The organism is Bradyrhizobium sp. (assembly GCF_035309285.1).
In the GTDB taxonomy this organism is placed as follows: domain Bacteria; phylum Pseudomonadota; class Alphaproteobacteria; order Rhizobiales; family Xanthobacteraceae; genus Bradyrhizobium.
Map to the genome: position 1 here is coordinate 54,937 of NZ_DATGFH010000167.1, position 55,598 is coordinate 110,534.

The 55,598-nt window shown below is 64.2% G+C and carries 56 protein-coding genes (2 of these 56 only partly in view); 34 read left to right on the top strand and 22 right to left on the bottom strand.

What is annotated here, in order from left to right; genetic code table 11:
- Window positions 1-137, top strand: partial view of a quinone-dependent dihydroorotate dehydrogenase gene (locus tag VKR55_RS29600; protein WP_324408940.1) — the end only. 958 nt of this gene lie to the left of the window's left edge; only the last 137 of its 1,095 coding nucleotides appear in the window; its start codon lies off the left edge, out of view; the stop codon is at window positions 135-137.
- A gap of 137 nt (window positions 138-274) precedes the next feature.
- Here VKR55_RS29600 and VKR55_RS29605 read toward each other — a convergent pair whose 3' ends face one another.
- From VKR55_RS29605 to VKR55_RS29625, 5 genes are all read right to left on the bottom strand, one after another.
- Window positions 275-1,606 (bottom strand): MATE family efflux transporter, encoded by a 1,332-nt coding sequence (locus VKR55_RS29605; protein ID WP_324408941.1) that lies wholly within the window; start codon window positions 1,604-1,606, stop codon window positions 275-277.
- 21 nt (window positions 1,607-1,627) lie between these two features.
- Window positions 1,628-2,362, bottom strand: a complete 735-nt coding sequence (locus VKR55_RS29610; RefSeq protein ID WP_324408942.1) for an MBL fold metallo-hydrolase — start codon at window positions 2,360-2,362, stop codon at window positions 1,628-1,630.
- Between the two features lie 24 nt (window positions 2,363-2,386).
- Window positions 2,387-2,689 (bottom strand): DUF6460 domain-containing protein, encoded by a 303-nt coding sequence (locus VKR55_RS29615; protein WP_324408943.1) that lies wholly within the window; start codon window positions 2,687-2,689, stop codon window positions 2,387-2,389.
- A 69-nt stretch (window positions 2,690-2,758) separates the two neighbouring features.
- Entirely contained in the window at window positions 2,759-4,645 is a 1,887-nt protein-coding gene (locus VKR55_RS29620; protein ID WP_324408944.1) for a cisplatin damage response ATP-dependent DNA ligase, read from the bottom strand.
- Window positions 4,642-5,676: a ligase-associated DNA damage response exonuclease gene (locus tag VKR55_RS29625; protein ID WP_324409043.1), complete on the bottom strand. Its 1,035-nt coding sequence runs from the start codon at window positions 5,674-5,676 to the stop codon at window positions 4,642-4,644. The genes VKR55_RS29620 and VKR55_RS29625 overlap by 4 nt, the downstream gene beginning before the upstream one ends.
- 167 nt (window positions 5,677-5,843) lie before the next feature.
- Here VKR55_RS29625 and VKR55_RS29630 point away from each other — a divergent pair, with 167 nt between their 5' ends.
- The 3 genes from VKR55_RS29630 (at window position 5,844) to pdeM (ending at window position 10,316) form a co-directional block, all read left to right on the top strand.
- Window positions 5,844-6,770: a class I SAM-dependent DNA methyltransferase gene (locus tag VKR55_RS29630; protein ID WP_324408945.1), complete on the top strand. Its 927-nt coding sequence runs from the start codon at window positions 5,844-5,846 to the stop codon at window positions 6,768-6,770.
- 97 nt (window positions 6,771-6,867) lie between these two features.
- Window positions 6,868-9,597 carry a ligase-associated DNA damage response DEXH box helicase gene (locus VKR55_RS29635; protein ID WP_324408946.1) on the top strand — a complete coding sequence of 910 codons (2,730 nt, stop codon included), beginning with the start codon at window positions 6,868-6,870 and terminating at the stop codon, window positions 9,595-9,597.
- A 47-nt stretch (window positions 9,598-9,644) separates the two neighbouring features.
- The gene (pdeM, locus tag VKR55_RS29640; protein WP_324408947.1) at window positions 9,645-10,316 is read left to right on the top strand and encodes a ligase-associated DNA damage response endonuclease PdeM; all 672 of its coding nucleotides are present in this window, start codon (window positions 9,645-9,647) and stop codon (window positions 10,314-10,316) included.
- 162 nt (window positions 10,317-10,478) lie between these two features.
- Here pdeM and VKR55_RS29645 read toward each other — a convergent pair whose 3' ends face one another.
- The gene (locus VKR55_RS29645; RefSeq protein ID WP_324409044.1) at window positions 10,479-11,342 is read right to left on the bottom strand and encodes a LysR family transcriptional regulator; all 864 of its coding nucleotides are present in this window, start codon (window positions 11,340-11,342) and stop codon (window positions 10,479-10,481) included.
- A 97-nt stretch (window positions 11,343-11,439) separates the two neighbouring features.
- Between VKR55_RS29645 and VKR55_RS29650 the strand changes: the two genes are divergently transcribed.
- Complete coding sequence (locus tag VKR55_RS29650) at window positions 11,440-12,366, top strand: DMT family transporter (protein WP_324408948.1); 927 nt, start codon at window positions 11,440-11,442, stop codon at window positions 12,364-12,366.
- Window positions 12,363-13,127: an MBL fold metallo-hydrolase gene (locus VKR55_RS29655; protein ID WP_324408949.1), complete on the top strand. Its 765-nt coding sequence runs from the start codon at window positions 12,363-12,365 to the stop codon at window positions 13,125-13,127. Before VKR55_RS29650 ends, VKR55_RS29655 begins: the two co-directional genes overlap by 4 nt.
- Before the next feature lie 161 nt (window positions 13,128-13,288).
- On the opposite strand, the gene VKR55_RS29660 is transcribed toward VKR55_RS29655, so the two are convergent.
- From VKR55_RS29660 to VKR55_RS29670, 3 genes are all read right to left on the bottom strand, one after another.
- A complete protein-coding gene (locus VKR55_RS29660) occupies window positions 13,289-14,065 on the bottom strand; it encodes a COG3904 family protein (protein ID WP_324408950.1) in 777 nt (258 codons plus the stop codon).
- 84 nt (window positions 14,066-14,149) lie between these two features.
- Window positions 14,150-17,515 (bottom strand): hypothetical protein, encoded by a 3,366-nt coding sequence (locus tag VKR55_RS29665; protein WP_324408951.1) that lies wholly within the window; start codon window positions 17,513-17,515, stop codon window positions 14,150-14,152.
- Between the two features lie 193 nt (window positions 17,516-17,708).
- Entirely contained in the window at window positions 17,709-18,296 is a 588-nt protein-coding gene (locus VKR55_RS29670; protein ID WP_324408952.1) for a PadR family transcriptional regulator, read from the bottom strand.
- 221 nt (window positions 18,297-18,517) lie between these two features.
- Between VKR55_RS29670 and VKR55_RS29675 the strand changes: the two genes are divergently transcribed.
- The 4 genes from VKR55_RS29675 (at window position 18,518) to VKR55_RS29690 (ending at window position 24,491) form a co-directional block, all read left to right on the top strand.
- Window positions 18,518-18,943: a nuclear transport factor 2 family protein gene (locus VKR55_RS29675; protein ID WP_324409045.1), complete on the top strand. Its 426-nt coding sequence runs from the start codon at window positions 18,518-18,520 to the stop codon at window positions 18,941-18,943.
- A gap of 121 nt (window positions 18,944-19,064) precedes the next feature.
- Window positions 19,065-20,855: an acyl-CoA dehydrogenase C-terminal domain-containing protein gene (locus tag VKR55_RS29680; RefSeq protein WP_324408953.1), complete on the top strand. Its 1,791-nt coding sequence runs from the start codon at window positions 19,065-19,067 to the stop codon at window positions 20,853-20,855.
- A gap of 65 nt (window positions 20,856-20,920) precedes the next feature.
- Window positions 20,921-22,129, top strand: a complete 1,209-nt coding sequence (locus tag VKR55_RS29685; RefSeq protein WP_324408954.1) for an acetyl-CoA C-acetyltransferase — start codon at window positions 20,921-20,923, stop codon at window positions 22,127-22,129.
- 136 nt (window positions 22,130-22,265) lie between these two features.
- The gene (locus VKR55_RS29690; RefSeq protein ID WP_324408955.1) at window positions 22,266-24,491 is read left to right on the top strand and encodes a 3-hydroxyacyl-CoA dehydrogenase NAD-binding domain-containing protein; all 2,226 of its coding nucleotides are present in this window, start codon (window positions 22,266-22,268) and stop codon (window positions 24,489-24,491) included.
- 153 nt (window positions 24,492-24,644) lie between these two features.
- Here the strand turns inward: VKR55_RS29690 and VKR55_RS29695 are convergent, their stop codons facing one another.
- Both VKR55_RS29695 and gstA read right to left on the bottom strand, forming a co-directional pair.
- A complete protein-coding gene (locus VKR55_RS29695) occupies window positions 24,645-25,259 on the bottom strand; it encodes a hypothetical protein (protein ID WP_324408956.1) in 615 nt (204 codons plus the stop codon).
- 234 nt (window positions 25,260-25,493) lie between these two features.
- Complete coding sequence (gene gstA, locus VKR55_RS29700; protein ID WP_324408957.1) at window positions 25,494-26,111, bottom strand: glutathione transferase GstA; 618 nt, start codon at window positions 26,109-26,111, stop codon at window positions 25,494-25,496.
- Window positions 26,112-26,288: 177 nt separating this feature from the next.
- Between gstA and VKR55_RS29705 the strand changes: the two genes are divergently transcribed.
- From VKR55_RS29705 to VKR55_RS29725, 5 genes are all read left to right on the top strand, one after another.
- Window positions 26,289-26,777: a MarR family winged helix-turn-helix transcriptional regulator gene (locus VKR55_RS29705; RefSeq protein WP_324408958.1), complete on the top strand. Its 489-nt coding sequence runs from the start codon at window positions 26,289-26,291 to the stop codon at window positions 26,775-26,777.
- Between the two features lie 99 nt (window positions 26,778-26,876).
- Window positions 26,877-28,262: a glutamate--cysteine ligase gene (locus VKR55_RS29710; RefSeq protein ID WP_324408959.1), complete on the top strand. Its 1,386-nt coding sequence runs from the start codon at window positions 26,877-26,879 to the stop codon at window positions 28,260-28,262.
- A 351-nt stretch (window positions 28,263-28,613) separates the two neighbouring features.
- Window positions 28,614-29,168 carry a PAN domain-containing protein gene (locus VKR55_RS29715; RefSeq protein WP_324408960.1) on the top strand — a complete coding sequence of 185 codons (555 nt, stop codon included), beginning with the start codon at window positions 28,614-28,616 and terminating at the stop codon, window positions 29,166-29,168.
- Window positions 29,169-29,247: 79 nt separating this feature from the next.
- Window positions 29,248-29,652, top strand: a complete 405-nt coding sequence (locus VKR55_RS29720) for a thioredoxin family protein (RefSeq protein ID WP_324408961.1) — start codon at window positions 29,248-29,250, stop codon at window positions 29,650-29,652.
- A 9-nt stretch (window positions 29,653-29,661) separates the two neighbouring features.
- Entirely contained in the window at window positions 29,662-30,378 is a 717-nt protein-coding gene (locus tag VKR55_RS29725; protein ID WP_324408962.1) for a cytochrome c biogenesis CcdA family protein, read from the top strand.
- On the opposite strand, the gene VKR55_RS29730 is transcribed toward VKR55_RS29725, so the two are convergent.
- The 4 genes from VKR55_RS29730 to VKR55_RS29745 form a co-directional block, all read right to left on the bottom strand.
- Complete coding sequence (locus VKR55_RS29730; RefSeq protein WP_324408963.1) at window positions 30,375-30,956, bottom strand: nucleotidyltransferase family protein; 582 nt, start codon at window positions 30,954-30,956, stop codon at window positions 30,375-30,377. The genes VKR55_RS29725 and VKR55_RS29730 overlap by 4 nt on opposite strands.
- Window positions 30,957-31,284: 328 nt before the next feature.
- Window positions 31,285-32,058, bottom strand: coding sequence for a signal peptidase I (lepB, locus tag VKR55_RS29735; RefSeq protein ID WP_324408964.1), 774 nt, complete (start codon window positions 32,056-32,058; stop codon window positions 31,285-31,287).
- Window positions 32,055-33,479 carry a metalloprotease TldD gene (tldD, locus tag VKR55_RS29740; RefSeq protein WP_324409046.1) on the bottom strand — a complete coding sequence of 475 codons (1,425 nt, stop codon included), beginning with the start codon at window positions 33,477-33,479 and terminating at the stop codon, window positions 32,055-32,057. The genes lepB and tldD overlap by 4 nt, the downstream gene beginning before the upstream one ends.
- A 285-nt stretch (window positions 33,480-33,764) precedes the next feature.
- Window positions 33,765-34,298 carry an invasion associated locus B family protein gene (locus VKR55_RS29745; RefSeq protein ID WP_324408965.1) on the bottom strand — a complete coding sequence of 178 codons (534 nt, stop codon included), beginning with the start codon at window positions 34,296-34,298 and terminating at the stop codon, window positions 33,765-33,767.
- 485 nt (window positions 34,299-34,783) lie between these two features.
- Here VKR55_RS29745 and coxB point away from each other — a divergent pair, with 485 nt between their 5' ends.
- The 8 genes from coxB to VKR55_RS29785 all read left to right on the top strand — a co-directional run bounded on the left by coxB (window position 34,784) and on the right by VKR55_RS29785 (window position 41,369).
- Window positions 34,784-35,641: a cytochrome c oxidase subunit II gene (gene coxB, locus VKR55_RS29750; protein ID WP_324408966.1), complete on the top strand. Its 858-nt coding sequence runs from the start codon at window positions 34,784-34,786 to the stop codon at window positions 35,639-35,641.
- Between the two features lie 72 nt (window positions 35,642-35,713).
- A complete protein-coding gene (gene ctaD, locus VKR55_RS29755; RefSeq protein WP_324408967.1) occupies window positions 35,714-37,324 on the top strand; it encodes a cytochrome c oxidase subunit I in 1,611 nt (536 codons plus the stop codon).
- A 61-nt stretch (window positions 37,325-37,385) separates the two neighbouring features.
- Window positions 37,386-38,327 (top strand): heme o synthase, encoded by a 942-nt coding sequence (locus VKR55_RS29760; RefSeq protein WP_324408968.1) that lies wholly within the window; start codon window positions 37,386-37,388, stop codon window positions 38,325-38,327.
- Between the two features lie 28 nt (window positions 38,328-38,355).
- Window positions 38,356-38,541 (top strand): CoxF protein, encoded by a 186-nt coding sequence (locus VKR55_RS29765; protein WP_324408969.1) that lies wholly within the window; start codon window positions 38,356-38,358, stop codon window positions 38,539-38,541.
- Between the two features lie 5 nt (window positions 38,542-38,546).
- A complete protein-coding gene (locus VKR55_RS29770; RefSeq protein ID WP_324408970.1) occupies window positions 38,547-39,167 on the top strand; it encodes a cytochrome c oxidase assembly protein in 621 nt (206 codons plus the stop codon).
- Between the two features lie 85 nt (window positions 39,168-39,252).
- Entirely contained in the window at window positions 39,253-40,149 is an 897-nt protein-coding gene (locus tag VKR55_RS29775; protein WP_324408971.1) for a cytochrome c oxidase subunit 3, read from the top strand.
- A gap of 90 nt (window positions 40,150-40,239) precedes the next feature.
- Window positions 40,240-40,632, top strand: a complete 393-nt coding sequence (locus tag VKR55_RS29780; RefSeq protein WP_324408972.1) for a DUF983 domain-containing protein — start codon at window positions 40,240-40,242, stop codon at window positions 40,630-40,632.
- A complete protein-coding gene (locus VKR55_RS29785; protein WP_324408973.1) occupies window positions 40,629-41,369 on the top strand; it encodes an SURF1 family protein in 741 nt (246 codons plus the stop codon). The genes VKR55_RS29780 and VKR55_RS29785 overlap by 4 nt, the downstream gene beginning before the upstream one ends.
- 65 nt (window positions 41,370-41,434) lie before the next feature.
- Here VKR55_RS29785 and VKR55_RS29790 read toward each other — a convergent pair whose 3' ends face one another.
- Window positions 41,435-42,244, bottom strand: coding sequence for a nucleoside phosphorylase (locus tag VKR55_RS29790; protein WP_324408974.1), 810 nt, complete (start codon window positions 42,242-42,244; stop codon window positions 41,435-41,437).
- Window positions 42,245-43,205: 961 nt separating this feature from the next.
- Here VKR55_RS29790 and thrC point away from each other — a divergent pair.
- The 4 genes from thrC (at window position 43,206) to VKR55_RS29810 (ending at window position 47,396) form a co-directional block, all read left to right on the top strand.
- Window positions 43,206-44,624 (top strand): threonine synthase, encoded by a 1,419-nt coding sequence (gene thrC / locus VKR55_RS29795; protein WP_324408975.1) that lies wholly within the window; start codon window positions 43,206-43,208, stop codon window positions 44,622-44,624.
- Window positions 44,621-45,910, top strand: a complete 1,290-nt coding sequence (locus VKR55_RS29800) for a M16 family metallopeptidase (protein WP_324408976.1) — start codon at window positions 44,621-44,623, stop codon at window positions 45,908-45,910. Before thrC ends, VKR55_RS29800 begins: the two co-directional genes overlap by 4 nt.
- 44 nt (window positions 45,911-45,954) lie before the next feature.
- Window positions 45,955-46,542, top strand: coding sequence for a GNAT family N-acetyltransferase (locus VKR55_RS29805; protein WP_324408977.1), 588 nt, complete (start codon window positions 45,955-45,957; stop codon window positions 46,540-46,542).
- A gap of 209 nt (window positions 46,543-46,751) precedes the next feature.
- On the top strand, window positions 46,752-47,396 hold the full coding sequence (locus VKR55_RS29810; protein WP_324408978.1) for a hypothetical protein: 645 nt from the start codon (window positions 46,752-46,754) through the stop codon (window positions 47,394-47,396).
- A 204-nt stretch (window positions 47,397-47,600) separates the two neighbouring features.
- Here the strand turns inward: VKR55_RS29810 and VKR55_RS29815 are convergent, their stop codons facing one another.
- The 5 genes from VKR55_RS29815 to VKR55_RS29835 all read right to left on the bottom strand — a co-directional run bounded on the left by VKR55_RS29815 (window position 47,601) and on the right by VKR55_RS29835 (window position 50,193).
- Window positions 47,601-48,086, bottom strand: a complete 486-nt coding sequence (locus VKR55_RS29815) for a F0F1 ATP synthase subunit B family protein (RefSeq protein WP_324409047.1) — start codon at window positions 48,084-48,086, stop codon at window positions 47,601-47,603.
- A 7-nt stretch (window positions 48,087-48,093) separates the two neighbouring features.
- On the bottom strand, window positions 48,094-48,660 hold the full coding sequence (locus VKR55_RS29820; RefSeq protein WP_324408979.1) for a F0F1 ATP synthase subunit B family protein: 567 nt from the start codon (window positions 48,658-48,660) through the stop codon (window positions 48,094-48,096).
- A 57-nt stretch (window positions 48,661-48,717) separates the two neighbouring features.
- A complete protein-coding gene (locus tag VKR55_RS29825; protein WP_324408980.1) occupies window positions 48,718-48,945 on the bottom strand; it encodes a F0F1 ATP synthase subunit C in 228 nt (75 codons plus the stop codon).
- 54 nt (window positions 48,946-48,999) lie between these two features.
- A complete protein-coding gene (locus tag VKR55_RS29830) occupies window positions 49,000-49,755 on the bottom strand; it encodes a F0F1 ATP synthase subunit A (RefSeq protein WP_324408981.1) in 756 nt (251 codons plus the stop codon).
- Between the two features lie 69 nt (window positions 49,756-49,824).
- Complete coding sequence (locus VKR55_RS29835) at window positions 49,825-50,193, bottom strand: AtpZ/AtpI family protein (RefSeq protein ID WP_324408982.1); 369 nt, start codon at window positions 50,191-50,193, stop codon at window positions 49,825-49,827.
- A 269-nt stretch (window positions 50,194-50,462) separates the two neighbouring features.
- Here VKR55_RS29835 and VKR55_RS29840 point away from each other — a divergent pair, with 269 nt between their 5' ends.
- From VKR55_RS29840 to VKR55_RS29870, 7 genes are all read left to right on the top strand, one after another.
- Complete coding sequence (locus VKR55_RS29840; RefSeq protein ID WP_324408983.1) at window positions 50,463-50,786, top strand: ArsR/SmtB family transcription factor; 324 nt, start codon at window positions 50,463-50,465, stop codon at window positions 50,784-50,786.
- Window positions 50,783-51,214, top strand: coding sequence for an SRPBCC family protein (locus tag VKR55_RS29845; RefSeq protein ID WP_324408984.1), 432 nt, complete (start codon window positions 50,783-50,785; stop codon window positions 51,212-51,214). Before VKR55_RS29840 ends, VKR55_RS29845 begins: the two co-directional genes overlap by 4 nt.
- Entirely contained in the window at window positions 51,211-51,771 is a 561-nt protein-coding gene (locus tag VKR55_RS29850) for a cytochrome b (protein ID WP_324408985.1), read from the top strand. Before VKR55_RS29845 ends, VKR55_RS29850 begins: the two co-directional genes overlap by 4 nt.
- Before the next feature lie 125 nt (window positions 51,772-51,896).
- Window positions 51,897-52,379 carry a hypothetical protein gene (locus VKR55_RS29855; RefSeq protein WP_414642493.1) on the top strand — a complete coding sequence of 161 codons (483 nt, stop codon included), beginning with the start codon at window positions 51,897-51,899 and terminating at the stop codon, window positions 52,377-52,379.
- A gap of 33 nt (window positions 52,380-52,412) precedes the next feature.
- Window positions 52,413-52,883, top strand: coding sequence for a secondary thiamine-phosphate synthase enzyme YjbQ (locus tag VKR55_RS29860; RefSeq protein WP_414642498.1), 471 nt, complete (start codon window positions 52,413-52,415; stop codon window positions 52,881-52,883).
- A gap of 101 nt (window positions 52,884-52,984) precedes the next feature.
- Window positions 52,985-53,275, top strand: a complete 291-nt coding sequence (locus VKR55_RS29865; protein ID WP_324408987.1) for a hypothetical protein — start codon at window positions 52,985-52,987, stop codon at window positions 53,273-53,275.
- Window positions 53,272-53,946 (top strand): response regulator transcription factor, encoded by a 675-nt coding sequence (locus VKR55_RS29870; RefSeq protein WP_324408988.1) that lies wholly within the window; start codon window positions 53,272-53,274, stop codon window positions 53,944-53,946. Before VKR55_RS29865 ends, VKR55_RS29870 begins: the two co-directional genes overlap by 4 nt.
- A gap of 7 nt (window positions 53,947-53,953) precedes the next feature.
- On the opposite strand, the gene VKR55_RS29875 is transcribed toward VKR55_RS29870, so the two are convergent.
- Window positions 53,954-55,598, bottom strand: the 3' portion of a protein-coding gene (locus VKR55_RS29875; RefSeq protein WP_324408989.1) for a PAS domain-containing hybrid sensor histidine kinase/response regulator. Its footprint extends 1,862 nt past the window's final position; the window shows 1,645 of its 3,507 coding nt (coding positions 1,863-3,507); its start codon lies off the right edge, out of view; its stop codon occupies window positions 53,954-53,956.

Here is a 55,598-nt window from a genome sequence, read left to right on the forward strand (position 1 = left end):
TCTACAAGGGGCTTGGCCTCGTCGAGGACATCAAGCGCGACCTCGCCTCGACTCTGCTCCGCACCGGCCGCGAGTCGCTGTCGGAGATCGTCGGCGCCGATGCCGCCACGATCACCGCCGAGGATTGGCCGGTGTAGCCACGCCCCGCCGTCGCGCCGGGCGATGACAGTATGTAGGATGGGCAGAGCCAACGGGTCGCGCGAACGCGCGCCCGATGACAGGCTCAGCGAAACCCATCACGAAGACGGCGGGTTTCGCTTTCGCTCGACCCACCCTACGAAGACTTCCCGAACGACGCCTTCACCAGCGCGGGATAGCGCAGCGCCTGCAAGCCGCCGCGCGCCGCATAGTGCACGAGGAAGGCGCCCCAGAGCCCGGCATTGCCGAACGAGCGCAGCGCGAACCAGGCCGAGAGATAGGCCGCAAGCGAGGCCAGCATGAGATTGCGCATGTCGCGCGCCCAGGTCGCGCCGATATAGATGCCGTCGAAGGCAAAGGCGAACACGGAGAGCAACGGCGAGAACACGACGAAGACGAGGAAGTTGCGGGCCGCGATCCGGACATCGTCGCTCGCAGTCATGACATCGATGAGATCAGGGCCAAACGCCGCGAGGCAGGCCGTGACGGCCAGCGCGAAGCCAAAGCCCCAGGCGAGCACCAGCCGCGTCGCGGCGGTGAAGCCCAAGCGGTCGCGCGCCCCCAGCGTCTGGCCGCACAATTGCTCGGCGGCATTGGCGAGGCCGTCGAGAAAGAAGGCGCTCGCCAGGAGAAGATTATTCAGCACGGCGTTGGCGGCGAGCGTCACGTCGCCGGCGCGCGCGCCCTGCGCAGTGAAGAACAGGAAGGCCGCGATCAGCGCGGCGGTCCGGATCATGATGTCGCGATTGACCGACAGCATGCGTATCAGCGCCACGCGATCGAGCAATGCCACGCGCGGGATCACAAGCGATCCGCCGGCGAGGCGGCCCGCGATCATGAGGCCGATCACAAGCCCACATGCTTCCGCAAGCACGGTGGCGAGCGCAGCGCCTGCAATTCCGGCGCGCAAGCCGAGCACCAGCGCAACGGTTGCCGCCATGTTGACCAGGTTGATCGCAATCTGCACGGCGAGTGCAAGCCTTGCGCGCGCCTGTCCGACCAGCCAGCCGAGCACGACATAGTTGCCGAGCGCCAGCGGCGCCGACCAGATGCGGATCGCGAAATAGGTCTTTGCCGCCTGCGTCACGTCGGCGCTGCCACCCATCATCGCAAACAGCATGGCGGCGAGCGGCAGTTGCAGCGCGATCAGGCCAGCCCCGATCAGCGCGGCCACCACGAGCCCGCGCACGAGATGCACGCGCAGCTCCTTTTTTTCGCCGGCGCCGATCGCCTGCGCGGTGAAGGCCAGCGTGCTCATGCGCAGGAAGCCGAACAGCCAGAACAGGCAATCGAAAATGAAGGACGCCATCGCGACGCCGCCGAGCATGGCCGGCTCGTCGAGCCGTCCGATCGCGGTGGTCGAGACGATGCCGATCAAGGGCGTCGTCACGTTCGCGATCATCGCGGGGCCGGCGATCGCGAACACCCGCGCGGTCGTGACTCTGCTGGCAAGCTGGTCGAGGCGCATGTCCACGGGCTTCAACGCACCCTAGAATTCGACAATCATGCCGTCATGTGCCGCCGCATGGGCGAGCCCATCCAGCCGCGACAGCATGTCGTCGCTCATGTGGGTCAGGATCAGCCGCTTCGGCTTGATCTCCGAAAGGTGCGCCTCAAGCGTCTGCAGGCTCAGATGATTCCTGATGGTCCGCTCGTAAGTATAGGCTTCCGCGATGAAGAGATCGGCGTCGCGGCCGAGCGGCACCAGCGCCGCCGTCCATTCGGTATCGGCGGTGTAGGCAAGGACGCGTCCATCCGCCTCGATCCGGTAGGCCAGGAAGGGGCCGCCGGAGTCTCCATGCACCACCGGATAGGGCGTGAGCGTGACGGCGCCGAGGTTGCGCGTTTCCTCCGGCTTGAGCGGCAGGATTGAAAGCTCGAACTTTTGCTGCGTCGCGGACGAACGCTCGAACAATGCTTCCATCACTTGTGCGAGGCGCGACTCGATTCCCTCCGGTCCCGCGATGACAAGCGGGCGGGTGCGGCGCGAGAATTGAGCGTCGAGCAGGAAGAACGGCAGGCCGGCGAAATGATCGCCGTGAAAGTGGGTGATGAGGATCAGATCGATGTCGTTGCGCACGATGCCGCTGCGCTTCAGCGCCGGCAGTGCGGAAGCGCCGCAATCGATCAGGAAATTGACCGAAGCTCCCGTGACGTGAAAGCAGGTATTTTGCCGGCCGCCGGAGCCGAAGGCATCGCCGCAGCCGACAAATCGCACCTGCATCGGATATGACCGTTTGGCGAGAGATCAGCGTCCGCGCGGCGCGCCGAACAGCCGCGACAGGAACCAGATCGGGATCACGATGACGGCGCCGAGCAGGAAATAGCGCCACAGCCAGTTGATGGCGTCGAAGCCAAGGTCCCAGATTCGCCGGAACAGGAGCTGGATGCTGCGCAGGATGTTGTAGGGATCGAAGCCGATCGCGGCGAGCACGACGCCGACCAGGATGGAGAGCAGGATCAGCCGGAACACGACCGCGAGCGGCGAGCCGCCGAGAAAGCGGTTGAGGCCGTCATGGCTGGCCGGCAATTCCCGGGTGTCGTTGGGCATCGAGCTCTCCTTGCGGATTCGTGCCGATCATACTCGGCGAGGAGCACATGGGGAACCCGCCCACGTCAGTCAATGGCTGTCCGACGTTACCAAATTTTTAGCTGCGTCTTCCTTCAACAGCTTTTCCAGCGTCTCCAGCCGATCCGCATCGCGCGGCGGCTTGTCCCAGCGCAGCCGGTTAATGCGGGGAAAGCGCATCGCGATGCCGGACTTGTGCCGCGTCGAGCGCTGCAAGCCTTCGAAGGCGACTTCCAGCACCAGCCCCTGGCCGGGCTCATGCACGACATGGCGCACGGGGCCGAATTTCTCGGTGGTGTTGCGGCGGACGAAGCGATCGATCTGCAACAGCTCGTCATCGGTGAAGCCGAAATAGGCCTTGCCGACCGGAACCAATTGCTCGCCGTCCTCGCCTGAGGTCCAGACGCCGAACGTGTAGTCGGAATAGAACGAGGAGCGCTTGCCGTGGCCGCGCTGCGCATACATCAACACGGCATCGATGATGTGCGGATCGCGCTTCCACTTCCACCATTGACCTTTCGGTCGGCCGGGCAGGTAAGGCGCATCGCGCCGTTTCAGCATCACGCCTTCGACGGCTTCCGCATCTGCGCCGGCACCGGCGGGATCCGCGCGCGCCGTGCGCAAGCCTTCCCAGCTATCGAAGGCAATCGTTGGCGAGAGATCGATGCGGGAATCGTCGAGCTTCTTCACGAAGGCTTCGAGCTTGGCCCGGCGCTCGGCAAACGGCAGCTCGCGCAGATCATTGTCGTCGTCGGCGAGCAGATCATAGGCGCGCAGATGCATCGGAAAGTCTTTGAGCAGCTTGGGCGACACCGCTTTGCGGTTGAGCCGCTGCTGCAGCACGTTGAAACTTTGAACGCGGCCGGCGCGCACCACCAGCAGCTCACCGTCGATCGCGCCGGGCAGGTGCAGCGATGGCGCCAGATCCGGAAAGCCCCCCGTGATGTCCTCGCCGGTGCGCGAATAGAGCCGCACCTGCACGTGGCCGCGCGTATCGCGCCCTGCGACCGCCTGCACGCGGATGCCGTCCCATTTCCATTCGGCGATATAGTCCGTCGGATCGAGGGCAGCGAAATCCGCATCCTCGATCGCGTGCGCGAGCATCACCGGACGGAACGGCGCAGGATCGAGGTTGACCGGCTTGTCACCGCGGCCCTCGAGCCAGGCGAACAGGTCGGAGTAGGGCGGGGACAGGCCCGGCCAGATCAGTTCGACCTCATGCGGGTCCTTGTTTCCGAGGTTGGCCGCGGCGGCTTTCGCGAGCCGCGCGGAAATGCCGATCCGCATCGCGCCGGTGACGAGCTTCAACAGCGCCCAGCGTCCGGTCTCGTCCAGTTCGTCGAGCCAGCGCGCGAGCCGTCGTGGCAGCTCGGTCTTGCCGAGTGTTCGGAGCGTGGTGACGACTTCGGTGAGGGTGGGTGGAGGTGGGTTGTTGTGGTTGCGCGGGCGGAGCGCGTCACGCGCATCGAGCCCGCGGTACCGCCCTCCCTGACCCTCCCCCGCAAGGGGGGAGGGAATGGAGAGAGCGGAGCGTCCATTGCGACTTATCTCACTGCTTGGGAGCTTGCTCTTCGATTGCCCCGGACTCCGCTGCGCTCCCTCCTCCCTTGCGGGGGAGGGCTGGTGAGGGGGGTAGCCCGGAAAAGACTCGTCATGAGTTACGCCGACCTTCGGCCACATCAGCGCGACCGTCTCGGAGAGATCGCCGACATAATCGTAGGAGAGAGCGAACAGCACCGGATCGGTGCGCTCCATGATCAGATCGCGGATCAAGCCGGGCTTGGCGTGCTTGAACGACAGCGCGCCGGTCAGCGCCGCCAGCGCATAGCCGCGATCGGGGTCGCCGACTTCGCGGAAATAGGCTTCCAGCAGCCTGAGCTTGTTGTTGCGGCCGGGCTCATAGGCGAGGCGGTCGAGCAGGGCGGCGAAGCGGTTCATGCGTCGTCGCCTTCGCCTGGCATCTCGCTCTCCTCTTCATCGCCGTAACCGACGAGATCGAGCGGCTGCGCAGCAAGGCCTCGTGTCCGGCACCAATGCACCAGCGCATCCTCCTGGCCATGCGTGACCCAGATCTCGCCGGCGCCGGTTGCCGCAATGGTCGCGGTCAGCCCGTCCCAATCGGCGTGATCGGAGATCACCAGCGGCAGCTCGATGCCGCCCTGTCGGGCGCGTGCGCGCACCCGCATCCATCCTGACGCGAAGGCCGTCACGGGGTCCGGAAAGCGCCGCGTCCAGATGTCGGAGGTCGCGGTCGGCGGCGCCAGTGTGATCGTGCCGGCGAGATCGGCCTTCTTCATGCCGCGCACAGGCTTGAGCTCGCCAAGCGCGATGCCTTTGTTTTCGTAGTAGCGCGTGATCTTTTCCATCGCGCCATGCAGAAAGATCGGTGCGTCGTAACCGGCCTCGCGGATCAGTGCGATCACGCGCTGCGCCTTGCCGAGCGAATAGGCGCCGACGAGATGCGCGCGCTCCGGAAACAATGTCGCCGAGGCGAGCAGCTTCTTCACCTCGTTGGCGGCGTTGCCATGCCGGAACACTGGAAGACCGAAAGTCGCCTCGGTGATGAAGACGTCGCACGGCACAATTTCCAGCGGCGCGCAGGTCGGATCGCGCGCATCCTTGTAGTCGCCGGAGGCGACGATGCAGGTGTCCTTGCAGCTCACCGCGATCTGCGCCGAGCCCAGCACGTGGCCGGCGGGATGAAATTTCACCGTGACGTCGCCGAGCTTGATCTCCTCGCCATAACGGATCGCCTGCGTCGAGCCGGCGAAATTGTCGCCATAGCGCAGCCGCATGATGTCGAGCGTCTCCTGCGTCGCCAGCACCGCGCCATGGCCGGCACGCGCATGGTCGGAATGGCCATGGGTGATCACTGCCCGCTCCACGGGGCGCACCGGATCGATGTGGAAGTTACCCGGCTTGCAGCAGAGACCGGCGGGGGTGGGGATGAGGATGTCTTGCGGTCGCATCTGGCGAATATAGGCCGTACGAGACGGATTATCAGGTCTCACGCGGCCTGCTGCCATCGTTCCCCCTCGTCATGCGCGGGCTTGACCCGCGCATCCATCTACAGAAAGACTCCTTCCCTCAAGATGGATTGCCGGGTCGAGCCCGGCAATGACGAGACACGTAGACCATGCCTGCCCGTTTGTTCCTGTCCTCCGGCGATCTCATTGCCGACCGCCGCTTCGAGTTTGCGCGCGACCTGCAATTGAAGGGCGATCTTCCGGCCGCCGCCGATCTCCTGGAGCAGGCGATCGAGCTTGCGCCGAACTTTCCCTCGGCCTGGTTCACGCTCGGCGAAATCCGCGAGCAGCTCGGCCAGCATGAGGCGGCGATCGCGGCGTTTCGCCGCGCGTGCGCATCCGATCCGCATGACCGCCACGGCGCCGCGGTCTGGCTGATGCGGCTCGGTGCCGATCAGCTCGGCGAGATGCCGAAGGGCTATGTGCAGGCGCTGTTCGATCAATATGCGCCGCGCTTCGAGGCTGCGCTCATCGGCGACCTCGGCTATCGCGCGCCGCAGCTCTTGTTCAAGGCCGCGCTGTCAGTGCGGGTGAAAGCGAAGAAGCCCGCCTTCTTCAAGCGCGCGATCGATCTCGGCTGCGGCACTGGGCTCGCGGCAAGCGCCTTTGCGAAGGAGGTCGATAATTTCATCGGCATCGATTTGTCGCCCGGCATGATCGAACAGGCGCGCGCCACCGGCCTTTATGCTGAGCTCGAGGTCGCCGACATGGTCGAGGGCCTCTCCACAAAGCCTGACGCCAGCGCGAACCTGCTGCTCGCGGCAGACGCCATGTGTTACGTTTCCGATATCGCGCCGGTGCTGGTGGAAGCCGAGCGCGTGCTGGCGGGAGGCGGCGTGTTTGCGTTCACGCTGGAGACGCACAACGGCGACGGCGTGATCATCGGCGAAGGTTTGCGTTACGCCCACGCTACGGACTATGTCCGCGGCAAAATCACCGCGGCGGGCCTTGGCGTCGCATATCTGGAGGCCGCCTCGCCGCGCAACGAGGACAACAAGCCGGTGCAGGGGCTCGTGGTCGTCGCCGCCAAGACATGAGTCGAGACGTGGGACGAAGTGAAGCGCTGTGCCATCTCCTGCCAAAATCGCCTTCTCGCTCTCGACGTAAGCGCCCGGACGGCTTAGCTCTTAGGCCGTGTCGCTCCTGGACCTGCTCGAACCCTTAGGCCAATCGGCCGCGCTACCCGACCGTTTCCAGAAATGGTTCACGGCGCGCGGCTGGTCGCCGCGCGAGCATCAGTTGGCGCTGCTGCAGAAGGCGCGCGCGGACCGCTCGGCGCTCCTGATCGCGCCGACCGGCGCCGGCAAGACGCTGGCGGGATTCTTGCCGACGCTGGTGGAGCTTTCGTCCTTGTCACCTCCCCCCTTGCGGGGGAGGTCGACGCTCTCGGCAGCGCACTTGCGCGCCAGAGAGCGGCGGGAGGGGGGTAAGCCACAAGCACCGATGCCCGCGGCTTACCCCCCTCCCCAACCCTCCCCCGCAAGGGGCGAGGGAGCTGTAGCGGGCGCCGCTGAGACGCCGCGAGGTGAAAAGTCGCATGTCATCTCCACCGGCCGCGGCGTTAAGCGCACCGGCGGCCTGCACACGCTCTACATCTCGCCGCTGAAGGCGCTCGCGGTCGACATCGCCCGCAACCTGGAGACGCCGATTGCGGAGATGAAGCTGCCGATCAAGGTCGAGACCCGCACCGGCGACACGCCGGTGTCGCGGCGTCAGCGTCAGCGGCGTTATCCGCCGGACATTCTGCTCACCACGCCCGAACAGCTCGCGCTGCTGCTCGCGTCCGACGATTCGCCGTATCTGTTCTCCTCGCTGAAGCGTATCGTGCTCGACGAGCTGCATGCGCTCGTCACCTCCAAGCGCGGCGATCTCTTGTCGCTTGGGCTCGCGCGGCTCTGGAAGCTCGCGCCCGAGCTACGCGCGATTGGCCTGTCGGCGACGGTGGCCGAACCGGCGCAGCTTGCGCGCTTCCTGGTGCCGCAGCCCGAAGGCCAAAGCGTCTCCGCCGACATTGTCACCGCCGGCGGCGCGGCAGCACCGGTCGTGGAGATGCTGGATACGCGCGAGCGGTTGCCCTGGGCCGGCCATACCGCACGTCATGCGCTGGGCGAGATCTATGAGCTGATCAAGCGCAACAAGACCACGCTCGTGTTCGTCAACACGCGCAGCCAGGCCGAGATGCTGTTCCAGGAGCTCTGGCGCATGAATGACGATGCGCTCGCGATCGCGCTGCATCACGGCTCGCTCGACGTCGCCCAGCGCCGCAAGGTCGAGGACGCGATGTCGGCCGGAAAACTCCGCGGCGTGGTCTGCACCTCGTCCCTCGATCTCGGCGTCGACTGGGGCGACGTCGATCTCGTCATCAATATCGGCGCGCCGAAGGGCTCCTCGCGGCTGATGCAGCGAATCGGCCGCGCCAATCATCGCCTCGACGAGCCCTCGCGCGCGGTCCTCGTGCCGGCCAACCGCTTCGAGGTGCTGGAATGCTCGGTTGCGATCGATGCCATTGCCGAGAATGCGCAGGACACGCCGCCGCTCCGCGCTGGCGCGCTCGACGTGCTGGCGCAGCATGTGCTGGGCCGCGCTTGCGGCGAGCCGTTCTTGTCGGATGAACTCTATGCGGAGGTGCTGACGGCAGCGCCCTATGCCAATCTCACGCGCAGCGATTTCGACGACGTCGTCGAGTTCGTTGCGACCGGCGGTTATGCGCTGAAAACCTACGAGCGCTTCGCGCGCATCAAGCAGGACAAGCAGGGCCGCTGGCGCGTCGCCAATCCCTACGTGCGGCAGAGCTATCGGCTCAATGTCGGCACCATCGTCGAAGAGCCGATGCTGAAGGTGAAGCTGGTGCGCTCGCGTGCGGGCGGTGCGGGCGCGACCGGCGCGATCGCCCGCGGGGGCCGCATGCTGGGTGAGATCGAGGAATATTTCATCGAGGGCCTCGTCGTCGGCGACACCTTTGTGTTCGGCGGCGAGATCGTGCGCTACGAGGCCCTCGTCGAAGACCAGGTCTATGTCTCCCGCGCCAACGACAAGGACGCGAAGGTGCCGTCCTATATGGGCGGAAAATTTCCGCTCTCGACCTATCTCGCCGAGCGCGTGCGCAAGCTGCTCGACGACAGGCGTGCGTGGAACGCGTTGCCGGAGCAGGTGCGCGACTGGCTGGTGCTGCAGACGGATTTTTCCCGCGTGCCGGCGCTGCGCGAGCTGCTCGTCGAAACCTTTCCACGCGGTGGCAAGCATTATCTCGTCTGCTATCCCTTCGAGGGGCGGCTCGCGCACCAGACGCTCGGCATGCTGCTCACACGCAGGCTCGAGCGCGCCCGCGCCCGGCCGCTCGGCTTCGTTGCCAACGAATATGCGCTTGCGATCTGGGGCGTCGGTGACATGTCGCACATGATCCGCCACGGCAGGATCGACCTCAACGCGCTGTTCGAGACCGACATGCTCGGCGACGACCTCGAAGCATGGCTCCACGAATCCGCGCTGATGAAGCGCACCTTCCGCAATGGCGCGCTGATCTCGGGACTGATCGCGCGCCGCTTCACCGATGAGGACAAGAGCCGCCGCCAGGTGCTGTTCTCGACCGACCTGATCTACGACGTCCTGCGCAAGCATCAGCCCGACCACGTCCTGCTCCGCGGGGCGCGCGCCGACGCGGCCACGGGTCTCCTCGACCTCAAGCGGCTCGGTGATATGCTCGCGCGCATCCATGGCCGAATCACCCACCGGGAACTCGACCATGTTTCGCCGCTCGCAGTCCCCGTGATGCTGGAAATTGGCCGCGAGTCAGTTTATGGCGAAGCGTCAGACGAACTCTTGGCGGAAGCGGCCAGCGAGCTCGTCAAAGAGGCAATGGGATAACTGGCAGCAACGTGGCAGCAGGCGCGCAACCCACCGAAAACATCGATATGCGCGCCACGACAATCGACATTGCCGGCGTCACGCTGCACGCCGATCTCGCCGGCGCGCTGCTCTGGGACGAGCAGGGCCTGCTCGTCGTCGCCGACCTGCATCTGGAAAAAGGCTCGAGCTTTGCCACACGCGGCGTGCTGCTGCCACCTTATGACACCGTGGCGACGCTGAGCCGCCTTGCCGCCGTGATCGCGCGGCACAACCCGCGCCGGGTGATCGCGCTCGGCGACAGCTTCCATGACCGCGAGGCGCATGAGCGGCTTTCCGTGGCCGATCGCGAGGCGCTGACTGCGCTACAGGCGCATCGCGACTGGATCTGGATTTCAGGTAACCACGATCCCGCCATCCCGTCGGATTTCGGCGGCGTGGTCGCAACCGAGGTCGCGATCGGGCCGATCGCGTTCCGGCATGAGCCGACCGGCGCCTTCGGCGAGATCGCCGGGCATCTGCATCCCAAGGCGCGCGTGCCAACGCGCGGCCGCGCGGTGGAGCGGCGCTGCTTTGCCTGCGACGACGCGCGGCTCGTGATGCCGTCCTTCGGCGCCTATACCGGGGGCCTCAGCATCCGCGACCAAGCGTTCACCAAAGTCTTCGGCGCGCCCGCCTTCACCGCGCATGTCCTCGGCGACAACCGCCTGCACACCATCGCCGCGTCGCGGTGTTATTGAAAAAGAATGTAGGGTGGGCAAAGCCAACGGGTCCGATCGAACGCGCGGCCCGATGACAGGCTCCGCGTGCCCACCACTTTGGTTGCGCAGCTCGTGAATAGATGCTGGGCACGGCGCAAAGGCGCCTTTGCCCACCCTACGATCTACGAAAATCTCGAAGAGCTACGCCGCCTTCGCCTGAATGCCGTCGCAGAATTCCGCGAGCTTGTCGGCGAGTCGCAGCGTCGCCGGGCTGGCGTCGGGGGAAGCCACCAGTGCGACCTCGGTCTTGTCGATCGGCGCAAAGCCGTCTTTGGCCGTCAGCACGCGGTGATCGGCCTGGATTGATATCTCTGACAGGATGCTGAGGCCCATGCCGGCTGCAACCGCAGCCTGGATGCCGGCGAGGCTCGACGACGTATACGCCATGTGCCAGGCGCGGCCGGCGCTTTCGAGGGCATGGATGGCGCGCGCACGATAGAGGCAGCCGGCAGGAAAGCCGATCAGCGGCACCGAACCCGCGCGGGTGTCGCGCGGGTGGCTCCGGCTCGTCACCCAATGCACGCGCTCGGGCCAGGAGGCGATGCCGCCCTTTTCGGTCGCGTCGCGCTTGAGCAGCGCGAGGTCGAGATCGCCGCGTTCGAGGTCGCGTTTGAGATACGTGCTCTGGTCGGCGCGCACGTCGAGCCGCAGGCTCGGATGCGAGCGCGCGAAGGACGCGAGCAGCTTTGCGAGGCGATAGGCGGCGAAATCCTCGGGGATGCCGATCCGCACCGCGCCTTCATTGCCCGGTCGGCCGACCACATCGCGCGCTTCCTCCGCAAGCGAGAGCAGCCGCCGCGCATAAGAGAGCAGCCGCTCGCCGGCTTCCGTCGGCGTCACGTCCTTGCCGTTCCGGTTCAGCAGCACCTGGCCGATATCGTCCTCCAGTCGCCGGATCTGCTGGCTCACCGTCGATTGCGTGCGGTGGACGCGCTCGCCGGCGCGAGTGAAGCCGCCGGCATCGACCACCGAGACGAAACTCTTCAACAGCTCCAGATCGAGCATTTTGGCATCCATTCGAAAATCCACTGATGGTCAGTCTATCATTTAATTTCCAAATAGCAATGCGTGACCCTAGATCAAGGGCCGAAGGAGACCCGTAATGTCCATCGCACCCTCGATCGCCATTCCCGCCCCCCGCACTCGTTTCAACGCGCTGCCTCTTTATATCGGCCTGTTCTGCCTGCTCTGGAGCTTTGCCTTTGTCGCCGGCAAGATCGGCGTCACCGATTGCCCGCCACTGATCCTGCTCGCGGCGCGCTTCTCGCTCGCCGGGATACTGATCCTCGGTGCGTCAGCCTTCCGCCGCGATGCCTGGCGCTTGACTTGGCGGGAGGTGGCAATATTCGCGATCCTCGGCGTCGCCAACAACGCGCTCTATCTCGGCCTCGGCTATACCGGATTGAAATCCGTCTCAGCCGGCCTCGGCGGCCTGATCGTCTCCGCCAATCCGGTGTTCACGGCGGCACTGGCCGCGCTGTTTCTTGGCGAATTCATGACCTGGCGCAAAGTGCTCGGCCTGCTGCTTGGCATCGTCGGCGTGGGCTTCATCGTCTGGCATCGCATGTCGGTCGGAACCGACAGCCTGCACGGCATCCTGTTCACGCTGGCCTCGCTCGCCTCCATCGTCGCCGGCACCATCCTGTTCAAGCTGTTCGCGCCGAGGGGTAGTCTCTGGATCGGCAACGGCATCCAGAATCTCGCCGCCGGCATCGTGCTGACGCCGATAGCGCTCACCTTCGCCGACGCGAGCGCGATCGTGCCGAGCGCGCGGCTTGCGCTTGCTTTCGCCTACCTGGTGCTCGGCGGCTCGATCCTCGCCTATTTGCTCTGGTTCCATCTGCTGAAAGTGTGCGGCGCAACGGCTGCAAGCGCCTATCACTTCCTGATGCCGCCGCTCGGCATGTTCTTCGCCTGGCTCGTGCTCGGCGAACACGTCGCCTTCCGCGACATGCTCGGCATTGTGCCGGTCGCGCTCGGTATCTATCTCGTCACACGGCCGGCGGTTTCACGAGGAAGCAAAGCATGAGCGTCTCCATCACCCTGATCGGCGGTCCGACCGCGCTGCTCGAGATCGACGGTTTCCGCCTTCTCACCGATCCGACCTTCGATGCGCCCGGCAGCTATCAATTGCCGCACGTGAAACTGGAAAAGCTGGAAGGCCCGGCGATGTCGGCCGATGCGATCGGCGAGATCGATGCGGTGCTGCTGAGCCACGACCAGCATGCCGACAATCTCGATCACTCCGGCAAGGATTTTCTCGCTCACGCCAGGCGCGTGCTGACCACCGAGGCCGGAGCCAAGCGGCTCGGCAGTCACGCCGAAGGCTTTGCGCCCTGGGCCACGACGGAGCTCAAGAAGGGCGGCGCCTCGCTCACCATCACCGCGACACCGGCGCGCCACGGTCCGGCCGGCATCGAGCCGCTGGCCGGCGATGTCATCGGCTTCGTCGTCGCCTCCAGCAAGCCGGGCGCGCGTCCGATCTATGTCAGCGGTGACACCACATGGTTCGACGGTGTCGCCGAAGTGGCGCGGCGCTTCAACTGCGGCGTGGTGCTGCCCTTCGCCGGCGCGGCGCAGACCCGCGGGCCGTTCCACCTCACCATGGACACCAACGACACCATCGAGACCGCGCGCGCATTTGCCGATGCGGTGATCGTTCCCGTACACACCGACGGCTGGGCGCATTTCCGCCAGAACGCCAAGGATCTGCGCGCGAGCTTCGATGCGCTGGGGTTCGGCAAGCGGCTGAAGCTATTGGAGCCGGGCGTGACGACGGTGATCGAGTAGGCTCTCGCGTCGTCGTCATTGCGAGCGAAGCGAAGCAATCCAGACTGCTTGCGCGGCGGCACTCTGGATTGCTTCGTCGCGGGGCCTGTCATCGGGCCGCGCCTTCGCGCGGACCCGTTGGCTCCTCGCAATGACGAAAGGATCGTTCCTTTCTCGAGCGCCTACGGCTTCCGGAGCGGATCGGTGACCAGGTTCATCGCCAGCGCCTCCTTCGGCGCAAGCCAGCGCACCGCGCTGGTCTCTGACATCGCTTCCACGACCGACGAGGACACGCCCATTTTGGTCATGTAGCCCAGCAGCATGCCCGTGGTGCGCTGGGTGTCGGCGACGGGGTCGCGCACCCGCGCGGTCGTCACAAAGCGATGGACACCGAGCAGCGAGCCCTCGACACCATAGCGCGGCTTGCCGCCGGCAAAGGCCAGCACGCAGGCGCTCGCGCAATAGGCCGAGCGGACCCGCCCAGAATCATCGGCAGTGCCCACGGCCGTCGCGAGCCCGCGTGATCTGATGATCTCGCCCATGATGACAGCCTGGCCGACATCGCCGCCAGGCGAGGACAACAACACCAGATCGCCCGGCGCAAGATGGGCTTGCTCGAGCTGCGTGCGCAGCCAGCTCGCTGCGGCCGGACCGATCCTGCCGCGGATCGCGAGCGCAGGCCGCCCGCGGCCCGAGCCGTCGAAATCGGCGCTCGGAATCCGCGAGGAGTTCAGGCTCGGCGAGAAATACTCGTCTTTCCAATACGCCCACGCCTCTGGCCGCGACAGATCCTTGAAGGCGCGAATGCCGACGCTTAGTAGTATCAGCATGAAGAAGACCGCGGACCAGGAAAGCCGCCGGTTCCCGAGGCGCGATGGGGGTGATGGCGGATGACCAGGCGCAGGCGGCCGCACCCATGGCCCTGTCGGCTGGCTTTTCTTGCGATCGTCGACAGGCATGTGAATCCTCGCGCGGCAAGTCAGCCGCGTCGGCGCGGCTTCGATGCTTTGTCGTGGAGGTATAGGTAGCGGTTCAGCGTGTGATCACAAGCGCGCAGTCGTGGCGCGCTTGCTGGCCGGCGGCTTCACCGCCGGCTTGGCTGCAGCGGCCGGGGTCGCGGCGGGAGCCAAATCCCAGCCACCAGGCGGCGTTGCCACGTTGACGGCGTCGTCCGGCTGCTGTTCGGGCGTAAAGGTCTGGATCGCGAGCTTGGCTGCGGCGAGCGACTGAGGATCGAGGCGTTTGGCGATATCGTCGCGCTTGCGTGCGGCATCCGCATCGCCCTGCGCCGCCGCCAGGCTGAACCATTTGAAGGATTCGGCGAGGTTCTGTTCGACGCCGATGCCGCGGGCGTAGAGGATCCCGAGGTTGAACTGGCTGTCGCCGATACCGCGGTCGGCCGCCTTGCGGAACCATTGCGCCGCGCTCTTGTAATCCGGTCCCTTGCCGCCGCCGTCGGCGTCGAGCACCGCAAGATTGTGCATCGCCTTGGCGTTGCCGCGCTCGGCGGCTTGCACGTAGTAGCGGCGGGCGGTGTCGATGTCCTTCTTCACGCCCATGCCCTTTTCGTAGAGCGTGCCAAGCCGGAAGATTGCCGGCACGATGCCGGCTTGCGCCGCGCGGTCGTACCATTTCGCGGCTTCTCCGAGATTCTGCGGCACGCCCTTGCCTTCGGCAAAGCGCACGCCGACCTCATAGGCTGCGGAGGCATCACCCTTGAGCGCAGCACTGCGCAAGTTCGGTCCGCCGATCATGTCGGGTAGCCGTTCGCCCCGTGGAATCTGCGGGATCAGCGGCTTCTTGCTGCTGGCGCCGGGGATCGTGCCCGTGACGTCGTTGTCGGCGGAAGCCTGAGGCGCGGCGGACATTTGCGGAATTACGACGGTCGCAGTGGCGTCAGCTGCCGGCGCTGAATTGTTCATAGACTGCCGGCCGATTGGAGTCGGAGACGTCAGCGAGGGCGAAGGCGCGGACTGCTCGGGCGCGGGCGCCTTGGCGCTCGAGTCCGACGGCGTCAGTGTCGAGGGCTGCTCGACGGATTTCCCCAAGCCCGGAATCGGCACGCCGCCGGAGTCGAGCAGGTTCATCGCCATCTTGAAAGAGCCGAGCACGATCACGACCACGCTCGCGCCGACCAGGAGCGAGCGGATCTTGGAAGTGACGGTCGAGGGCTCTTTCGCACCGTCCTTCTTGGCGGCTTCCTTGGCCTTGATTTTTTCCTTGGCCTTCTCGGCCTTGGCCGCGCGCGCCTTGTCGGCAGGCGGTTGAGCGGCAGCGGCTTGCGCCGCACGGCGGGCGGCGGCGATGAAGCTTGAAGAGGAGACCGGCTCTTTGGGAGCCGCCGGGATTTCGCTGATCGCGCTCTCGGAAGCGGCGATGCGCTCCGAGGGCGAGGCGGCGCGGGCGCTCGGGCGGGTGCCCGGCTCGAGCGGATGGTCGGGCGGCAGGTCCAGCGCGAGCGCCGGCCGCGCCGGAGAGCTGGGCAGCAGGATTTCGCTGATCGCGAGCGGCGGCGGGGGAGGCGAGGGCGCAGCGGCTACGACAGGCGGGGCATCGGGTTCGGCTGCATGGAAATCGCGCGGCGCGGCGGCGAAATGCGGCGCGGGAGCCTGTGCCGCGGCAGGATTGGGCAGTTCCGGCTTGAATTGCGGCCCTGCGGCGCCGCGCGGACCCATCGCCGGCTGCTCGACCGGCGCAAGCTGCGGCACCGGCGCCGAGCGCACCGCGCGCAGATCGCCTTCGATCATGGCGAGGCGGTCGACCACATGGCCTAGCGTCGAGTTGACCGCTTCCAGCGAGTCCTGGGTCTGGCGGTCGGTCTTCGACTGGCTGAAACGGATGTCGGAGAGCTCGCGCTTGACGAGCTCGATCAGCTCGTCGTCGCGCTGATCGGGCATGCCGCGCTGTTGACTGTTGGCGAACGACGCGAGCGCCGCGTGCTGGTTGTCGGCGAAGGACGCCAATGCAGCATGCTGGTTTTCGAGATGGCGCAGGATGTCGTGCAGCCCGTCCTCGACGCGGCCGAGATTAGGGGACGAACGCTGATCGTTGGCGGCTTCCAGCCGCTCCAGGAGATAGGAAACGCGCTGCTCGAGATGCGCAAAGGCCGAGGCGCTGTCACCTCCGACCTGCATGCGGTCGATGCGGTCGGACAACGCGCGCAGCGCGCCTTCGATCTGCTCGGAATTGTCGTGATATTGCGGCCGCTCGCGGCTTTCCAGCGCCGAGGTCAGCGCTGCAATGCGGCTCTCCAGCGCCGCAAAGGAATCGCTGCTGCCGCTTGAGCGGGCGAGCTGGTCGACCTTCGACGACAGCATTTGCACGTCGTCCGACAGCCGCACCAACGCGTCGTTGGAGGCGACATTGGAGACGATGGCGCGGAGCGCGGAGATCGCGCTCTCAAGCTGGCGCATCGTGCCGCCATCGTCATTGGCGCGCAGGATCATGTCGAGCTTGGCGCCGAGATTGCGGATCGCCTCGTCATAGCCGGCGAGCTGCTCAGCCGATTTCAGGGAGCGCAGCACGTCGCGGATTTCGTTGAGCGCGTTCTCGATATTGGCGAGCACGTGGCCGTCGATGCCGCTCTCGCGACCGTCCTCGATACGGCGCGACAACGCGCGGATCTCGCTCTCAATCGAATCGATCGCGCGGCGCGGCATCGCCTCCGTGATGGCAGCACGGATTTCGGATAGCTCGTTGCGGAACGCCGCGATCGATGGCTCGATATCGGGGCGCTGCAGCGCCTCGATCTGGCTCGTGATCTTGAACAGATGCCGTTCCAGCGAGGAGAAATCCGGCCCTGGCGGGGGCGGCGCCATCTGCGGGGCAGTCGGGGGGGCGGCGCGCTGCAGCATCGAACGCGGCGGCGGGGCGTCAAGCTCGCTCTGACGCGCGGCGATTTCGGCGACCGCAAAGTCGAGCGAGGCAGGGCTCAGGGGCGGCGAAGCGCGGTAGGCCGCCGCAGCCTGCGCCTGTGGAGAATAGACCTGGCTTGCGGCGCGCTCGACGGCTTCCGTCTGACGCTGCTGCTTGTTCTGCGCTTGATTCTGGGCTTGGCGCGCGGCTTGCGGATTGGAAATCTGCGACAACCTTGCATCCAGCCGGGAGATCGCATCATTGAGCTGGCGCGCGACGCCCGGCTCGCGCGTGGCGTCGCTCCGCGGCATCGGCTGCGAAATGCGCTCGATCTGGCGGGTGATGGCATCAAGCCGCTGGTGGATGTCGGCGACGTCGCGGCTCGGCGAATACGGCGGTGGAGCTGAATTGCGATAGTTGGGCGGCGTCGAATCGCCGAGCGCGGAATTGAGCCAGTCGCTGAGCGATAGGCCGGCGCGTCGTGCGGCGGCCTCGGCCCTTTCGCGGACGGATGGATCGATGTCGTCGACACTCCACGATACGCGCGAATTCATGATCTCGTCCGGTTCCGCTCCGGCGCCCACCCCGGCGCCAAACAGCCTCCCCGCGCGTCCCAGTCACGAGACAATCCAATTCCGCGCCGGTCGTCTGCCTCAGACGCCGACTTTTTCCCCTCAGGGTAAATAACGAGTTAAGGAATGCGGCCGCGCGGCCTTAAAGTTGCATTTGGCACGGGATTTGAGGGATTTAGCGATCGTTTTCGCGGGCGTTGCCTTCCAACGGAACCACGTTGGCCTTGCCCGCGAGCGCCGAGAGCGCGTCGATCGCTTCCTCGCACCATTCCGCCACCATGCGCTCATGACGAAGGCCGAGCTTGAGGCTGATCAGCTTGCCCATGTCGGCGGGCGACGCCTGGCCTTGCGGAAAGCGCTTGTGCAGCAGCCGTTCATAGCGCTCGTAGCGGTCGCGATGGTGCTCCATCCGCGCCATCAGGTCGGCGCGCAACGGCTCGATGTCGATGTTGTCGAGGGCGTAGAGCCTGACCAGCAGATCGTCCTTGATCGACGCCGGAACGCTGGGCCGGGCAGCCCAATGTCTGAGCGCGGCCTTACCCTCGGGCGTGAGCGTGTAGACGAGCTTATTGGGCTTGCCGGATTGGACCACCTCGCGGGCCTGTACGTGGCCGCGGTCGCGCAGCTTGGAAAGCTCGCGGTAGATCTGCTGGTGATCGGCCTTCCAGAAGAAGCCCATCGACGAATCGAAGGTCTTGGCGAGCTCGTAGCCCGTCATCGGACGGTCGGTCAGGCATGCCAGGATTGCGTCACCGAGCGCCATGTTGCCGCCTCCAGGAGCATGATCCGGAAAAATGTGCAGCGGTTTTCCGAAGAGATCATGCTCAACCAAAATGCCGGAGCGGGTGCTGATTCGAAGAAGGCAGCCTGCTCCAGCGATCTCTTGACTTTATGCACAAAGATGCATATGCGTCAATGTGCATATCAGGCCGATGGCCCGCCGAGCCGGGCCGTTGGCGCGTTCCGCGGAAGAGGAGACGTCCCATAGCCATGGCCGGCCTCGATAGATGGTACGCTTTCATGAAGTCCCATGACCGCGCGGCACTCTGGGAGCTGCTGCACCCGGATGCCGTGTTCGAAAGTCCGGTCGTGCACACGCCGCAGCGCGGCCGCGACATCACATTCAAGTATCTGGCGAGCGCCGAGAAGGTACTGGGCGGGCCTGGCTTCGCCTATCGCGGCGAGTGGCGCGGCGACAACGGCGCGGTGCTCGAGTTCGAGACCGAGATCGAAGGCATCACCATCAACGGCGTCGACATCATCACGTTCGATCAGGACGATCGCATCACGCACTTCAAGGTGATGGTGCGTCCCTTGAGGGCGATCAACCTGCTGCACCGGCTGATGGGCGAAGAGCTGATGCGGCAGTCAGGCAATGCCGACGCCGTGAAGTCGCAGTCGTCCGCGTGATATTCGCTTTCCCGGGAAGGTGAAACGTATAAGGTCCCCTCCCGGAATTTTCGTCATCGATGCGCTTCGCGTTGTTGAGCGAAGCGACGAACCCCAAAGATCCGCCCGCCGGGAGAACGCCATGCCGATCTACAAAGCCCCAGTCGAGGACGTCAATTTCCTGTTCAACGACGTCTTCCAGATCGATCGCTACGACAATCTGCCGGGTTTCTCCGATGCCTCCTCCGACGTGCGCGAGGCGATCCTGGGCGAAGCCGCCAAGCTTGCCGAGGAAGTGCTGCAGCCCTTGAACCGCGTCGGCGATCTCGAAGGCTGCAAGCGCAATGCCGACGGCAGTGTCACCACGCCGAAGGGATTTAAAGAGGCGTTCAAGCAGGTCGCCGAGGGCGGCTGGCTCGGCCTATCGGCACCGACCGAATATGGCGGGCAGGGGCTGCCGGCGACGCTGTCTCAGGCTGTCAACGAATTCCAGATCTCCGCCAATATGGCGTTCTCGATGTATGGCGGGCTCACCATGGGCGCGACGGCGGCGCTCTTGGTGCACGGCTCGCCGGAGCAGAAGAAGACCTATGTGCCGAAGATGGTGGCGGGCGAGTGGACCGGCACCATGAATCTTACCGAGCCGCATTGCGGCACCGATCTTGGCCTGCTCCGCACCAAGGCGGTGCGTCAGGCCGACGGGAGCTTCAAGATCACGGGCACCAAGATCTTCATCTCCGCCGGCGAGCATGACCTGGCCTCCAACATCATCCATCTCGTGCTCGCGCGCATCGAAGGCGCGCCGGCGGGCATCAAGGGCGTATCGCTGTTCGTGGTGCCGAAATTCATGGTCAATGCCGACGGCTCGGTCGGCGCGCGCAATGGCGTGACCTGCGGCTCGATCGAGCACAAGATGGGCATCCACGGCAATTCCACCTGCGTGATGAACTACGACAACGCCACCGGCTGGCTGATCGGCGAAGAGAACAAGGGCATGCAGGGCATGTTCGTGATGATGAACGAGGCCCGGCTCGGCGTTGCCGTGCAGGGGCTGGCGCAGTCCGAGGTGGCCTATCAGAATGCGGTCGCCTATGCCCGTGACCGTCTGCAGGGCCGCGCGTTGACGGGCCCGAAGGCCCCGGACAAGCCGGCCGATCCCATCATCGTGCATCCGGACGTACGCCGCACGCTGCTCTCCGTCCGCGCCTTCAACGAGGCGGCGCGCGCGATGGTGATCTGGACCGCGCTCAAGAGCGACGTTGCGCATCGCTCCCCTGACCCCAAGGACCGCGAGGCCGCCGACGACCACATGGGCCTGTTGACGCCGGTGTTGAAAAGCTTCCTCACCGACACCGGCTTTGCCAATGCGGTGCAGGCCCAGCAGGTGTATGGCGGCCACGGCTATATCGCCGAGCAGGGCATGGAGCAGTTCGTGCGGGATGCGCGCATCGCCATGATCTATGAGGGCGCCAACGGCATCCAGGCGCTCGACCTCGTCGGTCGCAAGCTGCCGCGCGACGGCGGCCGCGCCATCATGTCGTTCTTCTCCGAGCTCGGCGCCTACTGCAAGGAGAACGGCGGCAACGAGGCCATGAAGCCCTACATTGCGCCGCTCTCGACTGCGCTCGGCCATCTGCAGCAGGCCACCACCTGGCTGATGCAGAACGCCATGATGAAGCCCGACAATGCGGGGGCTGCCGCCACCGATTACCTGCAGCTGTTCGGCTTCGTCACGCTGGGCTACATGTGGGCGCGGATGGCCAAGGTCGCGCTCGACAAGATTGCCGCGGATGGCGAAACGGCCTATCTGAAGACCAAACTTGTGACCGGCCGCTTCTTCATGGAGCGGATGCTGCCGGAGACGGCGCTGCACCTGGCGCGGATCCAGACCGGCGCGGGCGCGACCATGGAACTGGCGGCCGAGGCGTTTTGAGTTTCGCTTCCGTCGTCCTGCGCAATCCGCTATCATATGACGAACATCATCTTTAGGAGAGCGTCATGCCTGAGGCCTTTATCTACGATCACGTTCGCACTCCCCGCGGCCGCGGCAAGCCGGACGGCGCCCTGCACGAGGTGACGGCGCTTGCGCTCGCCACCGTGCCGCTGAAGGTGCTGAAGGACCGCAACAACCTGCCGAAGGATTCCGTCGACGACGTCATTCTCGGCGTGGTCGATCCCGTCGGTGAGGCCGGCTCCGACATCGCCCGCTTCGCTGCGATCAAGGCGGGGCTTGGCGAGAAGGTGCCGGGCGTGCAGATCAGCCGCTTCTGCGCCTCCGGTCTCGATGCAGTGAATTTCGCGGCCGCCCAGATCATGAGCGGTCAACATGAATTGGTGATCGGCGGCGGCGCCGAATCCATGAGCCGCGTCGGCATCGGCTCGTCCGGCGGCGCCTGGCCGATGGATCCCTCGATTGCGGTGCCGGCCTACTTCATGCCGCAGGGCGTCTCGGCCGATCTGATCGCCGCCAAGTACGGCTTCTCGCGCGACGACGTCGATGCCTATGCGGTGCAGAGCCAGCAGCGCGCCGGCAAGGCGTGGGACGAGGGCCGCTTCAACAAGTCGGTGGTGCCGGTCAAGGACGTCAACGGGCTGACGCTGCTGGCCAAGGACGAGCATATGCGTCCGACCACGACCATGCAGTCGCTGGCGCAATTGCAGCCTTCGTTTGCGCAGGTTGCGCAGATGGGCGGCTTTGATGGCGTCGCGATCCAGTCCCACCCGGAGATCGAACGGGTCAACTATGTGCATCACGCCGGCAATTCCTCGGGCATTGTCGATGGCGCCGGCGCCGTGCTGCTCGGCAGCAAGGAAGCGGGCGCGAAGCACGGGTTAAAGCCGCGGGCGAAAATTCGCGCGTTTGCCAATATCGGCTCCGAGCCCGCGATGATGCTGACGGGACCCGTCGACGTCACCGAAAAGCTGTTCGAGCGTTCCGGCATGAAGAAGTCGGATATCGACCTGTTCGAGCTGAATGAAGCCTTTGCCTCGGTGGTGCTGCGCTACATCCTGGCTTTCGACATCGACAACGCCACGATCAACGTCAATGGCGGCGCGATCGCGCTCGGCCATCCGCTCGGTGCGACCGGTGCGATGATTCTGGGCACTGTGCTCGATGAACTGGAGCGCACCAACAAGGAGACCGCGCTGGTGACGTTGTGCATCGGCGGCGGCATGGGCACCGCGACCATCATCGAGCGGGTGTAAGACCGTAGGGTGGGCAAAGGCGCGTACGCGCCGTGCCCACCACTTAATTCACCGGCATGGCGGTGGGCACGCTTCGCTTTGCCCACCCTACGACAGCAGAGATAACCGCCGCATTCTGGCGTGAGGGAGCACCACAATGGCCTTCAAGAATTTCAAAGTCGAGACGGATGCCGACGGCATTGCGCTCGTGACCTGGGACATTCCCGGCCGCTCGATGAACGTGCTGGACGAGACCTCGATCGAGGAGCTCGAAGCGATCGTCAAGCAGACAATGGAGGACGCCGCCGTGAAGGGCGTCGTCATCACCTCGAGCAAGGAGGCATTCTGCGCCGGCGCCGATCTCTCGATGCTCGAGGGCATGAATCGCACTTACGCGAAAATGCTGAAGGAGAAGGGCGAGGTCGCGGCGAACCAGATGCTGTTCGACCAGAGCCGGCGCTTCTCGCTTGCATTCCGAGCCATCGAGACCTGCGGCAAGCCGTGGGCGGCCGCGATCAATGGTCTGGCGCTAGGCGGCGGCTTCGAGCTGACGCTGTCCTGCCACTACCGCGTCGCCGCCGATAATCCGAAGACGCGGCTGGGCCTGCCCGAAATCAAGGTCGGCCTGTTCCCCGGCGCCGGCGGCACCCAGCGCGTGCCGCGCATCGTGCAGCCGCAGGATGCGATGCAACTCCTGCTCAAGGGCAAGGCCATCAAGCTCGACCGCGCCAAGGCGCTGAACCTGATCCACGCCGTCGTTCCCGCCGGTGACATGATCAAGGCCGCGAAAGACTGGATCAAGGGCGGCGGCAAGGCCGTCGCGCCCTGGGACGAGAAGGGTTTCAAGCTGCCGGGCGGACCTGTTTTCTCCAAGGCCGGTATGATGATGTTTCCGGCCGGCAACGCCATCTACCGCCGCGAGACCTACGACAATTATCCGGCGGCGCGCGCCGTCATGAGCTGCGTCTATGAGGGCCTGCAGTTGCCGATCGACGCTGGCTTGCGCGTCGAATCGCGCTACTTCACGCAGGTGCTGCGTTCGAAGGAAGCGGCCGCAATGATCCGCTCGCTGTTCCTGTCGATGCAGGAATTGAACAAGGGCGCGCGGCGTCCGCAAGGCGTGCCGCCGACCAAAGTGAAGAAGCTCGCCGTGATCGGCGCCGGCTTCATGGGCGCCAGCGTCGGTTACGTCTCGGCGCGCGCGGGCATCGACGTCGTGCTGATCGACCGCGACCAGGCCTCCGCCGACAAGGGCAAGGCGCACGCGGAAGCCGTGATCAGCGATCTCGTCAAGAAGGGCCGCGCCTCCGAGAAGGATCGCGACGCCACCCTGTCGCGCATCACGGCGAGCGCCGACTACAATGCGATCTGGGATTGCGACCTCGTCATCGAAGCCGTGTTCGAGGATCGCAAGGTCAAGGCCGACACCTACGCCAAGGCACAGCCGCTGCTCAAGGAGGGCGCGATCTTCGCGTCCAACACCTCGACGCTGCCGATCAATTCGCTCGCGGAAGAGTTCAAGGACCAGTCGAAATTCATCGGCATCCATTTCTTCTCGCCGGTCGAGAAGATGATGCTGACCGAGATCATCCTGGGCAAGAACACCAGCGATCTGGCCATCGCAACCGCGCTCGACTACGTGCGCCAGATCGGCAAGACACCCATTGTCGTGAACGACTCGCGCGGCTTCTACGCCAACCGCTGCGTGCTGCGCTTTACCGCGGAAGGGCTCGAGATGCTGATGGAGGGCGTGCCGGCCGCGATGATCGAGAACACCGCCAAGATGGCCGGCATGCCGGTCGGTCCGCTGTCGCTGTCGGACGAGGTTGCGCTCGACCTCGTGCTCAAGATCATGAAGGCGACCGAGGCCGATCTCGGCCCCAATGCCGTCGACCAGGCGCAGAAGAAGATGATGATCGAGATGGTCGAAAAACAAGGTCGCTTCGGCCGCAAGAATGGCAAGGGCTTTTACGACTATCCCGAGAAGGGCAAGGGCCAGAAGAGTCTGTGGGCGGGCATTGCGGCGCTGCAGCCGAAGCATCTCGATCCCGATACGCTCGATGTCGAGGAGTTGAAGCAGCGCTTCCTCGTGGTGCAGGCCGTGGAAGCGGCGCGCACGGTGGAAGATCACGTCATCGTCGATCCGCGCGAGGCCGATGTCGGCTCGATCCTCGGCTTCGGCTTTGCGCCGTTCACCGGCGGCACGCTGTCTTACATCGACTTCATGGGCACCAAGGCATTCGTCGAGCTCTGCCACAAGCTGGAGGCCAAATACGGCTCGCGCTTCACGCCGCCGAAGCTTCTGGAGGAGATGGCCGCCAAGGGCGAAACCTTCTACGGCCGCTTCGCGCCGAAGAAACCGGCCGCGCAGGCCGCGGAGTAAATCTTACCCTCTCCCGCAAGGGGAGAGGGTAAGAGCGCGTGCCCACGCCGCCTGCAACAGATCTTCCTTCTTCAGCGCTGCCCGCATCTTCTGCGGCGCAGCGTCATCGTGCTCCGCTTTGCGCCAACGTTGCCGTTCGGAGCGGCACCAAGCTCAGTTGCAAATGGCGTGATACGCGATCGCCGCCGTGGACGCGGAGGCGCCGTCCACGACGAAGGCTTCATCGTCCTTCACGAGATACAGAAACGGTCTGTCCTCGGTGCTTTCGCCCGACGCCTTTTTGCTTTTGACGCGCCCGCAGATCGTATCAACGGATTGCCCCAGCGTGTTCCTTCGTACCGCCCGGCTCATCTCGTCAAAAACGGCCGACCCAGGGTCATCCAACTTGGCCGCCACGGCGGCCTTGGCCTTGGTAATGACAGGATCGGATGTTTGAAGGCGCTGCACCCATGCCGGCGGTTCGACCTTCGCTGCCGTTGTGATGGACTTTTCTGCGTCATCGGCGTGACGGGTTGCGTCGTCGGCGTGAGCGGATGACGGCTTGGCCGTCCGCGCTGCACGCTTGGGTTTGGGTTCTGGTATCGTGGAATCCGGCTCGTATAGTGCTGGATCCGGCTCGGTCGCTTGACTGAGACGAAGGCTTGCATGCCGGTCAAAACACGCGAAGCCGCTCCCGTCAAAGCCGGTGCAGGCTTGTATGTCCGGCGATACGTAGCAGCCGCAGCCGGCGACACTCGCGGCCAATAGACAGGCGAAAAGCGCCCTCATGCAACCCTTCCCCAAAAGGTTGAGTTACGCTCGCAGTTCTTGCTGCGTGACGATGATGATGCGCCGGTTCGTCAAGACTCGCTTGAATCAATTAAACGCGCATTAAGCCTGCCCGTGCCGCTCGGCGAACCCGTTTCTTGGTTAACATCGGCGTAACGCGCGTTCGCCCTGCCATCACAAAAAAAGCCGGATCATCGATCCGGCCTTTCTTGCATTCTCACATTCCAGAGCGTCTCACGCCGCCTGCAACAAACCCTCCTTCTTCAGCGCTTCCTGCACCTTCGGGCGCGCGGCGACGCGGGCCTTGTAGGCCATGAGGTTCGGCAAGGAGGAGAGATCGAATTTCAGCCGGTCGGTGGCCCACATCAGCATGGTGAAGAGATAGCCGTCGGCGACGGTGAACTGCTTGCCCATCAGGTAGTCGCGGCCGGCGAGCTGCGTCTCCAGATACTTGAACTTGCCCATGGCGCGGTCCTTGAAGAAGGCCTTGGCGTCGTCGGACAGCACCGGCGAGAACATCGGACCGAGATTCTTGTGCAGCTCGGTCGTGATGTAGTTCAGCCATTCGAGCAGCTTGTAGCGCTCCTCGGAGTCGCGGGCGGGCGCCAGGTGCTTGTCTTTGACCTTGTCGGCGATCATCTGCACGATGATCGGCCCTTCGGTGACCAGTTCGCCGGAATCGAGCGCCAGCGCGGGCACCTGGCCCTTCGGGTTGACCTTCCAGAAGTCGTCGCCATTTTCGAGCTTCTTGGCGCGCAAATCGACCTTGACTAGGTCATAGGGGAGCCCTGCCTCGAGCAGGGCGATATGAGGGGATAGCGAGCAGGCGCCGGGGGCGTAATAAAGCTTCATCGGGAATTCTCCTCCTCGTGGTTCTTGGGTTTTGGTTCCTGGGTTTCGGTTCTTTAGTGTTGGTGCTTGGGATTTGAGGCGGGATGACTAAATGCATATGCATGGAATAGTCAAGATTGATGCAGATGCATTCAGTGCGGTACACTTTGCTGTGAGAGATATGGGCCAGATCATATCATGAAGCGCAAACCATCGACCGAGGCGACCGCTGCCTGGATCCGCCTGATGCGGGTTCAGACGAGGGTGCTGGATGCCGTCGAGCAGGAGCTGAAGAAGGCGGGTTTCCCGCCGCTTGCCTGGTATGATGCGCTCCTGGAACTGTCGCGCGCGCCGTCGGGCGAGATGCGCCCCGTCGAATTGGAGCGGCAGATGTTGTTGCCACAATATTCCACCTCGCGGCTGATCGATCGTCTGGTCGATGAGGGGCTCGCCGCGCGGCGCGAATGCAAGATCGACAAGCGCGGCCAGTTCGTCGAGATCACCGAGGCCGGTCGCGAATTGCAGAAGAAAATGTGGGGCGCCTATTCGGCGGCCATCGAAAAGCATGTCGGCTCCAAGCTCTCGGACGCCGATGCCGCGAAGCTCTGCGGCTTGCTTGACCGGCTGGGTTGCTCCTGCAGCGATGCGCAATCGCCTGCAATCGGCGAGGGCGTGCCCTCCCGATGACCTGGCTCTCTCCTCTCGCGTCCGCGTGCGCCTGTCGCGCGGACATTCCCGCTACCTGCGCGCGCCGCTGTCTGCGCGCCGTTGACCGAAGAAATTTTCATGGCGCGTGACCAGATCGATATGACGCCGCTGCAATCGCGCGATGAGCTCGTGGCGTGGATAGCGGCGGGCGTGAAGCCGCCGTCCGAGTTCCGGATCGGCACCGAGCACGAGAAGACGCCGTTCACGCTCGAGGGCCATCGCCCTGTGCAGTATGAGGGCGCGCGCGGCATCGGCGCGCTGCTCGAAGGCATGAAGCTCCTGCTCGGCTGGGAGCCGATCATGGAGCGCGGCAACATCATCGGGCTTTATGACGTTACCGGCGGCGGCGCGATCTCGCTGGAGCCGGGCGGGCAGTTCGAATTGTCCGGCGCGCCGGTCGAGACCGTGCACCAGACACAAGGAGAGCTGATGGCGCATCTGGCGCAGGTGCGTGAGATCGCGACCCCCCTGGGGATAGGCTTCCTTGGCCTTGGCATGACGCCGTCCTGGTCGCGTAGCGAGATCCCGGTCATGCCCAAGGGGCGCTACAAGATCATGACCAATTACATGCCGAAGGTCGGCAAATACGGCCTCGACATGATGTACCGGACCTGCACGGTGCAGACCAATCTCGACTTCTCGTCCGAAGCCGACATGGTGAAGAAGCTGCGCGTCTCGCTCGCGCTGCAGCCGGTCGCAACCGCGCTGTTCGCCAATTCGCCGTTCACCGAAGGCAAGCCGAACGGCTTCCTCTCCTTCCGCTCGGAGATCTGGCGCGACACCGACAACGCGCGATCGGGCATGCTTCCCTTCGCCTTCGAGAAGGGCATGGGCTTCGAGCGTTATGTTGATTACGCGCTTGATGTGCCCATGTACTTCGTCAAGCGCGGCGACGATTATATCGACGTCTCCGGCTCGTCCTTCCGCGCCTTCTTCGAAGGAACGAACAACCGCCTGCCCGGCCAACGCCCGACCCTGTCGGACTGGGCCAATCATCTCTCGACGATCTTCCCTGAAGTGCGGTTGAAGCGATACTTGGAGATGCGTGGCTCCGACGGCGGCCCCTGGAGCCGGCTGCCGGCGCTGCCGGCGTTCTGGGTTGGTCTGCTTTATGACGATATCAGCCTCGATGCCGCCTGGGACATCGCCAGGCACTGGAACGCCCATGAGCGCCAGGCGCTGCGTGATGACGTGCCGCGGCTTGGCTTCAAGGCAAAGATCCGCGACCGCTATTTGTTCGAGATCGCCAAGGAATGCCTTGCGCTCGCGCATGCGGGCCTGCGCCGGCGTGGCCGCATCGACCATTTCGGGCGGGACGAGACCCGGCATCTGGAACCGCTCGATCGCATCATCGATGCGGGCAAGACGCCGGCCGAGGAGCTGCTGGATAGATTTAATGGTCCATGGGGCGGCTCGGTCGAACCGGCCTACTCGGAATACGCGTTTGAGACCAAAAACGCATAAAGCGTGATCCGGACCCGCAGGGGCCACACCAGCGCAGCGGGGGAAGCCGGCTTCGGCAAGGCAATGCCCCTCGGGCTCGAGTGGAAGGATCATGTGCTGACAAAAGATGGAATGCGATGACAATTCGCAGGCTTGTCATAGCGTTCTACGCCTTTAAGTCATTTTGCGCGTGTCGGTTTTTCCGACCGTTCATCCGCCGTACAGGTTCATGGCGATCAAATGGCGGGCGGAGCATGATCCGGAAAAAGGGGGCTGCCCGCACGTTTGGAGCGTGCGGTGGACCCCGGTTTTTCGAAAAGACCACGCTCCAAACAAGAAACTGCTCGCGTGTATCTTCGAAAGCAACCGCGCATGGGAATTGGCCGCCTGCTTGGGGCGTGTTTTGTGACGCTCACTGTGCTCGGGGCCGCGCTGGCTGCGCAGCCTGCGGCTGCCCAGACCAACTTCGACCGGCCGGGCGCCGATTATATGAGTCAACCCGTGATCTCGGGCGATCCCGAGGATTGCGCATTGCTCTGTGAGCGCGACCGCCGCTGCCATTCCTGGAGCTTCAATTACCCGACCGATCCCGCGATCGGCGCGGTGTGCTGGCTGAAGAGCAGCGTGCCGGCGCGCGTAAAGGACAATTGTTGCGTCTCGGGCGTGCGCGGCGCCGGTGTGGTCGAGCCGCACAGCGGCACTGACGAAATCTCGATCGACCGCCCCGGCGGCGACTACAAGGGCTTCGAGGTCAAGAAGGGCGAGGGCCAGGAAGCCTGCAAGGCGGCCTGCACGGCTGACAACAAATGTCGCGCCTGGACCTATGCGCGCGCCGGCTACGTCGGCAAGGAAGCGCATTGCTTCCTGAAAAAGGAGATCAAGCCGCCGCGCCGGCGGGCGGGATATTCTTCCGGCGTCGTCAGGTAACAATCGCCCGTTGGCTTGCGTATCTGAATTGCGTCGCCCACGGCCAAGGGCCGGGCGCGAGCCAGCCAGGGGAACTCACATGACTTTGACGCGCAGACTGTTCAACGGGGCGATGATTGCAGCAGCGCTGGCGATGGCCAGCCTGCTCCGGCCGGCATCGGCCAACACGGCGATTCCTTTCACCACGGAAGCCTTCAAGGCGGCGCAGGCCTCCGGCAGCCCGATCCTGGTCGAGATCCATGCCGACTGGTGCCCGGTCTGCAAAGCGCAGAAGCCGATTCTCGACAAGCTGACCGCGGAACCCAAATTCAAGGATCTGAAGATCTTCCGGGTCGACTTCGATTCCATGAAGCCTGAGGTGAAGGCGTTCGGGGCGCAGATGCAGTCGACCCTGATCGTGTTCAAGGGCGCGAATGAACAGGGCCGCTCGGTCGGCGACACCAAGGAAGAGTCGATCGCCGCCCTGCTCAACAAGAGCCTCTAGGAAGCCGACGTGATCGCGATCGCGCTGGCCTTTCTGGCCGGCTGGCTATCGATCCTCTCGCCATGCGTCTTGCCGCTGGTGCCGATCGTGCTGGGTGCTGCGGTCGCGGCGCACCCGCTCGGCGCGGTGGCGCTGGCGACGGGACTTGCGACATCGTTCACGGGTCTCGGCCTGTTTCTGGCGCTGGCCGGATTTGGCGCCGGCCTTGACGCCGACACACTACGCCTCGCGGCCGCGGTGATGATGATCGCGCTCGGCGCGATCCTGATCGTGCCCTCCTGGCAGACACGATTGGCCGCAGCCGGTGGGCCAGTTTCGCGCTGGGCTGACCAACGTCTCGGCGGACTAGCATTCTCCGGGTTCGCCGGCCAGTTCGCGATCGGTCTCCTGCTCGGCGTCGTCTGGTCGCCCTGCGTCGGCCCGACGCTTGGGGCTGCCTCGCTGCTAGCGGCGCAGGGCCGCGATCTGCCGCAGGTCACACTCACCATGATCGCCTTCGGGATTGGCGCCGCGTTGCCGCTCGCCTTGCTCGGGCTGGTCTCGCGCGCGGCGCTGGCGCGCGTCCGCTCGCGCCTGATGTCGGCGGGAAAGCTCGGCAAGGCCCTGCTCGGCGCGGCCTTCGTCCTTGTCGGGGTTGCGGTCATCAGCGGCGTGGATCATCAGATCGAGGCCGCGCTGGTTGATGCGTCCCCGGCCTGGCTGACGCAATTGACGACGTCGCTTTAGCCGTACGGCGCGGTCTCGGCCGCGATCACCGTGATCTCCGGCCACAGCGTCTTCCATCGCGCCGCTTTGGCCGCGTAATTTGCGGGTGAAAAATTCGGGCCTGGATTGGGCCGCACGATCATGGCAGCGATGTCGGCAAAACCGTGCGGTGCATAGACCTCGTAGCCGTCATCGGTGCAGCGAATCCCGACCATCGTGTTCACAGTGAGGAATCGGTCGATGCCTTCAGTCGAGCTTTTCAGCGGTGGATAGGGCACGCCATGCTTGTCGGGATACCAGAGATGGACGCGCGCCTGGTTGCGCGTCTCGATGGTGACGCCAAGGCCGGCAAGCCTAGCGGCAACATTGCAGATCACCGCGTCCTCGGCTTCCCACGATGTGTCGGGATCGAAATAGAAGACATCGTAATCGCTGATGCCGTAAGTAGGCGCGCGGCCGGTCAAGTGATTCCAAACCGACTGCACGAGACAGCCCGACACCAGCCACGCATCCGGCAGCGCCAGCGCGAATAGCTCGCGTGTGATGATTTCGTTGATGGGGTTTTTCAGTGCTGCAATGAGGAATTGGTCGCGCGTCATTGGAGCTGCCGTAGGGTGTGTTAGTTTTACTGCGTCAGAACCCTCATGGTGAGGAGCGCGTCTTCGCGCGTCTCGAACCATGAGGCCCCAGACGGGCCTACATCCTTCGAGACGCGCGCAAGCGCGCTCATCAGGATGAGGAGATACTGCTGCTTGTGACGCAGTAGGATTAGTTAGCGGAGCGCAATCCACCAATTTTTATCCGCAACAAAAATGGTGGGTTACGCCTTCGGCTGACCCACCTACGAATTGGCATCGAACTCCAGCGCTGTGGCTCGTTATGGCCCGGACAACAAGCCCGGCCATGACGATATCAGTGAAAGCTCAATCAATGCACCGCGGTGAAAAACCGCGCCATGCGGAAGCCGGAGAGCCAGGTCCAGACCGGGTGGCTGCGGATGCCGAGATCCCAGGAACCGACCACGGCATCGGCGCGGCCGACGAGGTTGTCGATCGGCAACAGGCCGACGCCGCCGTCGCGCAGCGGCACGCGGCTGTCGGCGGAATTGTCTCTGTTATCGCCGAGCACGAACAAATGGCCCGGCGGCACGGTGACTTCGGGCGTGTTGTCGAGCCGGCCGTTGTCGCGCATCTTGAAGATCAGATGTGACACGCCGTTCGGCAGCGTCTCGACATAGCGATAGGCGGGCTCGGAATTGCCGTTGTCGTCCTCGGCCTCGCCGACGCCGTCCGGCTTGAGCTGCGCCGGGTGGTCATTGATGAAAAGTTGGCCCTGGCGCATCTGGATACGGTCGCCGGGCAGGCCCACCACGCGCTTGACCCAGGCCTGCGAGCGGTCGCCCGGCCAGCGGAACACGACGACGTCGCCGCGCTTCGGCGTGCCCTCGAACACGCGGCCGGTTTCCGGCAGGTTGATCTGCATCGGCAGCGAGGCGGTGCCGTAGCCATACGGATATTTCGAGGCGAGCAACGCATCGCCGATCAGGAGCGTCGGTTCCATCGAGCCGGAGGGAACGTAAAACGGTTCCGCGATCGCGCCCTTGGCGATGAACACGGCGAGCACGATGCCCGCCAGTTGCAGGCCCTGTCCCACCCAGCTTTTGACTTTGCTTTGGGTGGTGGTGACGTTCTCGCTGGTCATCGGCCGGTCCCTCCGACAGTAATGCGTTCCATCAACAGCGTCGGCTGGCCAACGCCAACCGGGACGCCCTGGCCGTTCTTGCCGCAGGTGCCGATTCCACTGTCGAGCGCCAGATCGTTGCCAATCATGGTTATTCGATGGAGATCGGTCGGCCCGTTGCCGATCAGCATCGCTCCCTTGAGAGGTGTGCCAATTTTGCCATTCTCGATCTTGTAGGCCTCGGTGCACTGGAACACGTATTTGCCCGAGGTGATGTCGACCTGGCCGCCGCCGAAATTGGCGGCATAGACGCCGTTTTTCACGGACGCGATGATCTCGGCGGGGTCGCGTTGGCCCGAAAGCATGTAGGTGTTGGTCATGCGCGGCATCGGCACGTGGGAGTAACCCTGGCGGCGGCCGTTGCCGGTCGGCTTCATGTTCATCAGCCGCGCGTTCTGCCGGTCCTGCATGTAGCCAACCAGAATGCCGTCCTCGATCAGCACGGTGCGGTTGGTCGGCGTGCCTTCGTCATCGATCGAGAGCGAGCCGCGGCGCGAGGCAATGGTGCCGTCGTCGACCACCGTGACGCCCTTGGCGGCGACCTGCCGGCCCATCAGGCCCGCAAAGGCCGAGGTCTTCTTGCGGTTGAAATCGCCCTCGAGCCCGTGGCCGACGGCTTCGTGCAGCATCACGCCGGGCCAGCCGGCGCCCAGCACGACATCCATCTCGCCCGCGGGCGCCGGAACCGATTCAAGATTGACCAGCGCCTCGCGCAACGCGCCGTCGGCGGCGTCGCGCCAGGATCTGGTTTCGATGAAGCGCGCATAGCCCTCGCGGCCGCCATAGCCCTTGCTGCCGCTCTCCTGCCGGTCGCCTTGTCCGGCAACCACGGAGACATTGACGCGCACCAGCGGGCGAATGTCGCGATAGCTCTCCCCGTCGGGACGAACGATCTCCACCACCTGCCAGGTCGCCCCCAGGCTCACCGTAACCTGGCGCACGCGCGGGTCCTTGTCGCGCAGATATGCGTCGATCTCGCCAAGCAGCTTGACCTTGGCCTCGAAGCCCGGGGCATCGAGCGGGTTATCGTCGCTGTAGAGCTTCACATTGGTGTGCGCGGGGGGCGCTGCAAAGCTGCCGCTATAGCCGCCACGCACCGCGGCAACCGCATCCGCCGCGCGGATCAGCGCCGGCAGTGAGACGTCGGAGGAATGTGCATAACCGACCGCGTCGTCCTTCACCGCGCGCAGGCCAAACCCTTGCGAGGTGTCGTAGGTGGCCTGCTTCAGCCGCCCATTGTCGAACATCAAGGCTTCGGTCTGGCTGTATTCAAGGAACAGCTCGCCGTCATCGGCCCCCAAAAGCCCGCGCGAAACTTCATGGCGAACAGCGTCGCGGTCGAGATTGGCGCGGTCGAGAAGCGAGGTTGTGGGGTTCATCAGGCTAATCCATTGCGTGCGGGCAAGGCTACAAGATAGTCTTTCGGGTGGTCCGTTGCGAGGGCCACGCAAGATACCAATAGCCGCAGGCGAGGGCGGAAGTGGCTGAAATTTTCGTAAGCTTCCGCCAGATGCGGATTGCCGTCGCGGACGTGGTCGCCTGGGTTTCCTGCTCGCCAGACTCAAGGCGCGGGTGCTCGACGACTTTTCCGAATTGACCAAGGACGATATGGCTCGCTTATGCGGGGAAGTGCGCGAGGCAAGTTGTCAAGGCCTCATCGGTCGTCCTCACGGCAACTTGTCAAATCCCTCCGCGAGTCCGTTCAAACTGAGCGGAAATCCGATCCCCTCTTCCGGCGTCTGGAAGATGATGAAGGTAGCGGTCTTCGCTGTCTTCAGCTCGTTGAGCAGCTTGTCGTCCATGATCACTTCGGCGACGCAGCCGTTGGGCAGGCAGCGGACGAAGCCGGCGCGGCCGACGTCCTTGTCGTCGAGCTTGAGCCCAAGTCCTGAGGGCAAGAGCACGCCGAGCGGGGCGACCACGCGCATCAGGCGGCTCTTCTGATCGGCCGTCTTGAGCACGATCACGGTGAGACCCGCATTGGAACGGTCCTCGGCCACCACGCTCTGGATCAGGGCGCATTGTTCCTGCTTTGCGCCCGGCGGGGTGTCGCAGCGGATCTGCCAGTCGCCATGCACCGAGCGCACGGCGCCTTGCGCCTGCGCTGGCTCCGTCGATCCCAGCGCGAGGCCGGCGGCGAGCGCGAGCGCGACCACCGTCAGCGCGCCGACGCGAAAAGTTCTGTGTCGGTCAGGTCCCATTCGGGTCATCCCTGAAAAATACCTCAAGCCCCTCGTCTCACCAACGCGACTGAACCGGTAATGACGGCGCCTTGAAGGCACTCTTTCCTTAAATTTCGAGCAAATCGCGCGCCAGACCTCGCCTTCGCGACCTTTGGCTAGTTGCGAATCACCCGATGGCGGTGTGCTGAGCCCTTGGCACCATCGCCCAAACCACCTGTCAAGCCGCGGAACGCGGCTCGGGCGGCGGTAATGCCGGTTTATGGGGAAATCTGCATCTGCCCGCGCTTCCGTGACGAGCAGGCCGCGGCTGTGTTTTGCCCCCTACTACTGCATTGCGAGAGCCTGAGAATTATGGTTTGAGAGGCTGGATTTCGGCTTGTCTCGCGATCTGGCCCGGGCACCTCTTGGCTGCCCTTCAGGCCGTTTGGCAGGGAGCAGATCGTGCCGCATTTCGCCCTTCGGCGGGATGCTTCGGGGATGTGATTGAAGGGAGCGCGAGCGACATGAAGATGTCGATGGGCCGGATGGGCCGGCGGTTGCTGGGTGTTGCGGTGGCCGGTATCACGCTGCTGACGAGCGGGGCGGCCTTCGCCGAGCTCGGCCAGCCGCGTGAGTGGGAATGGAAGCTGCAGCAGTCCGGCTCGTCGGTGATGGACCGGATCGAATCGTTCCACAATGCGCTGCTCGTCGTGATCACCCTGATCACGCTGTTCGTGCTCGGGCTCCTGATCACCGTGATGGTGAAGTTCAACGCTCGCGCCAACCCGACGCCGTCGCGGACCACTCACAACACCCTGATCGAGGTGGCCTGGACTTTAATCCCGGTCCTGATCCTGGTGGGCATCGCGATTCCCTCGTTCAAGCTCCTGTTCCTGGAGCTCAACATCCCGAAGGCGGATATCACCGTCAAGGCGACCGGCAAACAGTGGTATTGGAGCTACTCCTACCCCGATAACGGCAAGTTCGAATTCGATTCGCTGCTCGCCTGCGACGAAACGCGCACCAAGTGCGGGCAGCCGCGGTTGCTTGCGGTCGACAATCAGATGGTGGTTCCTGTCAACAAGGTGATCCGTGTCGAGACCACCGGCGCCGACGTGATCCACTCCTTCTCGGTGCCGGCCTTCGGTATCAAGATCGACGCGATTCCCGGTCGCCTCAACGAGACCTGGTTCAAGGCCGTCAAGACCGGCATGTATTACGGCCAATGCTCGCAGCTCTGCGGCAGGGATCACGCCTTCATGCCGATCGCGATCAAGGTGGTGACCGATCAGGAGTTCACGGCCTGGGTTGCTGACGCGAAGAAGAAATTCGCCAGCACAAACACCAACACCTACGCTTCGGTGGCCGACGCGACGCGATAGGGCGCAAGCTGGAAGGACAAGGGCGAGGGGACCGCACGGTCCTCGACAGGAACTGCAAGGCAGGATTTGACTATGGCAAGCAACGCTGCGACGACACACGACGAACACGCCCACGACCATCCGACCGGCTGGCGACGCTACGTCTATTCGACGAACCACAAGGACATCGGTACGATGTACCTGGTGTTCGCGATCATCGCGGGTCTCATCGGCGCTGCGCTGTCGATCGCGATCCGCGCGGAGCTGATGTATCCGGGCATTCAGATCTTCCACGACCCCCATACCTACAACGTGTTCGCGACCTCGCACGGCCTGATCATGATCTTCTTCATGGTCATGCCGGCGATGATTGGCGGCTTCGGCAACTGGTTCGTTCCGCTCATGATCGGTGCGCCCGACATGGCATTCCCGCGCATGAACAACATCTCGTTCTGGCTGTTGCCGGCCTCCTTCGCGCTGCTTCTCTCCTCGATGTTCGTGGAGGGCGAGCCGGGTACCCTCGGTGCCGGCACCGGCTGGACGATTTACGCGCCGCTGTCGACCACCGGCCATCCGGGACCGGCCGTCGATTTCGCGATCCTGTCGATCCACCTTGCCGGTGCGTCCTCGATCCTCGGCGCCATCAACTTCATCACCACCATCTTCAACATGCGCGCGCCGGGCATGACGCTGCACAAGATGCCGCTGTTCGTGTGGTCGATCCTGGTGACGGTGTTCCTGCTCTTGTTGTCGCTGCCGGTGCTCGCAGGCGGCATCACCATGCTGCTGACCGACCGCAATTTCGGTACCACCTTCTTCTCCGCCGAGAGCGGCGGTGATCCCTTGCTGTTCCAGCACCTGTTCTGGTTCTTCGGCCATCCCGAAGTGTACATCCTGATCCTGCCCGGCTTCGGCATGATCAGCCAGATCGTCTCCACCTTCTCGAAGAAGCCGGTGTTCGGCTATCTCGGCATGGCCTATGCGATGGTCGCGATCGGCGGCATCGGCTTCGTGGTCTGGGCCCACCACATGTACACGGTCGGCATGAGTGCGGCGACGCAGTCCTATTTCGTCGCTGCCACCATGGTGATCGCGGTACCCACGGGCGTGAAGGTCTTCTCCTGGATTGCCACCATGTGGGGCGGCTCCATCGAGTTCAAGGCCCCGATGCTGTGGGCGATCGGCTTCATCTTCCTGTTCACCATCGGCGGCGTCACCGGCGTCGTGCTGGCGAATGCCGGCGTCGACCGCGTGCTGCACGACACCTATTACGTGATCGCGCACTTCCACTACGTGCTGTCGCTGGGGGCCGTGTTCGCGATCTTCGCCGGCTGGTACTACTGGTTCCCGAAAATGACCGGCTACATGTACAACGAGACCATTGCCAAGGCGCACTTCTGGTTCACCTTCATCGGTGTCAACCTGGTCTTCTTCCCGCAGCACTTCCTCGGGCTTTCCGGCATGCCGCGGCGCGTCGTCGACTATCCGGATGCCTTCGCCGGCTGGAACTTCATCTCCTCGATCGGCTCCTACATCGCCGGCTTTGGCGTGCTGATCTTCCTCTACGGCATGTTCGACGCCTTCTTCGTGCGCAAGGAGCGGGCCGCCGACAATCCCTGGGGCGCAGGAGCCACCACGCTGGAATGGACGCTGTCGTCGCCGCCGCCATTCCACCAGTTCGAAACGCTGCCGCGGGTGCAGTGAGCCGATAAGACCGCGGCGCCTTGTTCTGGGCGCCGCGCCGTTTTCAGGGAAACGCGTTATCTTGTCCGTTGTCGATCATACCGCCATTGAACTGCCGGCCGTCCGGATCTCGGAGGCCGATGTCGGCGACTACATCGCGCTGTTGAAGCCGCGGGTGATGTCGCTCGTGATCTTCACGGCGCTCGTGGGGCTCGTGATCGCGCCCGGCCATTTCCACCCGGTCCTCGCCTTCACCTCGCTGCTTTGCATCGCGGTCGGGGCCGGCGCGTCCGGCGCCCTCAACATGGCGCTCGAGGGCGACATCGACGCGGTGATGTCGCGCACCGCCAACCGGCCGATCCCGCGCGGACGGATCACGAAAGCCGAGGCGATGGCGTTCGGCATGACGCTCGCGTTCTTCTCGGTGATGACGCTCGGCATCCTCGTCAACTGGTATGCAGGCAGCCTGCTCGCCTTCACCATCTTCTTTTATGTCGTAGTCTACACGCTTCTCTTGAAGCGCCGCACCGCGCAGAACATCGTGATTGGCGGCGCCGCCGGATCGCTGCCGCCGGTGGTGGCGTGGGTCGCGGCGACCGGCTCGATTTCGGTCGAGCCGCTGCTGCTCTTCCTCATCATCTTCTTCTGGACGCCGCCGCATTTCTGGGCGCTGGCGCTGTTCCGCTCCGACGACTATGCCCGCGCCGGCGTGCCGATGCTGCCGGTGGTCGCCGGACCCGATGCGACACGGATGCAGATCCTGCTTTATACCATCGTGCTGGTCGCCATTGCGGCAGCGCCCTGGCCACTCGGCTATTTCGATTTCGTCTACGGCATCACCTCGCTGGTGCTCGGCGCCGGCATGCTGGTGCTTGCGATCAACGTCTATGTCAGCCGCGAGCGCTCTCGATCGCTGCGCGCGACGCGAAAGCTTTTTGCCTTTTCCATCCTCTATCTGTTTGCGCTGTTTGCGACGCTCCTGATCGAGACGGTTATGCGCACCGTCATGCCTTTGGTCGGGTAGGGGGCGCAAGGGGGCGTATGGGATACGCATGGACGAGAAGCGAGAGCCAGAACAGGGACGAGAGCCGGAACAGGGGATCGTCCTCACCGAGGCGCAGCTCAGGAGCCGGCGCCGGCGCTCGATCGCGATTGCGCTCGCGCTCGGCGTCCTCGTCGTGCTGTTTTTCGCGGTCACCCTTGTCAAGGGGCCGGCGGTTCTGAACCGGCCGTTGTGAGCGACATGAACCAGGATACGACCAGGGAAACGAAAGCAGCGCCGCGGCTGACCCGCGATGCTCTGGTGGCTGCGATTTGCGGCTTCGTGGTCGTGCTGATGGTCGGCGCGGCCTATGCCGCCGTACCCTTCTACAACTGGTTCTGCCGCGCCACCGGATTCAACGGCACAACCCAGGTCGCGACCTCGATTCCGACCGCCAAGCCGCTGGCGCGCACCGTGGCGATCCGTTTCGACTCCAATGTCGCCGGCGGGCTGCCCTGGAAGTTCGAACCCGAGAAGACCCAAATCCAGGTCCATATCGGCGAGGTCACGACCGTCTATTACACCGTCACCAACGAGTCGGCGCGCACCACCACGGGACAGGCGGCCTACAACGTCACCCCGTTGGCGGTCGGCGCCTATTTCCAGAAGATCAACTGCTTCTGCTTCACCGAGCAGACCATGAAGCCGGGCGAGAAGCGCGAGATGGCCGTCGTGTTCTATGTCGATCCGTCGATCGTCAACGACCATGAGAACGATGCGCTGAACACCATCACCCTGTCCTACACCTTCTATCCCGTCCGCGACCCGACGCCGCAACCGGTGGCCTCGCGCGAGCCGGACAAGCCCAAGGGCAACCTTTGATGACCGGGACTTCGAGCAAATTCCGGTCTGATGTCTGGAACGAACACGTGCCGGCGGGACCGGCGCGCTTGAGGAGAGAGCGATAATGGCTGAGGCGCACGTCAAGCATCACGACTACCACCTCGTCGATCCCAGTCCGTGGCCCATCGTCGGCTCGGTCTCGGCCTTCATCATGGCCATCGGCGCGATCGCCTGGATGCATCACATGTTTGCCGCCCCCTGGCTCGTTTTCGGCGTCGGTACCCTGGGCGTGCTTTACACGATGGCCTCCTGGTGGGGTGACGTCATCAACGAGGCCGAGCACAAGGGCGACCACACCCGCGTGGTGCAGATCAGCCACCGCTACGGCATGATCCTGTTCATCGCCTCCGAGGTGATGTTCTTTGTCGCCTGGTTTTGGGCCTTCTTCAATTCGGCGCTGTTCCCGGCGGACGCGGTTCACGCCGCGCGCGACGCGGTGTTCGGCTGCGGCCTCGGCACGCAGATGGGCGCCTGCGCCGTCCCCGGCACCTGGCCGCCGAAGGGCATCGAGGCGTTCGACCCCTGGCACCTGCCGCTGCTCAACACGCTTATCCTGCTCACTTCGGGCACCACGGTCACCTGGGCGCACCACGCGCTGCTCGAGAACGACCGCCAGGGCCTGAAATACGGATTGATCCTGACCGTCCTGCTCGGCGCGAGCTTCACCTGCGTGCAGGCCTGGGAATATGCGCACGCGGCGTTCCACTTCTCCGGCAACGTCTATGGCGCGACCTTCTTCATGGCGACCGGCTTCCACGGCTTCCATGTGCTGATCGGCACCATCTTCCTGATCGTCTGCCTGACCCGCGCCTATCGCGGCCATTTCTCGCCTACCCATCACCTCGGCTTCGAATTCGCCGCCTGGTACTGGCACTTCGTCGACGTGGTCTGGCTGTTCCTGTTCGTCTGCATCTATGTCTGGGGCACCGGAGGCGGCCGCATCGGCGTCATCGCCGAATAGGGGGCAGTCACCGAAATCGGGAAAAGGGCGGCCGCCGCGCCGCCCTTTTTGTTTGGCCAAGCCCTCCGGCCCTGTGCTAATTCGCCCGGCATGAATGCGCCGGATGCCGAGAAGCCGCGGGTTTCGCCCTATGTCGCGGGGCTCGCCTGCCGCTGCCCGCGCTGTGGCCGGGGCAAGCTCTATGCGGGTTTCCTGACGCTGCGCTCCAGTTGCGACGCCTGCGGGCTCGATTACGCCTTCATGGATTCCGGCGATGGACCTGCGGTGTTCGTCATCATGATTGCGGGAGCGATCGTGGTGACGGCGGCGCTGATCACGGAAGTGAAATTTTCGCCGCCGCTCTGGGTGCATGCGATGCTGTGGCTGCCGCTGACACTCGCGGTTACGCTGTGGCCGCTGCGCGCGATCAAGTCGCTGTTGATCGCGCTGCAATTCCATCACAAGGCTGCCGAAGGCCGGCTCACCGAACGCGCTCCGAAATGAGCGGTTCTCGAAAGCGAGGCCTCGGCTTCGGCATCTTTACCCTGGTGATGGTCGCGATCTTCGCTGGCCTCGGGTTCTGGCAATTGCAGCGCCGCGTCGAGAAGCACGCGCTGATCGCGGCGCTGACCGAGCGGCTGGCGGCTCAGCCCGCGCCCCTGCCGCCGGCCTCGCAATGGCGTGCGCTCAAGGCGGCCAACGACGAATTCCGCCGCGTGACGTTCACGGCCGCCTACGCACGCCTGCCCGATGCGATGGTCTATTCGTCCGGCTCCGCCGTGCGCGGGGATATCTCCGGCCCCGGCACCTGGGCGTTCCTGCCGGCGCGGCTCGCCTCTGGCGAGACCGTCGTGGTCGATGCCGGCTTTGTCGAGAACACGATGCAGGATCGCGGCGTCGAGGATCGTGCGGTGGCGCGGCTTGCCGCCGATCCGCCGGTCACGCTCACGGGCTATTTGCGCTTTCCGGAAAGTGCGGGCTTGCTGACGCCCGCGGCCGATCCCGCAAAACGGCTGTGGTTTGCGCGCGACGTGCCGGCAATGGCGCAGGCGCTCTCCTGGGGCAAGGTCGCGCCGTTCTACATCGACCTCGAGGCGCCCGTGCCGCCGGGCGGCATCCCGAAACCCGGCCCCCTGCAGGTGCACTTACGCGACGAGCACATGCAATACGCCATCACCTGGTTCGCGCTGGCGATCGCGGTGATGATTTCGTTCGGCGTGTGGCTCAGGCGACCAGCGTAGGGCGGGTTAGCGTTAGCGTACCCGCCGCCGCGAGCATCGGCGCATTACGCCAACGCTAATGCGCCCTACGAGTTCTGTGAAGTTTCCTGCATGCTGCTGCCCAGACCTTCGACAATCGCATCCAGCACGCGCAACGCGTCGACAGTGCCGTCGGCCTCGCCTTTCTCAAAATCCTGCTCGGCGACCGCCATGGTGTTGGTGACATGGGCCAGGCACAAAACGTCTCTGCTCGCGGCACGAGCGAATGTGTAGAGCGCGGCGGCTTCCATTTCGACGGCGAGGACCCCCTTTGCCTGTGCTGCGCTGATGGCTTCCCTGGTTTCGCGAAACGGCGCGTCGGTGGTCCAGCTCGCGCCGACATGAACGGGCAGGTCCTTGTCCTTGAGCGCAGCGACAGCCGCCCTGACGAGCTTGGGATCCGCGTCGGCAAAAGCTTGCGGCGCCGCGTAATGATAGCTGGTGCCCTCGTCACGCAGCGCGCGATCGATCACCACGAAATAGGGTGGATTGCTCACGGCGTTGATCTGCCCGGCGGAGGTCAGGCTGATCAGCAGGCGGCAGCCGAGCGCAAACAGCTCCTCTGCAACCAGCACCGCGAAAGGCGCGCCGACGGCGCAACCGATGATTCCGCAATTCCGCCCGGCTAGTGAAAATTCGTGAAGCTCGGTGTGATAGCACGGCCAGTGCGCCGAGAGCCTGGCTTGCGCGGATTTGCGCAAGTGCCGGACGATATCTCCGTCGGGATCGAGAATGCACACGGCCGGCACCTCGGCTTGCGGCAATCCCTTCTGCCGCCGCGCTTCGCGCAACAGCGCCGCCGGCTCGAAGACCGAGGGAGCGTCCGGATCTTTGTGATCGAGAATCGGGGCAGACATCCAAGCTCCTGACGCATGATTTCGAGCGAAGCGGAAAATAGCAGGATCGCATCGCGCGCGAACTGATTCGCCCGACGACGAGGCAAATCATGTCGATTTTCGTCGCACTGGCTGGCTCACCCCGCGCAAGGATGAAAAATCGCCTGCGCCAAAAGACCAATTTCGCGAGCCATTTCAAGCTGATTTGGGTTGTCCAGCCCTCGAAGCAAAAATATTTCACTTTCCGAATATCGGAATTTATGGATTCATGCGCCCGTCCTGCACTCATGAAGAGGGGCGTACGCGTCGTCACGAACGTGGAGCGCGGGATGCGATGGACGTATTGGCGCGCGTGGACGAACGGCGCTCGATGCGGACGGCCAAGCCGTGTGGTCCTGATCCCCCGATGCTGGGATCAAGTTTGCGGATGATGATTCCGCAGGCGATGGTGGCTAAAAAGCCCGGCACACCAGGGAGAGTGCGGAGCAGTCGTTAAAACCATTGCGCAGGGAAGGCCGGTGCTTTCGGCGTACCTGCTACGACTTGTGTGCGTTCTGCGCTTACTACCTGCACACAAGGCTTGCGGGTGCGAGCTGATGCACCCGGCTTTCCCTGCGCCCTCTCAGTTTTTCGAGGGTGACCGCTGAAACAAGACTCGGGCAAATACATGCCGCGAGAGCGGGAACGCATGTCCTCCGACGTCATTGCGAGGAGCGATAGCGACGAAGCAATCCAGACCGCCTCCGCGGCGGCTGCCTGGATTGCTTCGCGGAGCCTGTCATCGGGCCGCGCTCCGCGCGGACCCGTTGGCTTGCAATGACGGGCACTGAGCCAACCCTTCCCCAGGCCCGTTTTCCGAGGCAGAACCATTTCCCCCCGTCCCAAAACCCATTATGGTGCCCGACCGGTCCGGCGCTAGTCCGCCTTGGATCAATCAATAAAATCAAAGGTTTATGTGAAACATAAGCCTTTGGAGGTCAGTTTGACGCGGTATATTTCGACGCGAGGCGAAGCTCCTGTTCTGGGCTTCTGCGACGTGATGCTGACCGGGCTTGCCCGGGACGGCGGCCTCTACGTGCCCGAGACCTGGCCGCGGCTTTCGCTCGAATCCATATCCGGCTTTTTCGGCCGGCCCTATTGGGAGGTCGCGGTCGACATCGTCAAGCCCTTCATCGGCGGCGAAATCTCCGATGCCGATCTCGGCCGCATGGCGAACGAGGCCTATGCCACCTTCCGTCATCCCGCAGTGGTGCCGCTCGACCAGATCGGGCCGCATCAATTCCTGCTCGAGCTGTTTCATGGACCGACGCTCGCTTTCAAGGACGTGGCGATGCAGCTCATCTCGCGCCTGATGGATCATGTGCTGGCGAAGCGCGGCCAGCGCACCACCATCGTGGTTGCGACCTCGGGCGACACCGGCGGTGCCGCGGTCGATGCCTTCGCCAATCTGGACAATGTCGACCTCGTCGTGCTGTTTCCGAACGGGCGTATCTCCAATGTGCAGCGGCGCATGATGACGACTACGGGCGCGGCCAACATCCATGCGCTCGCGGTCGAAGGCACCTTCGACGACTGCCAGGCGATCGTGAAGGGCCTGTTCAACCACCACAAGTTCCGCGACCAGGTCGCGCTCTCCGGTGTCAATTCCATCAACTGGGCGCGCGTCGTGGCGCAGGTCGTCTACTACTTCACCTCCGCGGTGGCGCTCGGCGCGCCCGCGCGCAACGTGGACTTCACCGTGCCGACGGGCAATTTCGGCGACATCTTTGCCGGCTATGTCGCCAAGCGCATGGGGCTGCCGATCCGCACCCTGCGCATCGCCGCCAATATCAACGACATCCTGCCGCGCACGTTGAAGAACGGCATCTACGAGGTACGCGAGGTGCACGCAACCGCCTCGCCCTCGATGGATATCCAGGTCTCCTCGAATTTCGAGCGGCTGCTGTTCGAAGCAGGCGGGCGGGACGCGGCCATGGTGCGGCGGCTCATGGATTCGTTGAAGCAGTCCGGGCGCTTCACCCTGCCGGCGGCGATGCTGGCCAAGATCCGCGAGGAGTTCGAAGCCGGCCGCGCCGACGAGGACGAGACGTCGGCGGCGATCCGCGCCGCCTGGCGCGAGGCGGGCGATCTCGTCGATCCCCACACCGCCGTGGCGCTCGCGGTCGCCGATCGCGACAGCGCCGATGCGAGCATTCCGAACATCGTGCTGTCGACCGCGCATGCCGCCAAATTCCCCGATGCGGTGGAAGCGGCGTGCGGCGTGCGGCCGCATTTGCCGGCCTGGCTCGATGGTCTCATGACGCGTCCAGAGCAGGTCAAGATCGTCAAGAACGACCAGGTCGAGGTCGAAAAATTTGTGCTGTCGGTCAGTCGAGCCGCAAAGCAGGGAGTAGCCGGATGAGCGTTGAGGTCACCAAGCTCGATTCCGGCCTCACTGTCGTGACCGACACCATGCCGCATCTGGAGACTGCGGCACTCGGCGTCTGGGCCGGCGTCGGCGGCCGCGATGAGAGGCCGAACGAGCACGGCATCTCGCATCTGCTCGAACACATGGCGTTCAAGGGCACAACGCGGCGCAGCTCGCGCGAGATCGTGGAGGAGATCGAGGCGGTGGGCGGCGATCTCAACGCCGGCACCTCGACGGAAACCACGGCCTATTATGCGCGAGTAATGAAGGCCGACGTTCCGCTCGCGCTCGACGTGCTCTCCGACATCCTCGCCAATCCCGCTTTCGAGCCGGATGAGCTCGAGCGTGAGAAGAACGTGATCGTTCAGGAGATTGGCGCTGCGCAGGACACGCCCGACGACGTCGTGTTCGAGCACCTCAACGAGCTCTGCTATCCCGACCAGCCGATGGGCCGCTCGCTGCTCGGCACCGCCAAGACGCTGAAGGGTTTCGACCGCAACATGCTGCGCGGCTATCTCGCCACACACTACCGCGGACCCGATATGGTTGTGGCCGCCGCCGGGGCCATCAATCACGCCCGCGTGGTCGCGGAGGCCGCCGAACGCTTCAGGAGCTTCGACGGCGCGCCGGCGCCGAAACCGCAGGCGGCAATGTTCGGCAAGGGCGGCTCGCGCGTGGTGCATCGCGAGCTGGAGCAGGCGCATCTGACGCTCGCGCTGGAAGGCGTGCCGCAGACGGATCTGTCGCTGTTCTCGCTGCAGGTCTTCACCAATGTGCTCGGCGGCGGCATGTCGTCGCGGCTGTTCCAGGAGGTCCGGGAGAAGCGCGGGCTCTGCTACTCGATCTACACCTTTCACGCGCCCTATACCGACACCGGCTTTTTCGGCCTCTATACCGGCACCGATCCCGCCGATGCGCCCGAGATGATGGAAGTGGTGGTCGACGTCATCAACGAGGCGGTCGAGACGCTGAACGAGGCGGAAATCGCCCGCGCCAAGGCGCAGATGAAGGCGGGGCTGTTGATGGCGCTCGAAAGCTGCTCCTCGCGCGCCGAGCAGCTTGCGCGGCATGTGCTTGCCTATGGGCGGCCGCAGACGGTGGAAGAGCTGGTGTCGCGGATCGACGCCGTCAGCGTCGAATCGACGCGAGATGCCGCGCGCGCGCTGTTGTCGCGCTCGAGGCCCGCGGTGGTCGCGCTCGGCAGCGGTCGGGGCCTCGATAATGCCGTCACTTTCGCCGAAGGTCTGACACGCTCAAAGGCGAAAGCGCGGCTGCATTAGCGCGGCGGATTTGCTAAGGTCCGCGCATCGGGGAGCATCACGACATGGCCCTGTTTCGTTTACCGACCGGTGGTCCGCCCGCGCTTGCCCCGCGCGGCAACGGCCTCTTGCTGCGCGCGCCGCAGATGGCGGACTTTCTGCAGTGGGCGCATTTGCGCGAATATAGCCGCGAATATCTGACGCCCTGGGAACCGATCTGGCCGTCCGACGACCTGACGCGCTCGGGCTTCCGCCGGCGCCTGCGCCGCTATGCCGAGGATATCGCTGCCGACCGCTCCTATCCCTTCATTATCTTCCGCGAGCTCGACGGCGCCATGATCGGCGGCATCACCCTCGCCAATGTGCGGCGCGGCATCGTGCAAGCCGGCACCATTGGCTATTGGGTCGGCCAGCCTTTTGCTCATCGCGGCTACATGACGGCGGCGCTACGTGTGCTGCTGCCGACCCTTTTCGGCGAGCTCAACCTGCACCGCGTCGAGGCTGCGTGCATCCCGTCGAACGCGCCCTCGATCCGAGTTCTGGAGAAATGCGGTTTCAGCCGCGAGGGGCTGGCGCGGCGTTATCTCTGCATCAATGGCATCTGGCAGGACCACCTTCTGTTCGGCCTGCTGCATGAGGATTTTCGCGGGTGAGGGAGCGTGATCCGGGAAAAGCCTGCCCCGCGCCTGGCGCGGGGTGGATACCGGTTTTCCGAAAGCATGCCCTCGGGCTCGACCCGCGGGATCATGCCCAAACATAAAGAGCGACTTTGGGATGAAGATCGGTGCCTTGGGTTCGCCGCGATCGGGCGGTTATAACGCGGCCGGGAGGTCGGAAGCCGCTTGCCATTCAGGGACATCACATGGGTGAAAAAACTATCAGCTCTATCGCGCGCATGGTCGCGCTTTCGCTTGTGATCGCATCCGGCACGTATGTGGCCAGCGCGTCAGCGCAGTCGCTTACGGACAAGCTCAAGAGCTTTTTCGGCGGCGGCAGCAAGTCGAACGATCAGCCGCCGCCCCCGGTGGTCGATCCGTCCGAGGCCCAACCCGACATGGACTGCCCGCAGGTCACGATCCGCGCCGGCGCATCGACCTATGCCGTTGCGGCGCCCGGCAAGCAGCCGATCGGCGATGACGTGCGCTTCCAGGCGAGCATCACCAAGATGGCGCGCGATTGCACCAAGCTGGGCGGCGAGATCACCGCGCGCATCGGCATCCAGGGGCGCGTCATCGTCGGCCCTGCAGGCGCGCCGGCGACCGTCGAGGTGCCGCTCCGCGTCGCGGTGGTGCAGGGCGGCATCGGCGAGAAGGTGATCGCGACCAAGGCCTACCGCACCACGGTGAACGTGGGCGAGGAAGAGAGCGTGCCGTTCACTCTTGTCGCCGACGATCTCGTCTATCCCGTGCCGCCGGCCAACGTCGCCGACAATTACATCTTCTACGTCGGTTTCGACCCGCAGCTTGTCTCTGCCGAGAGGCCCAAGCCGGTGCGGAAGAAGAGGTAGCCGCGATACCTTGTTGTGGCGAGCTCCGTCACCATTTGACGCAATCGTAGGATGGGCAAAGGCGCATCGCGCGGTGCCCACCGTGTTTTTGATGGATGGAATTGGTGGGCACGCTTCGCTAACCCACCCTGCGAAGCCACAAACAAAAAAGCCGCCGCAATTTTCTGCGGCGGCCTGCTTTGGATGACGAAAGACTTTTTTGATTCAGTTCAGTTTCCGCCGGACTTCGGCGATGCCCTTGGCGAGCAGATCGTCGGCGAGCGAGCCCTTCACCGATTGCGACAGGATCGTCGATGCGGCCTGCACTGCGGCGTCGGCTGCCGCCGCGCGGACGTCGGCGAGCGCCTGGGCCTCGGCGAGCGCGATCTTGCTCTCGGCGGTCTTGGTACGGCGCGCGACGAAGTCTTCCATCTTGGCCTTGGCGTCGGCTGCGATGCGCTCGGCGTCGGCCCTCGCGTTGGCGACGATCTCTGTCGCCTCACGCTCGGCGCTGGCGCGCCGCTGCTTGTACTCGGCGAGCACCTTGGCCGCTTCTTCCTTGAGGGCCATCGCCTCATCGAGCTCGGCCTTGATCCGCTCGGCGCGATGGTCGAGCGCGGCGAACACCGTGCGGTGGGCGCCGATCCAGGCGAACACACCGAGCAGGATGATGAACGCAATCGCGACCCAGGTCTCCGGCTCTTCGAACAACATTACACTATCCCTTCAAGGACGCATCGACGGCGCTCGCGACCGTCTTGCTGTCGGGGGCCTTGCCCGTGAGCTGCTGCACGATGGCGCCGGCTGCATCCGCGGCGATGCCGCGGACATTGCTCATCGCGCCCGCGCGGGTGGTGGCGATGGTTTTCTCGGCGTCGGCAAGGCGCGCTGCGAGTTTGTCCTCCAACGCCCTGCGCTCGGCATCGGACGCCGCATTGAGCTGCTCGCGGGTCTCGGCGCCGATCGCTTGGGCCTTGGAGCGCGCACTTGCGAGCTCGCCTTCGTAGGCCTTCAGCGCCGACTCCGATTCCTCCTTCAGCCTTTGCGCCTCGGCGAGGTCACCCTCGATCTTGCTCTGCCGCGCATCGATCACGGCGCCGACGCGCGGCAGCGCGATGCGCGAGACGATGATGTAGAGCGCGACGAAGAAGACGACCAGCGATACCAGTTGCGAAGGGAAGGTGGACGTGTCGAACGGCGGAAACGCTCCGCTGTGGTGACCGCCTTCCGCCTCGGTGTGGGCGCCGGCCTTCTGGCTTTTTGCTTCGCCATGACTGTCAGCCATGGGGTTCTCCCGTTGCTGTCATTCGCGCCGCGCGGGAGCGGCGCGAGACGATGCCACTCAGAAAACGAACAGCAGGAGCAGCGCGATCAGCAGCGAGAAGATGCCGAGCGCTTCCGTCAACGCGAAGCCGAAGATCAAGTTGCCGAACTGGCCCGAGGCTGCGGAGGGATTGCGCACCGCGGCGGCGAGGTAGTTGCCGAAGATGACGCCCACGCCGACGCCCGCACCGCCCATGCCGATGCACGCGATGCCCGCGCCGATAAGTTTAGCTGCTGCCGGTTCCATTTTTTGCTCCTTGAGAAGACATACAGATGTGAGGTGGAAAATTGCCGGGACCGCTCAGTGTCCCGGATGAAGGGCGTCGTTGAGGTAGATGACGGTCAGGATCGCAAACACATAGGCTTGCAGGAACGCGACCAGGATTTCGAGAGCGTAGATGGCGACCGTCAATGCGAGCGGCGCAATACCGCCGATCCAGCCGACGGCGCCCAGCGATACGCCGAGCATGGCGACGAAGCCCGCGAACACCTTCAGCGCGATGTGGCCGCCCAGCATGTTGGCGAAGAGACGGACGCTGTGCGAGATCGGCCGCAGGAAAAACGAGAAGATTTCGATGAAGACGACGACCGGCAGGACAAAGATCGGGATACCCGACGGCACGAAGATCTTGAAAAATTTCAGGCCATTCTTGTAGAGGCCGTAGATCAGGACCGTGAAGAACACCAGGAGCGCCAGCGCGCCGGTGACGACGATCTGGCTCGAAATCGTGAAGGCGTAGGGGATGACGCCAACGAGGTTCGAAACGCAGATGAACATGAAGATCGAGAAGATCAGCGGGAAGAACTTCATGCCGTCCGCGCCGGCGTTGCCGCGGATCGAGGCGGCGATGAACTCGTAGGTGATTTCGGCGATCGACTGGAAGCGGCCGGGCACGAGCTGCTTGCCTGCGGAGCCGCCGATCATCAAGAGCGAAGTGACCGCCACCGCGAGCAGCATGTAGGCCGACGCATTCGTGAAGTAGATCTCGTGACCGCCGATCTGGCCGATCTTGAAGAGATTTACGATATTGAATTGATGGATCGGGTCGAGGGTCATCCGCGCGGCTCTTGGTCCGCCGGCTCAAGGCCGGCAATCGCAATTCTAGATTTCGTGACTTCCGCCGGTTCAGCGATTGCCGGAAAGCCTGCCGGCGGATCTCACCACGTTCACCACCCCGGCCACGAAACCGAGCAGCACAAACACGATAAGACCGAACGGCGATGTCGACAGCAAGCGGTCGAATCCCCAGCCAATCACCGCCCCGACAACAACGCCCGCGACCAATTCCGAGGAAAGACGAAGGCCGATTGCCATGGCGGAGGCCCTGGCAGCACCGTCTTCGCTTTGGCCCCCGGGTTGGTCAGTCTCGATTTTCCGGTTGTCGCGAACTTCGGACAACCGCCGGTCCAGACTTCCGAGCCTTGCGGAAAGCGCAGCTTCGTCAGGCGACTTGTCGCGATTTCCCTTATCCCTGTCGTCCGTGCCTTCCGCCATGTCGTGGAGACCCGATACGAACGCGCGTGGAGGAGGAAATTGCGCCCCGTCGCCCTTAAAAGCCGCGCGGACCATACTGATGGCATCTAGCCAAGTCAAGATTGCGTGTGGATCGCTTAGCTCTTTGATTTACTTGAATTTATTGCAGATTCCAAGACGCGCCTTGGCCTGATCGCCGCACTGCAAAAGCCTTTGATGACAACGACCGATATCGAAAGTGTCCTGCGAATCGGCTTGACCAATTCATAACTAGTAAGTTATGGGAATTTATGCACAGCGCTTCCGACCTTCTGTTCAAGACCCTCGGCGATCCGACGCGGCGCGCAATCTTCGAGCACCTCGCAACCGGCGGCGAACGCAACGTCCGTGCGCTGACCGAGTTTGCCGGCGTCTCGCAGCCCGCCGTCTCCAAACATCTCGCGGCGCTGAAGCTTGCCGGGCTTGTTCGCGACCGGCCGGAAGGACGCGAGACCCACTACAGCGTCGAGCCCAAAGGGCTCGCGCCCCTGATCGACTGGATGGAGCACTACGGCGCCTTCTGGCGTGACCGGTTCGATCGCCTCGAAACCTTGCTCAACAGGATGGACCAATGACCACTGCTGATACCGCCACGCGTACCCTCGTCGTCGAACGCATGATGCAGCATCCGCCGGAAAAGATCTGGCGCGCGCTGACCCAAGGCCCGCTCCTCGAGGAATGGCTGATGAAGAATGATTTCCAACCCGTCGTCGGCCATCGCTTCAATCTGCGCAGCGATCCGATGCCGCAGTGGGACGGCGTGATCGACTGCGAAGTGCTGGCCATCGAGCCGAACAAGCGGCTCGCCTATACCTGGGCTGCGTTGGGGCTCGAGAGCGTTGTCACCTTTACGCTGACGCCGGAAAAAGGCGGCACCCTCCTGCGCATGGAGCAGTCGGGCTTCCGCCAGGGCAGCGAGAACGATCGCTACTATCAGGGCGCCAATTACGGCTGGCAGAAATTCCTGGGCAACCTCGAGCAGGTGTTGGCGAAACTCTCATGAGGCTGGTGTCGCGTTATCATCCGTTGCTGGTTGCGCTGCATTGGCTGCTCGCGGTGCTGATCATCCTGATGCTCGCTGGCGGCTTCTTCCTGCTCGCGCGGCTGCCGAATACCGATCCGCAGAAGATCGGCGCATTGTTGGGTCACATGTCGCTCGGCATGGCGATCGCAGGCCTGATGCTCGTGCGTCTTGCCGTGCGGCTCTCCAGCGCGAAGCCGGCGGAGGCGGTAACGGGCCATGCGGCGCTCGGCCGCCTGGTGCTGTCAGCGCATTACGCCTTCTATCTGATTGTTGCGCTGATGGCGGGCTCGGGACTGGCGACCGCGATCCTTGCCGGCCTCAACCGCAGCGTCTTCCAGGGCACGGGCGAGCCGCTGCCGGCCGATTTTTCGGCCTATCCGACCTTCACCATACATATCGTGCTCGCGCTGCTGTTGTCCGCGCTCGTCCTGGTGCATGTGGTGGCCGCGCTGTATCACCAGTTGTTCAAGCGCGACCAATTGTTGCGTCGGATCTGGTTTGGCCGGCGTGCGGCCCTTGAGGGCGCTGCCAAATGACGTCGATCGGCTCGCCCATGCATTGAAATCCGCCTGCGAGCTCCATACCTCAACCAGCGCGCATCATTTCCGACAATATCTTGCGCGAAGAACTGGGGCGCTGTCTTGCGAGGCGGAGTCACGCCATGAACCTTGCGACGTCCATCCCCCAACGTTTCGCGATGCTTGCGCTCGGTGCCCTTTGCCTGGCCGGAATCGGTGCGGCCGTGGCCGCCGAGCCCGCGCCGGACAGCGAGAATGGCCGCTACATCTTTTCACCCGCGCCCGACGGTATGATCCGGCTCGATACCAGGACAGGCACGGTTTCCAATTGCAGTCATTCCGGCGCGGGCTGGGCCTGCTACGCGGTGCCCGACGAGCGCAAGGCGCTGGATGAAGAGATCGGCCGGCTGGAGGCGGAAAATCAGAAGCTGAAAGCGCAGCTCGCCGCGCGCGATCCGGCCACGTCCGATAAGCCGGCCGCCGATGGCCAACGCAAGATCGAGATTCCGCTGCCGAGCGACCAGGACATGGATCGCGTGGTGTCGTTCCTGCAGCGCGCCTGGAAGCGGCTTATCGACATGGCCAACCAGATGCAGAAGGACGTTTCGGGCGACGGAAAAATTTGAATCCGCGTTATCGTCATTGAGAGGTGGTCCGTGATCCCATCGAAATCGATCTCCCGCGCCACGCCTTCCGCGGTTGCGCCCACTTCGATCGTGACGTCGCAACTCGCAGTACAAACGCGCGGCCGGGGCTTCGTCGATCTGACCGCCGAGGTCGAAAAATTCGTCGGCGAGGCCGGCGCGATCGAGGGGGTGGTCACGCTGTTCGTCCGCCACACATCGGCGTCGCTGACAATTCAGGAAAATGCCGATCCGTCCGTGCTCGCCGATCTTGGGACCGCACTGTCGCGGCTTGCGCCCGAAAATGCCGGCTGGACGCATTACACCGAAGGGCCGGACGATATGCCCGCGCATGTCAAGACGATGCTGACCTCGGCCTCACTGCAGATCCCGGTGGTGAACGGCGAGATGGCGCTCGGTACCTGGCAGGCGATCTATCTGATCGAGCATCGCGCGCGGGCGCATCGGCGCGAGGTGGTGCTGCAGTTCATCGGAGCCACGAAATGAAAGCTGGCCGCGGACCGTTCCGCGGCTGATCGATATAAGAGAAGGTCCGGACGATCAGTCTTGGTGCATGTCGCGAGGTCCGCGCTGTTCCCGGACCCTGCTTGGCCGCTGCGATCTCGACTTACGGCAACATTCTACGGCAATATCGGCTGAAACCCGTCGACCAAGGCTTGAATCTCAGCACTTTCAACACGAGCGATCGCTGTAAGCTGAAACAATGGGCAATGCTGCAGTGCATTATCGCAATCGCCGTTAACTGCTTTGACGAGTGGGAAGCATTGGACGCTTGCATGCGTTATACCAAAGAACAACAATCGAAGTTGAAATTTTCTCCGATCAGGCCTTCAAGAGCACTGGCGGATCATTCCAAGGGACGCGCAAGAAAAAAATGACGGTTGCCAATAGCCATCTTGTTATCGCCGACGACCATCCGCTGTTCCGTGACGCGCTGCGGCAGGCAGTGGGCAGCGTCGTGGCCACTGCGAAAATCGACGAGGCGGGGTCGTTCGAGGACCTCACCTCGCTTCTCGAGCAGGATTCCGACGTCGACCTGATTCTGCTTGACCTCACCATGCCGGGCATTTCCGGCTTCTCGGGTCTTATCTATCTGCGCGCGCAATATCCGGCGATTCCGGTGGTGATCGTGTCCGCCAGCGACGATGGCGCCACGATTCGCCGCTCGCTCGATTTCGGAGCTTCCGGATTCATTCCGAAGCGCTTTGGCGTGGAGACCCTGCGCGACGCGATCGTGAAGGTGATGGATGGTGATATCTGGGTGCCGCCGGACACCGACCTGTCATCGGCAGCCGACCCCGACATGACGCGCTTGCGCGACCGCCTGGTGACGCTCACGCCGCAGCAGGTGCGGGTTTTGATGATGCTGTCGGAGGGACTGCTCAACAAGCAGATCGCCTACGAGCTCGGTGTCTCCGAAGCCACCATCAAGGCGCACGTGTCGGCGATCCTGCAGAAGCTCGGCGTCGAGAGCCGCACGCAGGCCGTGATCGCGGCCGCGAAGATCGCGGGCTCCCAATGGCGGCAGAGCACTCCGTCGGAGCAGTAGTCTCGACCTACTCCGCGGCGATCATCTGCTGGATGCGCCATTGGCCGAGCAGGGCGCGTAGCGAAGCGGGCTTCACCGGCTTGTTCAGCACCGCAATCTTCTCGTCGCGTGCCGCGGCGCGCACATGGGGGCTGCGGTCGGCTGTGATCAGAATCGCCGGCAGCGTCTCGCCGAAGCGACGGCGGATGTCACGGATCGCGGCGACGCCGTTGCCGCGGTCGAGGTGGTAGTCGACCAAAAGGCCCGTCACGCCGCCGCCCGCCGCCTCAATTGCCTCAATCGCGGCGTCAGGGTCGTTCACCGCGATCACATCGGCTTTCCACGCCTTGAGCAGCGTCTTCATGCCGTCGAGGATTGCCGGATCGTTCTCGATGCAGACGATCCGCGCGCCCGAAATCGGCGCGCGCGCCAGCGGCGTGGCGCTGGTCACCGCGGCCGTGTGGTTGACGGCGGCCGCGGTCGGCACCGCCACTGAAAAGACCGAGCCGCCGCCCGCGTTGGCATCGATCGCAACGCGATGATTGAGCACGCGGGCCAGCCGCTCGACGATCGAGAGCCCGAGCCCCAGGCCGCGCGCGATCCGCGCGCCCTGCTCGAGCCGGTGAAATTCCTTGAAAATCTCGCCGCGCTTGACGACGGGGATGCCGACGCCGGTGTCATAGACGCAAACCTGCAGCGCCTCGCCGCGGCGGCGGCAACCGACCAGCACCCGGCCGTGAGGTGTGTATTTGATGGCGTTCGAGACGAAGTTCTGCAACAGCCTCCGCAGCAGCAGGCGATCCGACTGCACCGCCAGCGAGCACGGCACGAAGGTAAGCTTGAGCCCCTTGGCGCGCGCGAGCGGCGCGAACTCGATCTCGAGCGAGCGCATCAGATCGGCCATCTTGAAGCTCGAGATCGAGGGCGTCATCGCGCCGGCATCGAGCCTGGAGATGTCGAGGAGAGCGCTCAGGATTTCCTCGATCGCCTCGAGCGAGTCGTCGATGTTCTCGACGAGGCGAGCATCCTCGCCGACGTTCTGCCGCTCGACCAGGCTCGTCACGTAAAGTCGTGCTGCGTTCAGCGGCTGCAGGATGTCGTGGCTTGCGGCGGCGAGGAAGCGCGTCTTGGAGATATTGGCGTCCTCGGCAGTGCTCTTGGCAAGCGCCAGCTCGGAATTGAGCCGGGTCAGCTCTTCGGTGCGATCGCGGACACGCTTTTCCAGCGTCGCATTGGAGCGTTCCAGCGCTTCCGCCGCCTCGATCGACGGCGTGACGTCGGTGAAGGTGAGGACGAGGCCGCCATCCGGCATGCGGTTGGCGCGCACCTCGATCGCCATATGCCGGTCGGGCAGGCGCTCCAGATAGGGTTCGCCCTCGGTGGTGTAGGCGGCAAGCCGTCGCGTCATCTCGCTTTCGCCATCGCCTTCGCCGGGCGGGTTGATCGCTCCCATGAACTCCAGGATCTCGCGCAAGGGAATGCCGATCTGCACCAGATGCGGCGGCAGGGAGAGCAGGTCCGAGAACTGCCGGTTGGAGCAGATGAGCTGCAGGTCGGTGTCGAACACGGCGATGCCCTGCCGCACGTGGTTCAGCGCGGTCTGCAGGATCTCGCGGTTGAAATGCATCGCGGCGTGGGAATCGTCGAGCAGTTTCAGCGCGGCCTTGGCGGAG

What these genes read in the sequence shown, in the direction of transcription:
- VKR55_RS29605 (WP_324408941.1), bottom strand. Translation starts at nt 1,606, where the DNA reads ATGCGCCTCGACCAGCTTGCCAGCAGAGTCACGACCGCGCGGGTGTTC.
- VKR55_RS29610 (WP_324408942.1), bottom strand. Translation starts at nt 2,362, where the DNA reads ATGCAGGTGCGATTTGTCGGCTGCGGCGATGCCTTCGGCTCCGGCGGC.
- VKR55_RS29615 (WP_324408943.1), bottom strand. Translation starts at nt 2,689, where the DNA reads ATGCCCAACGACACCCGGGAATTGCCGGCCAGCCATGACGGCCTCAAC.
- VKR55_RS29620 (WP_324408944.1), bottom strand. Translation starts at nt 4,645, where the DNA reads ATGAACCGCTTCGCCGCCCTGCTCGACCGCCTCGCCTATGAGCCCGGC.
- VKR55_RS29625 (WP_324409043.1), bottom strand. Translation starts at nt 5,676, where the DNA reads ATGCGACCGCAAGACATCCTCATCCCCACCCCCGCCGGTCTCTGCTGC.
- VKR55_RS29630 (WP_324408945.1), top strand. Translation starts at nt 5,844, where the DNA reads ATGCCTGCCCGTTTGTTCCTGTCCTCCGGCGATCTCATTGCCGACCGC.
- pdeM (WP_324408947.1), top strand. Translation starts at nt 9,645, where the DNA reads ATGCGCGCCACGACAATCGACATTGCCGGCGTCACGCTGCACGCCGAT.
- VKR55_RS29645 (WP_324409044.1), bottom strand. Translation starts at nt 11,342, where the DNA reads ATGCTCGATCTGGAGCTGTTGAAGAGTTTCGTCTCGGTGGTCGATGCC.
- VKR55_RS29650 (WP_324408948.1), top strand. Translation starts at nt 11,440, where the DNA reads ATGTCCATCGCACCCTCGATCGCCATTCCCGCCCCCCGCACTCGTTTC.
- VKR55_RS29655 (WP_324408949.1), top strand. Translation starts at nt 12,363, where the DNA reads ATGAGCGTCTCCATCACCCTGATCGGCGGTCCGACCGCGCTGCTCGAG.
- VKR55_RS29660 (WP_324408950.1), bottom strand. Translation starts at nt 14,065, where the DNA reads ATGCCTGTCGACGATCGCAAGAAAAGCCAGCCGACAGGGCCATGGGTG.
- VKR55_RS29665 (WP_324408951.1), bottom strand. Translation starts at nt 17,515, where the DNA reads ATGAATTCGCGCGTATCGTGGAGTGTCGACGACATCGATCCATCCGTC.
- VKR55_RS29670 (WP_324408952.1), bottom strand. Translation starts at nt 18,296, where the DNA reads ATGGCGCTCGGTGACGCAATCCTGGCATGCCTGACCGACCGTCCGATG.
- VKR55_RS29680 (WP_324408953.1), top strand. Translation starts at nt 19,065, where the DNA reads ATGCCGATCTACAAAGCCCCAGTCGAGGACGTCAATTTCCTGTTCAAC.
- VKR55_RS29685 (WP_324408954.1), top strand. Translation starts at nt 20,921, where the DNA reads ATGCCTGAGGCCTTTATCTACGATCACGTTCGCACTCCCCGCGGCCGC.
- VKR55_RS29690 (WP_324408955.1), top strand. Translation starts at nt 22,266, where the DNA reads ATGGCCTTCAAGAATTTCAAAGTCGAGACGGATGCCGACGGCATTGCG.
- VKR55_RS29695 (WP_324408956.1), bottom strand. Translation starts at nt 25,259, where the DNA reads ATGAGGGCGCTTTTCGCCTGTCTATTGGCCGCGAGTGTCGCCGGCTGC.
- gstA (WP_324408957.1), bottom strand. Translation starts at nt 26,111, where the DNA reads ATGAAGCTTTATTACGCCCCCGGCGCCTGCTCGCTATCCCCTCATATC.
- VKR55_RS29705 (WP_324408958.1), top strand. Translation starts at nt 26,289, where the DNA reads ATGAAGCGCAAACCATCGACCGAGGCGACCGCTGCCTGGATCCGCCTG.
- VKR55_RS29710 (WP_324408959.1), top strand. Translation starts at nt 26,877, where the DNA reads ATGGCGCGTGACCAGATCGATATGACGCCGCTGCAATCGCGCGATGAG.
- VKR55_RS29715 (WP_324408960.1), top strand. Translation starts at nt 28,614, where the DNA reads ATGGGAATTGGCCGCCTGCTTGGGGCGTGTTTTGTGACGCTCACTGTG.
- VKR55_RS29720 (WP_324408961.1), top strand. Translation starts at nt 29,248, where the DNA reads ATGACTTTGACGCGCAGACTGTTCAACGGGGCGATGATTGCAGCAGCG.
- VKR55_RS29730 (WP_324408963.1), bottom strand. Translation starts at nt 30,956, where the DNA reads ATGACGCGCGACCAATTCCTCATTGCAGCACTGAAAAACCCCATCAAC.
- lepB (WP_324408964.1), bottom strand. Translation starts at nt 32,058, where the DNA reads ATGACCAGCGAGAACGTCACCACCACCCAAAGCAAAGTCAAAAGCTGG.
- VKR55_RS29745 (WP_324408965.1), bottom strand. Translation starts at nt 34,298, where the DNA reads ATGGGACCTGACCGACACAGAACTTTTCGCGTCGGCGCGCTGACGGTG.
- coxB (WP_324408966.1), top strand. Translation starts at nt 34,784, where the DNA reads ATGAAGATGTCGATGGGCCGGATGGGCCGGCGGTTGCTGGGTGTTGCG.
- ctaD (WP_324408967.1), top strand. Translation starts at nt 35,714, where the DNA reads ATGGCAAGCAACGCTGCGACGACACACGACGAACACGCCCACGACCAT.
- VKR55_RS29765 (WP_324408969.1), top strand. Translation starts at nt 38,356, where the DNA reads ATGGACGAGAAGCGAGAGCCAGAACAGGGACGAGAGCCGGAACAGGGG.
- VKR55_RS29770 (WP_324408970.1), top strand. Translation starts at nt 38,547, where the DNA reads ATGAACCAGGATACGACCAGGGAAACGAAAGCAGCGCCGCGGCTGACC.
- VKR55_RS29775 (WP_324408971.1), top strand. Translation starts at nt 39,253, where the DNA reads ATGGCTGAGGCGCACGTCAAGCATCACGACTACCACCTCGTCGATCCC.
- VKR55_RS29780 (WP_324408972.1), top strand. Translation starts at nt 40,240, where the DNA reads ATGAATGCGCCGGATGCCGAGAAGCCGCGGGTTTCGCCCTATGTCGCG.
- VKR55_RS29785 (WP_324408973.1), top strand. Translation starts at nt 40,629, where the DNA reads ATGAGCGGTTCTCGAAAGCGAGGCCTCGGCTTCGGCATCTTTACCCTG.
- VKR55_RS29790 (WP_324408974.1), bottom strand. Translation starts at nt 42,244, where the DNA reads ATGTCTGCCCCGATTCTCGATCACAAAGATCCGGACGCTCCCTCGGTC.
- VKR55_RS29800 (WP_324408976.1), top strand. Translation starts at nt 44,621, where the DNA reads ATGAGCGTTGAGGTCACCAAGCTCGATTCCGGCCTCACTGTCGTGACC.
- VKR55_RS29805 (WP_324408977.1), top strand. Translation starts at nt 45,955, where the DNA reads ATGGCCCTGTTTCGTTTACCGACCGGTGGTCCGCCCGCGCTTGCCCCG.
- VKR55_RS29810 (WP_324408978.1), top strand. Translation starts at nt 46,752, where the DNA reads ATGGGTGAAAAAACTATCAGCTCTATCGCGCGCATGGTCGCGCTTTCG.
- VKR55_RS29820 (WP_324408979.1), bottom strand. Translation starts at nt 48,660, where the DNA reads ATGGCTGACAGTCATGGCGAAGCAAAAAGCCAGAAGGCCGGCGCCCAC.
- VKR55_RS29825 (WP_324408980.1), bottom strand. Translation starts at nt 48,945, where the DNA reads ATGGAACCGGCAGCAGCTAAACTTATCGGCGCGGGCATCGCGTGCATC.
- VKR55_RS29830 (WP_324408981.1), bottom strand. Translation starts at nt 49,755, where the DNA reads ATGACCCTCGACCCGATCCATCAATTCAATATCGTAAATCTCTTCAAG.
- VKR55_RS29835 (WP_324408982.1), bottom strand. Translation starts at nt 50,193, where the DNA reads ATGGCGGAAGGCACGGACGACAGGGATAAGGGAAATCGCGACAAGTCG.
- VKR55_RS29840 (WP_324408983.1), top strand. Translation starts at nt 50,463, where the DNA reads ATGCACAGCGCTTCCGACCTTCTGTTCAAGACCCTCGGCGATCCGACG.
- VKR55_RS29845 (WP_324408984.1), top strand. Translation starts at nt 50,783, where the DNA reads ATGACCACTGCTGATACCGCCACGCGTACCCTCGTCGTCGAACGCATG.
- VKR55_RS29850 (WP_324408985.1), top strand. Translation starts at nt 51,211, where the DNA reads ATGAGGCTGGTGTCGCGTTATCATCCGTTGCTGGTTGCGCTGCATTGG.
- VKR55_RS29855 (WP_414642493.1), top strand. Translation starts at nt 51,897, where the DNA reads ATGAACCTTGCGACGTCCATCCCCCAACGTTTCGCGATGCTTGCGCTC.
- VKR55_RS29870 (WP_324408988.1), top strand. Translation starts at nt 53,272, where the DNA reads ATGACGGTTGCCAATAGCCATCTTGTTATCGCCGACGACCATCCGCTG.